The 57,671-nt window shown below is 70.2% G+C and carries 51 protein-coding genes (2 of these 51 running past the window's edge); 31 read left to right on the forward strand and 20 right to left on the reverse strand.

Annotated features, from left to right (window positions below; all coding sequences use genetic code 11):
• The 3 genes in view from larB to HH310_RS11395 are tightly spaced (each overlapping or abutting the next) and all read right to left on the reverse strand, a layout consistent with a single transcriptional unit that may run on beyond the window.
• A protein-coding gene (gene larB, locus HH310_RS11385) for a nickel pincer cofactor biosynthesis protein LarB (protein ID WP_169175446.1) crosses the window boundary here: on the reverse strand, window positions 1-357 show its 5' portion. Its footprint begins 309 nt before the window's first position; only the first 357 of its 666 coding nucleotides appear in the window; its start codon is at window positions 355-357; its stop codon lies off the left edge, out of view.
• Window positions 350-1,192, reverse strand: a complete 843-nt coding sequence (larE, locus tag HH310_RS11390) for an ATP-dependent sacrificial sulfur transferase LarE (RefSeq protein WP_169175447.1) — start codon at window positions 1,190-1,192, stop codon at window positions 350-352. Before larE ends, larB begins: the two co-directional genes overlap by 8 nt.
• The gene (locus HH310_RS11395) at window positions 1,189-2,424 is read right to left on the reverse strand and encodes a lactate racemase domain-containing protein (RefSeq protein WP_169175448.1); all 1,236 of its coding nucleotides are present in this window, start codon (window positions 2,422-2,424) and stop codon (window positions 1,189-1,191) included. Before HH310_RS11395 ends, larE begins: the two co-directional genes overlap by 4 nt.
• A 201-nt stretch (window positions 2,425-2,625) precedes the next feature.
• On the opposite strand from HH310_RS11395, the gene HH310_RS11400 reads away from it, so the two are divergent.
• Window positions 2,626-3,300, forward strand: coding sequence for an MBL fold metallo-hydrolase (locus HH310_RS11400; protein ID WP_169175449.1), 675 nt, complete (start codon window positions 2,626-2,628; stop codon window positions 3,298-3,300).
• 3 nt (window positions 3,301-3,303) lie between these two features.
• Here HH310_RS11400 and HH310_RS11405 read toward each other — a convergent pair whose 3' ends face one another.
• Window positions 3,304-3,684 carry a nuclear transport factor 2 family protein gene (locus HH310_RS11405; RefSeq protein ID WP_169175450.1) on the reverse strand — a complete coding sequence of 127 codons (381 nt, stop codon included), beginning with the start codon at window positions 3,682-3,684 and terminating at the stop codon, window positions 3,304-3,306.
• A gap of 120 nt (window positions 3,685-3,804) precedes the next feature.
• On the opposite strand from HH310_RS11405, the gene HH310_RS11410 reads away from it, so the two are divergent.
• From HH310_RS11410 to HH310_RS11445, 8 genes are all read left to right on the forward strand, one after another.
• A complete protein-coding gene (locus HH310_RS11410) occupies window positions 3,805-4,425 on the forward strand; it encodes a TetR/AcrR family transcriptional regulator (protein ID WP_169175451.1) in 621 nt (206 codons plus the stop codon).
• A gap of 48 nt (window positions 4,426-4,473) precedes the next feature.
• Window positions 4,474-5,073 (forward strand): DedA family protein, encoded by a 600-nt coding sequence (locus HH310_RS11415; protein WP_169175452.1) that lies wholly within the window; start codon window positions 4,474-4,476, stop codon window positions 5,071-5,073.
• A gap of 115 nt (window positions 5,074-5,188) precedes the next feature.
• Window positions 5,189-6,409, forward strand: coding sequence for a glutamate-cysteine ligase family protein (locus tag HH310_RS11420; RefSeq protein ID WP_169175453.1), 1,221 nt, complete (start codon window positions 5,189-5,191; stop codon window positions 6,407-6,409).
• Window positions 6,406-7,704, forward strand: coding sequence for an ergothioneine biosynthesis protein EgtB (gene egtB, locus HH310_RS11425; protein ID WP_169175454.1), 1,299 nt, complete (start codon window positions 6,406-6,408; stop codon window positions 7,702-7,704). The genes HH310_RS11420 and egtB overlap by 4 nt, the downstream gene beginning before the upstream one ends.
• A complete protein-coding gene (egtC, locus tag HH310_RS11430) occupies window positions 7,704-8,447 on the forward strand; it encodes an ergothioneine biosynthesis protein EgtC (RefSeq protein WP_169175455.1) in 744 nt (247 codons plus the stop codon). Before egtB ends, egtC begins: the two co-directional genes overlap by 1 nt.
• Window positions 8,444-9,397 (forward strand): L-histidine N(alpha)-methyltransferase, encoded by a 954-nt coding sequence (gene egtD, locus HH310_RS11435; RefSeq protein ID WP_169175456.1) that lies wholly within the window; start codon window positions 8,444-8,446, stop codon window positions 9,395-9,397. Before egtC ends, egtD begins: the two co-directional genes overlap by 4 nt.
• A gap of 132 nt (window positions 9,398-9,529) precedes the next feature.
• Window positions 9,530-10,210, forward strand: a complete 681-nt coding sequence (locus tag HH310_RS11440) for a 1-acyl-sn-glycerol-3-phosphate acyltransferase (protein ID WP_169175597.1) — start codon at window positions 9,530-9,532, stop codon at window positions 10,208-10,210.
• A 78-nt stretch (window positions 10,211-10,288) separates the two neighbouring features.
• Entirely contained in the window at window positions 10,289-11,011 is a 723-nt protein-coding gene (locus HH310_RS11445) for a tetratricopeptide repeat protein (RefSeq protein ID WP_169175457.1), read from the forward strand.
• Here the strand turns inward: HH310_RS11445 and HH310_RS11450 are convergent.
• Genes HH310_RS11450 through HH310_RS11460 form a run of 3 tightly spaced genes read right to left on the reverse strand, consistent with a single transcriptional unit; the run spans window position 11,005 to window position 14,592 of the window.
• Complete coding sequence (locus HH310_RS11450) at window positions 11,005-11,790, reverse strand: SagB/ThcOx family dehydrogenase (protein WP_169175458.1); 786 nt, start codon at window positions 11,788-11,790, stop codon at window positions 11,005-11,007. The genes HH310_RS11445 and HH310_RS11450 overlap by 7 nt on opposite strands.
• Window positions 11,787-14,228 carry a TOMM precursor leader peptide-binding protein gene (locus HH310_RS11455; RefSeq protein WP_169175459.1) on the reverse strand — a complete coding sequence of 814 codons (2,442 nt, stop codon included), beginning with the start codon at window positions 14,226-14,228 and terminating at the stop codon, window positions 11,787-11,789. The genes HH310_RS11450 and HH310_RS11455 overlap by 4 nt, the downstream gene beginning before the upstream one ends.
• Window positions 14,218-14,592: a hypothetical protein gene (locus tag HH310_RS11460; RefSeq protein ID WP_169175460.1), complete on the reverse strand. Its 375-nt coding sequence runs from the start codon at window positions 14,590-14,592 to the stop codon at window positions 14,218-14,220. The genes HH310_RS11455 and HH310_RS11460 overlap by 11 nt, the downstream gene beginning before the upstream one ends.
• 195 nt (window positions 14,593-14,787) lie before the next feature.
• Here HH310_RS11460 and HH310_RS11465 point away from each other — a divergent pair, with 195 nt between their 5' ends.
• From HH310_RS11465 to HH310_RS11480, 4 genes are all read left to right on the forward strand, one after another.
• Window positions 14,788-16,122 carry a lanthionine synthetase C family protein gene (locus tag HH310_RS11465; protein WP_169175461.1) on the forward strand — a complete coding sequence of 445 codons (1,335 nt, stop codon included), beginning with the start codon at window positions 14,788-14,790 and terminating at the stop codon, window positions 16,120-16,122.
• Complete coding sequence (locus tag HH310_RS11470; RefSeq protein ID WP_169175462.1) at window positions 16,095-19,046, forward strand: lantibiotic dehydratase; 2,952 nt, start codon at window positions 16,095-16,097, stop codon at window positions 19,044-19,046. Before HH310_RS11465 ends, HH310_RS11470 begins: the two co-directional genes overlap by 28 nt.
• 2 nt (window positions 19,047-19,048) lie before the next feature.
• Window positions 19,049-19,555: a hypothetical protein gene (locus HH310_RS11475; RefSeq protein ID WP_169175463.1), complete on the forward strand. Its 507-nt coding sequence runs from the start codon at window positions 19,049-19,051 to the stop codon at window positions 19,553-19,555.
• A 73-nt stretch (window positions 19,556-19,628) separates the two neighbouring features.
• The gene (locus tag HH310_RS11480; RefSeq protein ID WP_169175464.1) at window positions 19,629-21,239 is read left to right on the forward strand and encodes a phosphatidylserine/phosphatidylglycerophosphate/cardiolipin synthase family protein; all 1,611 of its coding nucleotides are present in this window, start codon (window positions 19,629-19,631) and stop codon (window positions 21,237-21,239) included.
• Window positions 21,240-22,347: 1,108 nt separating this feature from the next.
• On the opposite strand, the gene HH310_RS11485 is transcribed toward HH310_RS11480, so the two are convergent.
• Together HH310_RS11485 and HH310_RS11490 are read right to left on the reverse strand one after the other, a co-directional pair.
• Window positions 22,348-25,137 (reverse strand): peroxidase family protein, encoded by a 2,790-nt coding sequence (locus HH310_RS11485; protein WP_312033973.1) that lies wholly within the window; start codon window positions 25,135-25,137, stop codon window positions 22,348-22,350.
• 96 nt (window positions 25,138-25,233) lie between these two features.
• On the reverse strand, window positions 25,234-26,253 hold the full coding sequence (locus tag HH310_RS11490; RefSeq protein WP_169175465.1) for a LacI family DNA-binding transcriptional regulator: 1,020 nt from the start codon (window positions 26,251-26,253) through the stop codon (window positions 25,234-25,236).
• 185 nt (window positions 26,254-26,438) lie between these two features.
• Between HH310_RS11490 and HH310_RS11495 the strand changes: the two genes are divergently transcribed.
• From HH310_RS11495 to HH310_RS43740, 5 genes are read left to right on the forward strand one after another with little or no spacing between them, the layout of a single operon-like run.
• Complete coding sequence (locus tag HH310_RS11495) at window positions 26,439-27,725, forward strand: ABC transporter substrate-binding protein (RefSeq protein ID WP_169175466.1); 1,287 nt, start codon at window positions 26,439-26,441, stop codon at window positions 27,723-27,725.
• Window positions 27,726-27,770: 45 nt separating this feature from the next.
• Window positions 27,771-28,649 carry a carbohydrate ABC transporter permease gene (locus HH310_RS11500; RefSeq protein ID WP_169175467.1) on the forward strand — a complete coding sequence of 293 codons (879 nt, stop codon included), beginning with the start codon at window positions 27,771-27,773 and terminating at the stop codon, window positions 28,647-28,649.
• Entirely contained in the window at window positions 28,646-29,524 is an 879-nt protein-coding gene (locus HH310_RS11505) for a carbohydrate ABC transporter permease (protein ID WP_169175468.1), read from the forward strand. The genes HH310_RS11500 and HH310_RS11505 overlap by 4 nt, the downstream gene beginning before the upstream one ends.
• A gap of 45 nt (window positions 29,525-29,569) precedes the next feature.
• The gene (locus tag HH310_RS11510) at window positions 29,570-30,745 is read left to right on the forward strand and encodes a glycosyl hydrolase (protein ID WP_169175469.1); all 1,176 of its coding nucleotides are present in this window, start codon (window positions 29,570-29,572) and stop codon (window positions 30,743-30,745) included.
• A gap of 30 nt (window positions 30,746-30,775) precedes the next feature.
• Window positions 30,776-34,120, forward strand: coding sequence for an alpha-mannosidase (locus tag HH310_RS43740; protein ID WP_248293915.1), 3,345 nt, complete (start codon window positions 30,776-30,778; stop codon window positions 34,118-34,120).
• Between the two features lie 1,005 nt (window positions 34,121-35,125).
• Here the strand turns inward: HH310_RS43740 and HH310_RS11520 are convergent.
• Genes HH310_RS11520 through HH310_RS11530 form a run of 3 tightly spaced genes read right to left on the reverse strand, consistent with a single transcriptional unit; the run spans window position 35,126 to window position 37,003 of the window.
• Window positions 35,126-35,587, reverse strand: coding sequence for a GNAT family N-acetyltransferase (locus HH310_RS11520; RefSeq protein WP_169175470.1), 462 nt, complete (start codon window positions 35,585-35,587; stop codon window positions 35,126-35,128).
• 20 nt (window positions 35,588-35,607) lie between these two features.
• Entirely contained in the window at window positions 35,608-36,057 is a 450-nt protein-coding gene (locus tag HH310_RS11525) for a hypothetical protein (RefSeq protein ID WP_169175471.1), read from the reverse strand.
• Window positions 36,058-36,100: 43 nt separating this feature from the next.
• Entirely contained in the window at window positions 36,101-37,003 is a 903-nt protein-coding gene (locus HH310_RS11530; RefSeq protein WP_169175472.1) for a DUF6282 family protein, read from the reverse strand.
• Window positions 37,004-37,114: 111 nt separating this feature from the next.
• Between HH310_RS11530 and HH310_RS11535 the strand changes: the two genes are divergently transcribed.
• The 5 genes from HH310_RS11535 (at window position 37,115) to HH310_RS11555 (ending at window position 41,024) form a co-directional block, all read left to right on the forward strand.
• Complete coding sequence (locus tag HH310_RS11535; RefSeq protein WP_169175473.1) at window positions 37,115-38,116, forward strand: ABC transporter substrate-binding protein; 1,002 nt, start codon at window positions 37,115-37,117, stop codon at window positions 38,114-38,116.
• The gene (locus tag HH310_RS11540) at window positions 38,116-38,886 is read left to right on the forward strand and encodes an ABC transporter permease (protein WP_169175474.1); all 771 of its coding nucleotides are present in this window, start codon (window positions 38,116-38,118) and stop codon (window positions 38,884-38,886) included. The genes HH310_RS11535 and HH310_RS11540 overlap by 1 nt, the downstream gene beginning before the upstream one ends.
• The gene (locus tag HH310_RS11545) at window positions 38,883-39,644 is read left to right on the forward strand and encodes an ABC transporter ATP-binding protein (protein WP_169175475.1); all 762 of its coding nucleotides are present in this window, start codon (window positions 38,883-38,885) and stop codon (window positions 39,642-39,644) included. The genes HH310_RS11540 and HH310_RS11545 overlap by 4 nt, the downstream gene beginning before the upstream one ends.
• 22 nt (window positions 39,645-39,666) lie before the next feature.
• Window positions 39,667-40,044, forward strand: coding sequence for a VOC family protein (locus HH310_RS11550; RefSeq protein WP_248293916.1), 378 nt, complete (start codon window positions 39,667-39,669; stop codon window positions 40,042-40,044).
• 71 nt (window positions 40,045-40,115) lie between these two features.
• Window positions 40,116-41,024 (forward strand): sulfotransferase domain-containing protein, encoded by a 909-nt coding sequence (locus HH310_RS11555; protein WP_169175476.1) that lies wholly within the window; start codon window positions 40,116-40,118, stop codon window positions 41,022-41,024.
• A gap of 107 nt (window positions 41,025-41,131) precedes the next feature.
• On the opposite strand, the gene HH310_RS11560 is transcribed toward HH310_RS11555, so the two are convergent.
• Window positions 41,132-42,364, reverse strand: coding sequence for a family 1 glycosylhydrolase (locus HH310_RS11560; protein ID WP_169175477.1), 1,233 nt, complete (start codon window positions 42,362-42,364; stop codon window positions 41,132-41,134).
• A 48-nt stretch (window positions 42,365-42,412) separates the two neighbouring features.
• Here HH310_RS11560 and HH310_RS11565 point away from each other — a divergent pair, with 48 nt between their 5' ends.
• Window positions 42,413-42,868 carry a hypothetical protein gene (locus HH310_RS11565; protein WP_169175478.1) on the forward strand — a complete coding sequence of 152 codons (456 nt, stop codon included), beginning with the start codon at window positions 42,413-42,415 and terminating at the stop codon, window positions 42,866-42,868.
• A gap of 173 nt (window positions 42,869-43,041) precedes the next feature.
• On the forward strand, window positions 43,042-44,667 hold the full coding sequence (locus tag HH310_RS11570; RefSeq protein WP_169175479.1) for a GGDEF domain-containing protein: 1,626 nt from the start codon (window positions 43,042-43,044) through the stop codon (window positions 44,665-44,667).
• A 1,013-nt stretch (window positions 44,668-45,680) separates the two neighbouring features.
• Here HH310_RS11570 and HH310_RS11575 read toward each other — a convergent pair.
• On the reverse strand, window positions 45,681-46,034 hold the full coding sequence (locus HH310_RS11575; protein ID WP_169175480.1) for a DUF4259 domain-containing protein: 354 nt from the start codon (window positions 46,032-46,034) through the stop codon (window positions 45,681-45,683).
• 108 nt (window positions 46,035-46,142) lie between these two features.
• On the opposite strand from HH310_RS11575, the gene HH310_RS11580 reads away from it, so the two are divergent.
• A complete protein-coding gene (locus tag HH310_RS11580; RefSeq protein ID WP_169175481.1) occupies window positions 46,143-46,676 on the forward strand; it encodes a GNAT family N-acetyltransferase in 534 nt (177 codons plus the stop codon).
• Here HH310_RS11580 and HH310_RS11585 read toward each other — a convergent pair.
• Entirely contained in the window at window positions 46,666-48,081 is a 1,416-nt protein-coding gene (locus HH310_RS11585; RefSeq protein WP_169175482.1) for an aldehyde dehydrogenase family protein, read from the reverse strand. The genes HH310_RS11580 and HH310_RS11585 overlap by 11 nt on opposite strands.
• A gap of 82 nt (window positions 48,082-48,163) precedes the next feature.
• On the opposite strand from HH310_RS11585, the gene HH310_RS11590 reads away from it, so the two are divergent.
• From HH310_RS11590 to HH310_RS11610, 5 genes are all read left to right on the forward strand, one after another.
• A complete protein-coding gene (locus HH310_RS11590) occupies window positions 48,164-48,796 on the forward strand; it encodes a TetR family transcriptional regulator (protein WP_169175483.1) in 633 nt (210 codons plus the stop codon).
• Window positions 48,797-48,856: 60 nt separating this feature from the next.
• A complete protein-coding gene (locus HH310_RS11595; protein WP_169175484.1) occupies window positions 48,857-49,795 on the forward strand; it encodes an alpha/beta hydrolase in 939 nt (312 codons plus the stop codon).
• Between the two features lie 85 nt (window positions 49,796-49,880).
• Entirely contained in the window at window positions 49,881-51,065 is a 1,185-nt protein-coding gene (locus HH310_RS11600) for a YibE/F family protein (protein ID WP_312033974.1), read from the forward strand.
• An 85-nt stretch (window positions 51,066-51,150) separates the two neighbouring features.
• Window positions 51,151-51,975, forward strand: coding sequence for an alpha/beta fold hydrolase (locus HH310_RS11605; RefSeq protein WP_169175485.1), 825 nt, complete (start codon window positions 51,151-51,153; stop codon window positions 51,973-51,975).
• Between the two features lie 169 nt (window positions 51,976-52,144).
• Window positions 52,145-53,548 (forward strand): MFS transporter, encoded by a 1,404-nt coding sequence (locus HH310_RS11610; protein WP_312033976.1) that lies wholly within the window; start codon window positions 52,145-52,147, stop codon window positions 53,546-53,548.
• Window positions 53,549-53,561: 13 nt separating this feature from the next.
• On the opposite strand, the gene HH310_RS11615 is transcribed toward HH310_RS11610, so the two are convergent.
• From HH310_RS11615 to HH310_RS11635, 5 genes are all read right to left on the reverse strand, one after another.
• Complete coding sequence (locus tag HH310_RS11615; RefSeq protein ID WP_169175486.1) at window positions 53,562-54,785, reverse strand: S8 family serine peptidase; 1,224 nt, start codon at window positions 54,783-54,785, stop codon at window positions 53,562-53,564.
• 36 nt (window positions 54,786-54,821) lie between these two features.
• Window positions 54,822-55,370, reverse strand: coding sequence for an RNA 2',3'-cyclic phosphodiesterase (gene thpR, locus HH310_RS11620; RefSeq protein ID WP_169175487.1), 549 nt, complete (start codon window positions 55,368-55,370; stop codon window positions 54,822-54,824).
• Between the two features lie 138 nt (window positions 55,371-55,508).
• The gene (locus tag HH310_RS11625; RefSeq protein ID WP_169175488.1) at window positions 55,509-55,925 is read right to left on the reverse strand and encodes a hypothetical protein; all 417 of its coding nucleotides are present in this window, start codon (window positions 55,923-55,925) and stop codon (window positions 55,509-55,511) included.
• A 137-nt stretch (window positions 55,926-56,062) separates the two neighbouring features.
• Window positions 56,063-57,154, reverse strand: a complete 1,092-nt coding sequence (locus tag HH310_RS11630; protein WP_248293917.1) for a serine hydrolase — start codon at window positions 57,152-57,154, stop codon at window positions 56,063-56,065.
• A 174-nt stretch (window positions 57,155-57,328) separates the two neighbouring features.
• Window positions 57,329-57,671 carry the 3' end of an SDR family NAD(P)-dependent oxidoreductase gene (locus HH310_RS11635; RefSeq protein WP_169175490.1) on the reverse strand. 431 nt of this gene lie beyond the right edge of the window, so 343 of the gene's 774 nt are visible here — the last part of the coding sequence; its start codon lies off the right edge, out of view; its stop codon occupies window positions 57,329-57,331.

A 57,671-nucleotide genomic window follows, 5' to 3' on the forward strand; every position in this document is an offset into this window, starting at 1 on the left:
CGTCCGACGGCCCAGAAAACGCGCGGTCAGCAGGGCCTCGGCCGCGACCGGGGTGTCCGACGTGCCCGCGGCGACGACCAGGACCGTTCCGCCGGTCGGCGGGGGTGGCGCTGGTGGCCAGGCCAGCAACCGCGCCTCGGAGAAGTAGTGCGCGTCGGGCAACGCGCGTAGCACCTCCGCCGCGTGGTCCTCGCCGGCTCGGGTGAACAGCGTGGTGACGTCCGGTCGCGCACCGACGGCCGCCGCGATCCCGGCGACCTGCTCCGGGGTCTTGCCCTCGCAGTAGACGGCCTCCGGGTAGCCCCGGCGGGCCGCCCGGCCGAGATCCAGATCGGCGTACGAGTCGAGCTCAGACATCGGCCGCCGCCGTCACCAGGGGAAGCGTGAACGCTCCCGACTGCACCCCGGCCACGTCCACCGCCGCGAAGCGGAACCCGGCCCCGACCACCGCGGCGTGCACTCGCGCGCGCAGCGGATCGGTCACGGCGCGGACGAGATCGGCGGCCGGCAGCTCGATGCGGGCGATCTCGCCGTGATGGCGGACCCGCAGGTCGCCGAAACCGAGCCGGCGCAGTGCCGCCTCGGCCTTCTCGATCTGCTCCAGCTTCGCCGGGGTGACCTCGGCGAAGTGCGGGATCCGCGAGGCCAGGCAGGGCGCCGCCGGCTTGTCGGCACTCGGCAGCGCGAACGCCCGCGCCACCCGCCGCACGTCCGCCTTGGACAGCCCCAGATCGGCGAGCGGGCGCAACACGCGATGCTGGGTGGCCGCGCGACTGCCCGGACGGTCCGGGCGGCGGGCGTCGTCGGCGTTCTCCCCGTACGCCACCGCGTCCAGCCCGTGCGCCGCCACCACCGCGTCGTCGATCCGGGTGAACAACTCGTCCTTGCAGTAGAAGCACCGGTCCGGCCCGTTGGCCCGATACTCCGGCCGGTCGCCCTCGCGGGTCTCGATCTCCACCACCGGCACGCCCACGAACCGCGCGACCCCGTAGGCGGCGAGCCGCTCGTCCGACGCGAGGCTGGGCGAGACGCCCATGATCGCGACCACCCGGTGCGTGCCGAGCGTGCGGGCCGCCAGCGCGAGCAGCACCGACGAGTCGACGCCGCCGGAGAACGCCACCCCGAGGCGGTCCACCCCGGTCAGGGCCGAGGCGACGCGGCCCAGCACCTCGTCGGCGAAAGCGTCGCTCACCGCAGCCCCTCCCGCAGCCGGAACAGGACCTCGCCGGCGTCCGGCACCACGAACGTCGACGGATCGTCGGCGATCGCGGCGACCTCGGCCGGATCCAGGTAGTCCAGGTTGGCCCGGCGCACGACCGGCTCCGGAATCCCGGTGGCCAGCGTCACCGTCACCCGATCCTGCTCGCCGCCGACCAGGTCGAACGTGCCGGCCCCGCGGAGGTGGGTGGAGTGCGCGAGCACGCCCCAGTGATAGTCGCGGAACTTGTCCCACTGTTTGAGGAAGTAGTCGCGGCAGTGGTAGCCGATCTGGTCGATCTCCGGGTGCATCGCCGAGATGGTGGTGATGTGCGGGGCGTACAGGATGACCTGCCCGCCGTCCGCGACGATCGGCTCGACCTTGTAGAACCCCTTCGCGCCGGTCCACATGTCGTCGTACTTCTCCGGAATGATCGACAGCACCCTGTTGACCGGGGCGTCCAGATATTCGACGTGGGTCTGCGCGGAGATGTCCGAGGCCGCGGCCCACGCCTCCTCCGGCGTGCCGAACGCCGCCGCGTGCAGCGCGCCCGACCCCGACTCGACCACCAGGCACAACGCCAGCCGGCGGCTCGGGATCATCGCGGCGGCCTGGTCGATCAGGGCTCGCACCGGGGTGATGCCCCGGGTGCCGATGATCTGCGCGCTGGTGATGAGGGCGCCGAGCCAATGCGAGAAGTCGATGATCCCCTGGCCGGCCACCCCGGGCACGAAATACTTGTTGCCGCCGGAGAAGCCGACCACCTCGTGCGGGAACACCGGGCCGATCACCAGGCACACGTCGTGCTCCACGACGGCCCGGTTGATGACGACGTCGACGTCCTCCTTCATCCGGCCCTCGGACAGCTCGGCCACCCGGTCGGCGCCGATCGTGCCGATCGACACGAGCTCCTCCGGGCGCCACCACTCGTGGTTACGCACGGTAAATCCGGGATAGGGGCCGCCGAGGTGTTTCGCCAGGTGGGCGTCGTCCATCGGGGCGTGCGTGCCGAGCGCGACCATCACCGTCACGGCCGCGGCCCGCCCGTGCAGCGCCTCGTGGACGGCGGACAGCAGCAGTGGCAACGGCGAGCTGCGGGTGGCGTCCGGCACGATCACCAGGACCGAGCGCCCGTCCAGGTCGGCCGACGCGAGCCGGTCCACCACGAAATCTCGCACCGAAGCGTCGCCCAGCGTGTCGCCCGGCCCGCCGATCAGATCCGTCATGCCTCGACCCTCCGTCCGTTCACCTGCGTGCGGCAAGTCTGACCCACCGCGACGCCGGCCCGCGGGCGGCCTGTGGACGAAGGGCCCGCTGTGGAAAGCGAGCGGACGTGACGCGGACCGTGGTATCCCGTAATTACGGCCCACCCCGCGTCGGTGACTGGGGTGGGACAACCAGGGCGCGCCGCAGCATAGACTGCCGCCGTGCGTGAAGTCGTCGACGGCGTTTTCGAGCTGAACCTCGGATTTGTCCACGTTCATCTGGTGATCACCGACGAGGGTGTGGTGCTGGTCGACACCGGGCTGCCCGGCCGATCGGCGCGGATCGACAAGGCCCTGGCCGAGATCCGCAAGACCGTCGGCGACGTAACGACCGTGCTGCTCACGCACCACCATCCCGACCACATCGGCAACGTGGCCGACCTGCGCCGCCGCTCCGGCGCCCGGGTGTTCGCGCACGCCGCCGACGCCCCGGTGATCACCGGGGCGATCGAGCGCGTCGCGCCGAACCGCCTGGTCAAGCTCGTGCTCAAGGACCCCGAGCCGACCAAGATCGATCAGCTGATCACGGGCGACGAGTCGGAGCCGATCACCGGCTTCACCGCCCTGCACACGCCCGGGCACACTCGGGGTCACGTGTCCTATCTGCTCGACCGGGCCGGCGGCATCCTGTTCACCGGGGACGCCGCCACCGGCGCCCGGGGCGGCAAGGTGGCCGCCGCCCCGCGGATGTCGTCCGTCGATCCCGCCGAGGAGAACCGCAGCATCGCGAAGATCGCCACCTTCACTTTCGAGCACGCCGTCTTCGGTCACGGCCGTGCGATCAGCGGCGGCGCGGTGCAGCGTTTCCGGGAGTACGCCTCGGCGAAGGCGCGGTGACCGTCAGACCGGACGGTTGTACTCGTGGAAGCCGGCGACCTTGCCGTCCTGCACGATGATGTGGATGCAGTGATACGCCTCGTAGGGCTCACCACCGACGGTGCCCTTCGCGCGGTCCTCGAAGATCATGCGGTCCGCTGCGACGGTCTGGCCGATGATCTCGACCTCGCCGAGCTGAGCCACCCCGGCGGTGAAGTTGCTGAAGAACTCGACGGCCTTCGCCCGGCCCTCGGCGCCGGTGAAACGACCGGTGGCGGGGGCCGGCAGGATCACGTCGGCCTCGGGGCCGAAAAGCTCGAAGAAGCCGTCCCACTGACCGGTTTCGAAACTCTGGGTGAGGGCCTCGTACGCCTTGCGCGCAACCGCCTCGACACTCTCGCTCAAGAGATTCCCCTTTTTCTGTTCGCTACGTCCGGACATCGCGTCCGGAAATAAGCTACAGCCTGTCCGGGCGCAGCGGAGTGTGACGCTCGTTGCGCCCGGCAAGGGCCCTATGATCTGGGCATGGCTTCGACCACCCGGCGGCGCTCCGCGCAGGTTGGCCGCCCGACCACGGCCGAGGCCGGCATCCTGGCCGCGACCCGGCGGCTGCTGGTGAACGGGGCCAGCTTCACCGAGATGGGCGTGCAGGAGATCTGCGCCGAGGCCGGCGTGGCCCGTTCGACGTTCTACAGCCACTTCCGCGACAAGATCGACCTGATCCTGCGGCTGACCACCGACCTCACCGGCTCGGCGTTCGAGACCACCACGGCGTGGGAGCCGGCCGACGGACTCGACCGTCTCGCCGAGACCTTCGAGAACGTTCTACGGATCTATCGCGACCAGGCCCCGCTACGCCGTGCGATCACCGAGGTCGCCACCTACGACGTGTCCGTACGGGAAGTCTGGGCGAACGAGCTCAAGCAGTTCACCGACCGCACGATCGAGATGATCCGGACCGAGCAGAAGGCGGGCCGCGCGCCCGCCACCATCGACGCGGTGGCGGTGACCCGGGTGGTCGTGGTCGGCGGCGAACAGGCCATCGTGGACCAGGCCACCGCCGGGGATCCGGCCGACGACGCCGTTTTCGCCCGCGAACTGGCCGAGACCTGGTGGTACGGCGTCTTCCGCCGTCCTCCCGGCTAGACAGACCGTCGTCGATCGCCGTACACATTGGTACCGCATGGTTACCGCATGTCGCACTATGTGGACGGAATCGCCGCCAGCCCGTGGGTCTTCGCCGTGGTGTTCCTGGTCGCGGGCCTCGACGCGCTGCTGCCGTTCATGCCCAGCGAGACGACCGTGGTGGCGTGCGGGGTGGCCGCGGCCGGCACCGGCCGGCCGCAGGTGGCGTTGCTGCTGCTGGTGGCCGCCGCCGGCGCGTTCGCCGGTGACTGGTTGTCGTTCCGGGTGGGCCGCAGCGGCGCGAAGGCGGTGGCGAGCAACCGCCGGGCGCTCGCCCTGCACAGCCGGGTCCACCGCCTCCTGCACAGCCGCGGCGGGCTGGTTATCGTCTTCGCGCGCTACCTGCCCGGCGGCCGCTCGACGACGGCGCTCGCGGCCGGTGTCGTCGGCTATCCCGCGGTGCGGTTCGCCTGGTACACCGCGGGCGGTGTGCTGGTGTGGGCCGCCCAGGCGTCTCTGCTCGGCTATCTGGGCGGTGCCGCCTTCGCCGACCGGCCCCTGCTCGGGCTGCTGCTGGCCGGTTCGATCGCGGCGTCCGTCACCGGCGCCGGGTTCCTCGTCCAGCGCCGGCTGGGCAGAAAAGCCCCGGTGACTCAGGTCACAAAATAGACAATTTCCCAGCGTACGGACTCCGTATGCGCACACCGGGACGCCCACTGTTCGAGAAAATGTCGGAGGGTGCTCGTAATGTGCCGGGACGTAATCGGAAACCGGAGGTCACCCGATGACAACCCTCGATCGCGACGCGGCGACGGCCACCCGCCGGGCGCTGCGCTCCCAGGAGGAAGTGGAGGCGCACATCCGCGCCATCTGCTTCAAGACCGGCCCGCCCGCCCGCATCGGCGCCGAGCTCGAATGGACCTTGCACCACACCGCGGCGCCCCGGGCGCCGCTCGACGCCGGAACCCTCCGGCACGCACTGGGCCGGCACACCCCGGCCACCCTCGATCCGCCGGACCCGCCGCAGCCACTGCCCGCCGGTGGCGTGCTCACCGTCGAACCGGGCGGCCAGATCGAGATCTCCTCGGCCCCCGCGGTCTCGTTGACCGCGTTGCACCGGGCCGTCAGCACCGACCTCGCCCATCTCACCGGGCTGCTCGACGCAGCCGGTCTCACGCTGGGCGAGCAGGGCATCGACCAGCACCGTCCGCCGCACCGCATCCTGCACACGCCGCGATACACGGCGATGGAGCGGTCCTTCGACGCCCGCGGCCGGCACGGCCGCACCATGATGTGCAGCACCGCCGGCCTGCAGGTCTGCCTCGACGCGGGTCCGGCCGCCGAGCTGCCCGAGCGCTGGGCGGCGGTGCTGGCGCTGGGACCGCCGCTGATCGCCCTGTTCGCCAACTCGGCCCGCGACGGCCTCGCCTCCGCGCGGATGGCCGCGTGGTGGGGCATGGACCCGCGGCTCACCCACCCGCCGATCGGTCCGCCAAGCGATCCGGCCGCCGGTTGGGTGCGGTTCGCGCTCGACGCCCCCGTCCTCTGCGTCCGGCGCGACGGCGAGGCGTGGGATCCGCCGCCCGGGCTGACCCTGCGCGACTGGGTGCGCGGCGCGCTGCCGTTCCCGCCCACCGCCGACGACGTCGGCTACCACCTGAGCCTTCTCTTCCCGCCGGTACGCCCGCGCGGCTACCTGGAGGTCCGCTACCTCGACGCGCAGCGCGGTCAGGACTGGTTCGTCCCGGTCGCGATGCTCAGCGCGCTGCTCCTCGACGCGGCGACCACCGCGGCCGCCCTGGAGCTGACCGCCCCGGTGGCGGACCGCTGGGCGGTGGCGTGGCGCCGCGGTCTCGCCGACCGCCGCCTGCACCGGGCCGCTACCGCCCTGGCCGGGCTCACCGCCGCGCGCCTCGGCCGCACCGGCTTATCGCCCGCCCTGCACGACCACGTCCTCGACACCATCCACCGGCGCCTGCGCGACGACCCCGAGGAGCACCGATGAGCTACGAGACCGACCGTCTGCGCGACCGGGTCGCCGTCGAGCTGGAACGCGCGCGGGACCGCACCGTCACGCTGACCGAGGCGGTGGACGACGGCGACCTCGTCCGGCAGCATTCGCCGCTGATGTCGCCGCTGGTCTGGGACCTCGCGCACGTCGGCAACCAGGAGGAGCTCTGGCTGGTCCGCGACGTCGGCGGCCGCGAGCCGGTGCGCCGCGACATCGACGAGTTGTACGACGCGTTCCAGCACCCGCGCCGCGACCGTCCGGCGCTGCCGCTGCTCGGCCCGGCCGAGGCCCGGCGATACGTGTCGAGCGTGCGCGACAAGGTCCTCGACGTGCTCGACCGGATCAGCCTGGACGGCAGTCCCCTGGTCGAGCAGGGGTTCGCGTTCGGCATGATCGTGCAGCACGAGCAGCAGCACGACGAGACCATGCTGGCCACGCACCAGTTACGAGCCGGTGCACCCGCCCTGACTGCTCCCCCGCCGCCGTCCTCCGCCGGTGCGGTGGCCGGGTCGGTGCTGATCCCGGCCGGGCCGTTCACGATGGGCACCAGCACCGAGCCGTGGGCCCTCGACAACGAACGGCCCGCCCACCGCGTCGAGGTCGCGGCGTTCCACATCGACCGGGCGCCGGTCACCAACGGGCAGTACGCGGCGTTCATCGCCGATCGCGGATACGACGATCCGCGCTGGTGGTCCGCGGACGGCTGGGCGCATCGGCAGGCCGCCGGGCTGACCGCTCCCCAGCACTGGCAACGGGACGGGGACGGCTGGGCGGCCACCACGTTCGGCCGCACCGCGCGCGTGGTCGACGACGCTCCCGTGGTCCATGTCTGCTATTACGAGGCCGAAGCGTACGCGGCATGGGCCGGTAAACGGCTGCCCACCGAGGCGGAATGGGAGAAGGCGGCCCGTTTCGACGCGGCGACCGGGCGCTCGCGCCGCTACCCGTGGGGCGACGACGATCCGGCGGCGAACCACGCCAACCTCGGTCAGCGGCACCTGCAGCCCGCTCCGGTCGGCGCCTATCCGGCGGGAGCGACACCGGAGGGCGTACATCAGATGATCGGTGATGTCTGGGAGTGGACGTCGACCGATTTCCGGGGCTATCCGGGCTTCGTCGCGTTCCCGTACCGGGAGTATTCCGAGGTCTTCTTCGGCCCGGACTACAAGGTGCTCCGCGGCGGCTCGTTCGGCACCGACGCGTCGGCGTGTCGGGGCACGTTCCGCAACTGGGACTACCCGATCCGCCGGCAGATCTTCAGCGGCTTCCGCTGCGCGCGGGATGCCTGATGTGCCGTCATCTGGCCTATCTGGGGCCGCCGATCCCGTTGTCCCGGCTGCTTTTCGAGCCGGCGCACTCGCTGTGCCACCAGTCGTGGGCGCCGCGGGACATGCGCGGCGGCGGCACCATCAACGCGGACGGTTTCGGCGCCGGCTGGTTCACCCCGGCCGGCCCGGTCCGCTACCGGCGCGACACTCCGATGTGGAGCGACACGACGCTGCCCGCGCTGGCCGCGTCGGTCACGGCCGGTGCGGTGCTGGCGGCGGTACGCTCCGCCACCGCCGGCATGCCGGTGACCGAGTCGGCCGCCGCACCGTTCGGCGCCGGCCCGTGGCTGTTCAGCCACAACGGCCAAGTGGTCGGCTGGCCGCGCTCGATCGCGAAACTGGCCGCCGCGCTGCCCGTCGAAGACTTGCTGGTGCTGGAGGCGCCGACCGACTCGGCGCTGCTCTGGGCGCTGGTCCACGACCAGCTCCGGACCGGCGTGCCCGCGGCCTCCGCGGTCGCGAACGTGCTCGCCTCGGTGTCGCTGGTCGCCCCCGAGTCGCGGCTGAACCTGCTGCTCACCGACGGCTCGACGGTGGTCGCCACGACCGCGGGCCATTCGCTGTCGGTGCGCCGCAGCGACGATTTCGTGCTGATCGCCTCCGAACCACTCGACGACGACCCGGCCTGGCGGCAGGTCCCCGACCGCACGCTGCTCGTCGCCGACTCCGAGAAGCTCACCCTGACCCCGTTGGGAGAAACATGAACCTCGAGGTCCATCTGGACGCCGACGAACTGGCCCGCACGCTGCGGGCCGACGTGACCACCGGGCTCACCGCGTCGCCGAAGTGGCTGCCGCCGAAGTGGTTCTACGACGAGCGCGGCAGCGAGCTCTTCGAGCAGATCACCGAGCTGCCGGAGTATTACCCGACCCGGTGCGAGCGGCAGATCCTCGCGGCGCACGCGGACGGCATCGCCCGGCACACGCACGCCCGGACTCTCATCGAGCTGGGCAGCGGCTACTCGACGAAGACGCGGCTGCTGCTGGAGGCGCTCACCGGCCTGGAGACGTTCGTGCCGATGGACGTCTCACCGTCCGCGCTGACCGACGCCGCCGTGCGGATCACCGCCGAATACCCGGGTCTGACGGTGCACAACATCGTCGGGGACATCACCCGCCACCTGAAATTCCTGCCGTCCGGCGGCGACCGGCTGATCGCGTTCCTGGGCGGCACGATCGGCAACTTCGACCCGGCCGAGCGGGCGGCTTTCTTCGCCGACGTCCGGGCGGTGCTGGGCGAGGGCGAGCACCTGCTGCTCGGCACCGACCTGGTGAAGTCACCGTCCGTGCTGGTGCCGGCCTACGACGACGCGGCCGGCGTGACGGCCGAGTTCAACCGGAATGTCCTGCACGTCCTCAACCGCAGCCTGGGCGCGGACTTCGACCCGGCGGCTTTCGAACACGTCGCCTTGTGGGACGCCGAGCACGAATGGATCGAAATGCGTCTCCGGGCCACCCGCGCCATGCGGGTCACGGTCGCGGACATCGGGCTGACGGCAGACTTCGCCGACGGGGAGGAGATGCGAACCGAGATCTCCGCCAAGTTCCGTCGCGAGGGCGTCCGGGCCGAGCTGGCCGAGGCGGGCTTCGAGCTGGATCACTGGTGGACGGACCCGGCCGGCATGTTCGCCGTCTCGCTGTCCCGGGCGATCTGAACCACCGGCACCCGAGCCGAAAGGAGAATCGCCGCCACCCGGGCTTTGCCAAGATCAGAAGAGCTGCGTAAGGTGCCCCGTCGTAAGCTCGCGACATTTCTGGTCAATATCGCCTCGCTCCGGGAGAGTGCGTTGCCCCCGCTCTACACGATCGGCAAGCTCACGGTCGGCGCCTCGCTGGCGTACGGCTGGCGACCCCATGTCGAGGGCCGCGAGAACGTGCCGCGGACCGGTGGCGTGATCTTCGCCGGCAACCACATCTCGGCCGCCGATCAGCTCTTCATCGGCTCGACCCTGTCCCGGCATCTGGCGTACTGGGTCAAGGCCGACGCGTACCGCCTCAAGGGCGTGGGCGGCTGGATCACCCGCAGCGTGCTGAACGGCCTCGGCACGATCCCGGTCGAGCGGACCGGCGGGCGAGCCGCGCTGGCCGCTATCGACGGCGCGATCCCGGTGCTCAAGGCGGGCGGCGCGGTGGTGGTCTACCCGGAGGGCACCCGCTCGCCGGACGGCCGGCTGTACCGCGGCCGCTCCGGCGCGGCCCGGCTGGCCGTCCTGGCCGGCGTGCCGATCGTCCCGGTGGGCACGATCGGCACCGACAAGCTCCAGCCCAAGGGCCGGTTCCTGCCGAAGCTGGAGCGCCGCACGGTCACCGTCAAGTACGGCAAACCGATCGACACGTCGGCGTACAGCGAGGACCTGTCGTCGCTGCGCGCGCTCACCGACCACGTGATGTCCGAGATCCAGAAGCTGACCGGCCAGGAGTACGTGCCCCGGTACTCCTCGGCCAAGGCCCCGAAGTCCGAGGCGTGAGCTGAGTCTCGCTCACCAACTTCGCGGCCGGTGGCGCGTTTCCTCCCTCGGGAGTCCGGGCGACGGCGGGAGATGACGATGGGGTTCAAGGCCGAGGTGCGCGCCGCGTTCCGGCGCGGCGAAAGCGACGCCGTGGTGCGGATGAGCGAGGCCGAGATCGAGCGTGCGCGGGCCGCCGGGGAGCCGGACGGGGAGGTCGAGGCAATCTACAGCCTGGCCCGGGTCGCGGTCCGCAACGGAGACCTCGCCGAGGCCGAGCGCCTGGCCACCGAGGCGCTGGACGTCGCGCTGCGCACCGGTGACCGCGCCCTGGAGACTCAGCCCCGGCACGTGCTGGCCGCGGTCGCGCGGATGTCCGGCGATCTGGAACGGGCGCGCGGGCTCTATCGGGCCAGCATGACGCTGCGCGAGCAACTCGGGCAGTACGAGGCGGTCAACTCCGAGCTGCACAACCTGGCGTTCACCGAGCTGCATCTGGGCAACCTGGACGAGGCTCGGACGATGTTCGCTACCGGCCGCGAACAGGTGTTCCGCGAAGGGTGGGACAGCTTCGTGCCCTACCTCTGCGTGGCCGGCGCCGCACTGGCCGCGGCCGAGGGCGACCACGCCCGCGGGGCGCTGATGGTGGGCGTCACCGACGCCGCGTTCTACGCGGTCGGCCAGGTCCCCGACCCGGACGACGCGGCCGAGCTGGCGGCCGTCCGCGTGGCGGCCGAGAAGGAGCTGGGCGCCGAGCGGTTCGCGGCCGAGTACGCACGCGGCCGGACCCTCGAGCCGCGGGCCGCGTTCGGCCTTCAGTAGGCGTCCACCGCGCGCTGCGCGGCCCGGTCGGCGTCGGCGGGGCGGCCGGCGCTCGCGGCATAGAGCGGCACCTCGGCGTCCGGCTCGCAGCGCAGCGTCGCGGCCAGCTCGTCGTCCAGGAAGCCGCCCAGCTCGCAGGTGCCCAGGCCCAGCGCGCTCGCGGCGAGCACGAAGCTCTGCATCGCGTGGCCCGCTTCGAGCAGCACGTAGCGCAGCCCCCGGTCGCCGTACTTGCCGAGGGATCGCGCGACCACCGAGGTGAGGACGATCGTCAGGGGCGCCAGCGCGGGATAGGGCTGGCCCATGAACAGATAGCTGACGAATCTGTCCGGCAGCCGCCCCTGCCGGACCAGCTCCAGGCCGTGCAGCGCGGGCACGTAGTGATAGATGCCCGCCTCCAGGTCGCGCACCCGGTTGGCCAGGGCGTAGACCTCCAGCGGGTAGAGGCCGCCGCCGGAGGGCAGCGGGCGGTCGAGCCAGTCGAGGGCGCCGAGCCGGCTGCGCCCGGTCACGCCGTAGGTCGCCCACAGCAGGGTGCTCAGATCGTCGAGCGGCATCGCGGTCGTGTCGAAGCGGCGGCAGGACGACCGGGCGATGAGCAGCTCCCGCAACTCACCCAGCTCCTTCGCCGGCGGCGGCAGCGGTGTGAACGCGGCGAGCGGGTCCTCCTTCCCGGCCGTGGGCGCGTTGAGCTCGGGCGAGGCGAGTGAGTTCCACGCCCAGCGGCTGGTGTTGCGCTGGAACTGCCAGGCGGACGGGTGGTCGGCGCGGAAGCTCATGCCAGCGGGTGGGGGTAGAGGTTGACTCCGTCGTGTCCGGCGGTCACGCCGAGACGCTCCGGGAGCTCACGCAGGCGCCGGCCGGCGAGGCGGGGCTCGCCGGCTCCGAAGTGGATGGGCTGGAAGCCGGGCAGCACGGCCCGGGCGACGTGCACGCCGAGCCCGGCCACGTCGGGGGTGGTGAGGTCGCGGTAGAGGATCCGCGCGTGGCGAACCAGCTCGGCCAGCGGGTCGGCGGGCCGCTCCGGCTCGGCGGGGGCGGTGACCGGGGTGGACCGCAGGAAGTCGAGGGCCGGGCGCGCGGACGCGTCGGCGAAGAGCAGGTCGTGCTCCTCCAGCGTGGCGACCGCGGACGGCGTCGCGACGAGCGTCGCCAGCCTGGACGCCGTCGCCGGGTCGCGCAGCCGGGCCCGCAGCGCCGGACGCACCTGGCCGACCTCGAGCGCCGCCTTGCGGCAGGCCGTGACCCAGTCGGGATGGGCCGCGAGGCCGGCGACCACCGACGGCCGCCGATCGAGGTCGCGGTCGGCGCCGAGGGCGAGCACGACGGTTACCGGCATGTCGGTGTGCAGAACGTACAGCTCCAGGTCGATGCCGCGGCGCTGCCACCCGGCGGCCAGCGTGCGCACCCCGGGGTCCGGTACGTCGTACGGGGAAAGCCGTGCCCGCGGCGGCAACTCGCGCAGCCAGCCGAGCACGAACGCGTCCCGCTCGATGACCTCCAGCGTGGCAGCGAGGACGGCGGCGCCCAAGTCGGGGCCGGCCGCGAGCCCGTTCGACGTGATCGGCGCGAGGAATTCGGCGTGGTGGCCGACGCGATAGTCCATCAGGACCGCGATCGCGGGCACCCAGACGGCCGAGCCGTCGGTCAGGTCGGTCATCTCGACCCAGCCGATCGGGGTGTCCGCACGCCACGGCGCGTAGGGCAGGCCGGCCCGGTGCTGCTCGCCGGTGTAGAGAACCAGCTCGGCCGGGTCCAGCGAGGGCCCGGGCAGCTCGGCGCGGCGGCAGTGCCGGACGATCTCGCCGGTCCACCGCGAGCCGCAGTAGCGCTCGCAGGCCTCGCCGAGCGCGCTGACCAACGCGTCCGCGCCGGTCATGCCCTTGCCGGAGCACACCGCGAACGGCTCCTCGTCGCGGCCGACCAGACGGTGGTTCGCCAGCTCCGCGCGATAGACCACGGGCGCGGCCGGCTCGTCGGTGTCGCGGGGCACCACCCCCAGCGAGCGCACTATCCCGTAGTCGGACCCCACCAGGCCGTACGAGGGGCTGGTCACGATCTCGGCGGGAAGCCGCAAGCCGGGGCCGGTCGCGGCCGCCGCCCGCAGCCCGGCGAGGTCAGGTCCGGGCGGAGGCGTCAGCGCTTTTTTTCGGCACACCGGGCACTGCGGGAACTGCAGGACGCGGTGGCGCGTCGTCTCCGAGGTCAGCGCGTCGATCTTCAGGATGGTGCCGACGAGGGCCGGGCTGCCGAACGCCAGCGCCACCTTGAGCAGCTCGAAGGCGAGCAGCGATCCGGTCTGCGCCGCGAGCGACGGCAGCCCCGGGCGCCCGGACAGCCGCGGCTCGCGGCGCTGGTCGAGCAGCTCCTCGCGGGCCATCGCGGCCGCGAAGTCGTCGGCGCACGAGACCGCCCGGATCCGCGAGCACATGTAGCAGGGGCTCTCGTGCGGCAGGACGATCGGCCCGACGAGCCCGATGTGGCCGTCGAGCCGGACGAAGCCGGCGGGCGTGCTCCGGTCGAGCGCCGCGGCGTTGACCCAGTGCGCCGCGCTGCCGAGTCCTTTGTCGAAGCAGCAGGCCAGCAGGTCGGCGCCGGCGACGGCGTCCCGCACGCCTTCCTCGGTCGGTGGCGCGCTCAGCGGGGTGCTGACCCGGGTGCCGTAGCGCCGCGCCAGGTCGCCGACCGCCCGCTGGCGCGGCGAGCCCACCGCCGCTTGCTCGATCGGCGGCAGCAGGGTCCGGTCGGTTTCGGTCAGCGGGAACGGGTCGACGAGAATCAACCGCCCCACGCCGGATGCCGAGAGCGCGGTGGCCAGATGACCGCCGGGGCCCTCACAGCCGACCACCGCCACGGTCAGCTCGCGCAGGCGGCGGCGCGCGTCCTCGTGGGACAGGCCACCGGCGTACAGGAGGGAAAGGAAAGGTCCTGGTTCTTCGTCCGGGACGGCCTCCAGCGCGCCGCCCGCGACCAGTTGCGACAGCAGACCACGCAGGTCGGCGGCGACGCTCGCGGGCCAGCCCGCGACGAGCTCCCCGACGGTCACGGTGCCGTCCAGGCGGGCGAGCACGCCGCGTACGGCACGGGCCGACGGGCCCTGCAGACGGACCCGGATCAGGTCGGAGACGAGATGCAGCTCGCCCGGCGCGCCCTGGATCGCGTCGACTCCGGGAGCCAGACGCAGGCGGGTCTCGTCGGCGACGCCGTCACCGGCCAATGTCGCCGAACCTGTTCAGCCCGCCGCCGCCGAGTGGCCCGGTCTGGCACGGGCCGCAGGTGCACTCCAGAATGCACACCTTGCAGACGCGGCAGACCTCACAGACCCGGCAGACCTCGCAGACACGGCAGTTGACAATGCACCGGAAACAGTCGTTGATGCCGCAGAAATCGCCGAAGTCGGTCGCCAGAACGTCGCGCACCTTCGCATAGGTGGCGAGCTCGTCGGGGGAGAGATCGTTGATCTGGGTACGCTCGCGAGCCGCGCCGGCAATACGGTTCTCCAATGCCTGAAGGCGTAGCTCAAGCCGTTCCAGAATCTGGCCGAGATCCACATTGTCGGGAGGGCGTTCCGGCTCGCTCATCGTGCCTCCACGCTCGACGGGGCACACAATGCAGCGACTCTACGTCCGCCGTCGGCGCGAGCACAATGCGGATCATGTTTCGCTCTCTGCGCCGATTTCGGGTTCTTTCCCGACAATCTCGTACGGGGGGCTTCGTTCACCCTTTCGGGAATTGTTTTCTTGGATATACAACCGGCCGGGAGAATGATGTGCGCCATGGACGGACGCGTGGTCGACTGGGCCTATGCCACGCGCGTTCGCCCAGGCCGTCGCTGGCGGCCCGTGCTCGACGGCGCGCGGCGCCGGGACGCCATCGACGTCGCGCTCGAGGTCGCCGGACGCATCGCCCAGCCCGCCCGGCTCGCCGCGGCCGTCGCGCGGTACAACTCGCACGCCCGGGAACGCGGCGTGGCACCGTGGCAGGCACACGCCATCGCCCACGGCGACGCGGGGCTGGCCGTCATGTGCGCTTATCTCGACGCGTGTTTTCCGGGTGCCGGATGGGATCGGCGCGGACACGAGTTCCTGGCGTCGGCCGCGCACGCCGTCGAGCAACCGCCGGCCGTGCCACCGTCGCTGTTCGGGGGAATGGCGGGAGTCGCGTTCGCGGGCATGACCCTCAGTCGTGGCGGTACGCGTTATTCGCGGCTACAGGCGACGCTGGACGAGGCGCTGACGCCGATGGCCCGTCGACTCGTAATGGCTCTCGGCGGCCCCGACCGTGGCACCGCGTTCGACGTCATCAGCGGAGCCGGCGGCGTCGCGGCGTACCTCATCGGGCGGCCCGGCGACGTCCTGCCCGGCCTGCTCGGCGGCCTGGTGGCATTGGCCGAGCCGGCGACGATCCCGAGGTGGGCGACGCTGCCCACGACCACCGACAGCCGGCTGGGACGCGAGTATCCCCAGGGCTACCTCGACTGCGGGCTCGCGCACGGCGCGCCGGGCGTGCTCGCGCTGCTGGCGATCGCGCTCGCCCACGGCATCGAAGTGCCAGGACAGGCCGAGGCCGTACGCCGGTTCGGCTCCAGCATCCTCGGCTACGCGACGTCCGACGTGTACGGGATGACGTGGCCGCAGGCCGTGCCACTCGACGGCGAGGTGCCGCCGGTGGCGCCGATCAGCCGGAGCGCGTGGTGTTACGGCAGCCCGGGCGTCGCCCGCGCGCTGCATCTCGCCGGCGAGGCAGTGGACGACACCGACCTGCGTAACGCCGCCGCGACCGCCTTGCACGACTTCCTCCGCCGGGTGAACGCGGCACAGCCGGCGGACTCGTCCACCTTCTGTCACGGTCTCGCCGGTGTGCTGCAGGTTGTCCTGCGTTTCGCCCACGACGCCCAGGCCGGCGGTCCAGCGGAGTCGACGGCGTCGGCCGTGGCCGATCTGCTGCTCGCTCAGTATTCGCCGGGCCGGCTCCTGGGCTACGGCCCGTTGTCCGGACAAGACATCGAGGATCCCGGCCTGCTCGACGGAGCCGCCGGCGTGGTGATGACCTTGCTGGCCGCCGCCACCGACACGGAGCCCACATGGGACAGACTGTTCCTGCTCTCCTGAGGCGTCGTGCCGCACTCTACGAGCCGCTCGGGCTCGCGATGCTGCGTACGCCGATGCTGCCCGCCCGGCCGGCAATGCGCGCGGCCGAGGAAGATCCGTTGGTGCGGGCCGCCATCGCGGTGGCAAGCGCTGACCTGGCCGAGTCGTTGCGGAGGGAACCGTCCAGCGATCGCGACGAGCGCCGCCGTCGTCATGCCCTGCTGCGATACCTGAACAGGATGAGCACCCGTCCGACCCCGTACGGGCTGTTCGCGGGTGTCGGGCTCGTGGAATGGGGTGCCGGCACCGATGTCGCGGTCGCCGCATCAGCACCCCGCACCCGGACGAGGCCGGACATGGGCTGGCTGCTCGACCTCGTCGGCACGCTGGAGCGCGATCCGGCCGTGCGACCGGCGCTGCGGGTTCGAACACATCCAGCGGTCGTACGGCGTGGTGGTCGCATGGTCGCGATGGGTGCCGACCCGCCGGTCTCGGTGCGCGCCACCTCCGTCGTCACCCAGGCGCTCGACCTCGCCCGCGATCCGCTGCCCGTGGCGACGCTGGCGGAGTCGCTGCGGGCGAGCACGGGCGCCGCCGCGGACACGGTGGACGGCCTGATCGACCAGCTCCTGCGCGAGGGCTACCTGCTGTCGGATCTGCGGCCGCCGCTGACCGGAAACCCGGCCGCGTACGTGCGTGCCCGGCTCGCCTCGGCGACGCCCGTCGCGGCGGCGATCGACCGGTTCCTCGCCGGGTGTGCCGCATTGGACGAGCAGCCCGTCGGGACTGAAGCGCTGGCGGGCTTGACGGCGCACGCCCGGCTCGTCCCGGGATCGCGCGCCGGCGGGCCGTACGCGCAGATCGACAGCGCGGTCGAGCTGGCGAACGCTCGGTTACCCGGCCTGGTCGCGACCGAGGCGGCCCGCGCCGCGGAACTCCTGCTGCGGTTGAGCCCGCACCCGCACGGCCCCGCCCGCCTCGCCGGCTACCGCCGCGAATTCGAGGCGCGGTACGGCCGTGAGCGCATGGTGCCGCTGCTGGAGCTGCTCGATCCCGACGATGGCCTGGGCCTGCCGCCCGAGACCGCGCCGGAGCATGCCCCGGACGACCGCGACGCGCTGTTGTGCCGGCTGGCCGTCGAGGCCGCCCGCGACCACGACAACGTCCTGCACCTCGACGATCAGCTCGTGGCGCGGCTCGCGACCTGGACGCCCGGTGACAGTCCCGCCCCGTCGTCACTGGACATCTCGGTCCTCATCGCGGCCGCGTCGGAGCAGGCCGTCGACAGCGGCGATTTCCTGGCCGTCGTCGGTCCCAACCTGGGCGCCACCACGGGCGGGCAGAACCTGGGGCGGTTCGCCGATCTGCTGGGCGCACCGGCGTACGCGGCCTTGTCGGAATTGGCCGGGCATGCCGCGGCCGCTGCTCACCCGGCGATCCTGGCCGAAGTGACCTATCGGCCGTTACGACCCCGATCGGCCAACGTGATGGTCCGTCCGGTGGTCCACGCGCACGAGATCCCCTTCGACGTCCATCCCTCGGTCGCGCCCGGCGATCAGGTCGCCCTCGACGACATCCGCGTCGGCCTCGAGTCGGGGCGGCTTCAGCTCTATCGCGCCTCGCGCGGCGTCCCGCTCATCGCGGTTCAGGGACACATGCTCAACGGGCATCGCGCACCGCCCATCGCGCGTTTCCTGCTCGATGTCGCCGCCGACGGGTTGTGCCAGTTCCAGCCGTTCGACTGGGGTGCCGCCAATCTGCTTCCGGCGCTCCCGCGGGTCCAAGCCGGGCGGATCGTCCTGGCACCGGCTCGATGGCGCCTGGACGGGCCGGTGTGCGAGGCGGTCGCCGGCGGGGACAGCGGCGCTCTTCGCCGGTGGCGCAAGCGGTGGGCAGTGCCGTCCGAGGTGTATTTCGGTCCGGCCGACCAACGCCTTTTACTCGACCTGGACGATCACGTGGACGTCGAGCTGCTCGGCGACGAGCTGCGCCGCCGGCCCACCCTGCCTCGCTTGCAAGAGGCCATTCCCGCCCGTACGGATGCGTGGGTGCCCGGTCCGCACGGCAGGCACCTCGTCGAGCTGACGGTGCCACTGCGATCGACGTCGCCGGTCGTCCCGCGTCGGGTGCGAGCGAGTTCCGGGTGCGCCCCCGGCACTCGACTGCGGCTGCCCGGCAGCGACTGGCTTTACCTGAAGCTCTACGGTCCGACGACAAGCGACGACGATCTCATCGCGGGTCCGCTTCGCGCGTTCGGCGAATTCGCGACGGCGGCCGAGCTGTGCGACGGGTGGTTCTTTCTCCGGTACGCCGATCCGGATCCGCACCTGCGTATTCGATTCCGCGGTACTCCTTCGACGCTCCTCGGTCCCCTGCTGGAGCAGGTGTGCGGGTGGGCGGCCGAGCTGGTGAGCACCGGGGATCGCAGCCGGTTCGGCTTCGACACGTACGAGCGTGAGGTCGAACGCTACGGCGCAATCGACGCCGCCGAAGACGTGTTCATCGCCGACAGCCCGGCCACGGCCGCGTTGATCGACCTCGATCGCGGCAGGTCGCTCCCGTACGACCGGATCGCGATCGCGGTGCTCAGCGCCGACGACCTGCTTGCCAGCCTCGGATTGGCGGCCGCGGAGCGGTTGTCCGTCTATCGGTCCATGGCGTCCCGGTCCCGCGACGGCGGCGCCCAATATCGCCGCCGGCAACGCGAGCTGCGTCGTCTGCTCCAACCATCGGCTCGGCCGGCGTCGGTCGATCTCGTACTCGATGGCCGTCGTCGCGCCATTCAACGGCATGCACCGAACCTGACGTCGCAGCCGGCGCCGAGCTTCGTTCACCTGCATCTCAACCGACTGCTCGGAACGGACCGAGCCGCCGAGAACCTCGTCGTCGAATTGCTGCGCCGCACCCGAGAAAGCCTGAGCCGGATCCCCAGTGAGGAGCGTTGAAAATGGAAAACCAGGAAAGCGATCGCGACCGCGGCCAGGACCCGATCGTGGCACGGCTCCGGCCCGATCCGGCCCAGCCTGCGGTGCGGACCACCACGTTGCGCGGGTTCCTCGGTGACAGCGAGCTGGACGGTCACCGCCGCATCTACTTCACCAGAACCCTCGACTACTACGCGGAGTTCCGCAACGACGACGTGCTGCAGATCAGGTCGATCCCGGCCGACCAGTCGCCGTTCCCCGGCGAGGAGGCGTCGGTGGTGGACCTGCTGCCAGGTGTCCGCGTCAACTACGTCCGGGCTCGTATCACCGCGGAAACGGCGCCGTTCGAACTCGACATCCAGCCGGCGTCCAGCCGGTTCTGGGGTACCGAGGAACCCGGCTTCACCGACTCGGTGATCAGCCCCTCATGTGACATCTTCGACACCTCATGCACCGGCGCGGGATGCGGCGACCCCAACCCGGCACCGACCGTCCTCGACTGTCCGGTCCCTCCCCGACGTCGGCGCTGACCACCGGCGACTATTTCGGCGCCACGTGGGGGCCGATCGTGGGCGGGCGAACGGGGTCCGGTGTAATCACGGCATGCCGCACGCGTCGTCGTTGAATGATTTGATCGGCCGCTATCTGCCGGCGGCCACCGAGGCGTGCCCGATTTTCGCCGAGAACTCCCTGTTCGAGCCGATCATCGACGGCGTCACCTACTTCACCGAGCTGGCCGAGCACATGGCCGCCCTCGGGCCTCGCGACGCCGTGTACATCGCCGGCTACCAGGCCGACCCGCAGGTCGACCTCACCGGGCGCGTCGCCGGTGACGCCGGGTACCGGCCGTTCACCGACGTGCTGGCGGAGAAGGCCGCCGCCGGCACCGACGTACGCATCGTGCTCAGTGCTGCTGAGTTCTCCGGCGGTGTGCCGTGGCTGCCGGTCGGACCGTTCCGAGCCAACGTTCTCGCGGCGCGGGTGATCCGGGCGTGGCAGCCGTCGACCCGCGACGTCGCCGGCCCGCCGCTGGAGAACCGTGTCCTGCTCGACTGGTCCGGTCCGCTGCTGGGCTCCAACCACCAGAAACTTGTGGTGTTCTGCCACGACGGCGTGCTCACCGCGTACGTCGGTGGTCTGGATCTCTCCCCCAGCCGGTTCGACCACTCGCCGCACCGTCGCCTCCGGCTCGGCGAACACCGGTGGGGCTGGCACGACGCGGCCGCGCGGCTGCACGGACCGGCGGCCGTACGGGTGCGGGAGACTTTCGGGTTTCGCTGGCAGAACACCGCCGCCCTGCCCGCGCGGTACATCGCGAAGAACCTGCCGGAGTATTTCCATCTGCCCACCGGCGGCCTGACCGTGCTCAACCCGCTGAACCCGCCGCGCGAACTGCCGGCCGTGCCGGACCAGCCGGCGCACCCGGCGGACGGGACCGCGGTGCAGGTGGTGCGTTCCTACCGGACGTGGAGTTTGTACCGCCGGCGCGGGCTGAGCCGGATGCGCCGGGCGAACGTCGTCCGGGCCGGCATCCACGAGATCTACCACTCGTTGACGGCCGCGATCGGCGCGGCGCAGCGCTACATCTACCTCGAGGACCAATACTTCCACGAGGCACCCGGCGGCGACCCGCGGTTCCAGCTCTACGACCGGCTGCGCTCCGCGGCCCGCCGCGGCGTCAAAATCATTCTGGTGGGATCCGGCAGGCGGGACCCGGCCGACGGCGGCGACAGCACCGTCCACCCGGTCGTCACCCATGACCTGCGGCGGCGGGTGCTGGACCGGCTTCCGGCCGCCGCCCGCCGCAACGTGGTCATGTACCGCATCGACAACCTGACCGTGCACACCAAGCTCATGCTGGTCGACGACGTGTTCGCCAGCATCGGATCGGCGAACTTCTTCAGCCGCTCGATGGTCGGCACCGACAGCGAGATCACGTCCACCTTCGTCACGACCGGCCCGCTGGTCCGGGACCTACGCGTAAAGCTGTGGGCCGAGCACCTGCGTACTCCCGTTGACGACCAGCTCACCAGGTCGATGTCCGATCTGGATACGGCCCTGGGCATCTGGCGCCGGGAGTGGCTGCCGGACGGTCATCCGCCGGACACGTGGCGCCGGGCCGGCCTGCCCGTCGGGTTCGCCCCCGAGGAGTGGGCGCTGACACCGGCGCGCTACTCCCCCGCGGTGTGGCGCCGCGAGACAAGGCGACGCTGAGCGACCGGCCGGCCAGAGAACGTCCGCGTCAGAGGTCGCAGCGCTGATCGACTTGCCGCCAGCATCATCCGGCGTGTCGACGTTGCTGCGTACGCCCGGGCGTGTCGACATCGCCGCATGCGCCATCCCGGCGTTTCGGCATTGCTGCGTACGCCATCCCCGGCCTGCCGACATTGCCGCGTACACCATCCCCGGCCTGCCGACATTGCCGCGTACACCATCCCCGGCCTGCCGACATTGCCGCGTACACCATCCGGGCATCTCGACCCAGCTACTCGCGTCCTCTTGCGGGCCGGCGCTGCTGACGGCAGCCCAGTGGGTTTCGAAGCCCGGCGACCGCGATCGCAGCGCCGTGGGTCGGGACGGCATCGCCGCGCGCCGCCAACCGGGCCGCGTCAGCCGGGTCCCCCTCCCCGCCTACGAGGCCACAATGTGGGATCTGTGTCCGTTGTGCGGGACTGGCGACCACATCGTGGCAGCGAGTCCGCAATGTGAGATTGGCGTCCACAGTGGAACATTATTTCCTCCGCCTTCACACCTTTTGTTCAGCCGCTTTCCCCAACATTTCGTAGACCTTGGAGAGTTGGGGCTCGTATGTGGGCGTAACTTTCCAAGGTCTCAAGAAGGTCCAGAATGTGGAGGGGTGCGCCACATGGTGGGATCGGCCGACGAAGTGCGCGTCGACGTGGAGACAGATGCGGCTCGTTGGTCACCGCGGCGGCCGATGCCGGTGGCGGGCCGCAGGTCGCGGACTGCAGCAGGTCGCCGATTACGGGTTGCCCGTTATCCGCTACTGGTAATGAGTGGCGCATTACTGGTTGCGGCTGGCGCATTGCCGGTCGCGGGTGACACACTGCCGATCGCGGGTGACGCACTGCCGGTTGCCATCTGACCAGTGCCGTTTCCGGCTGCAGGTGGCGCATTATCGGTCGCCGGCTGCCGGTGGCGCACTGCCGGTCGCCGGGTCAGCAGGGCCAGTTGCCGGCCGCAGGTGCCGCACTACCAATTGCCGGTTGCGGAAGCCCGACACGCACGGAACCGACAACCGTCGCCACCTGCCCGGTCACCCGGTCGGCCGGGTGACCGGGCAGCGGCCGAAGCCGTGACGTCAGGTGCCGGCCGAGCGCCAAGGCCCGAACGCATTCCCGTCCGTTGGAAGCACCGCCGCGAGGTCCGGCGCGTGCCGCCTGATCACGTCGACCAGCGTATTGTCGGCGACCCAGTCCAGGCCGAACTGGGTGTAGATCTCCGGGCGGAAACCCACGGTCAGGAAGCGGTCGCTCTGCACGCGCCGGGACGCCATCAGCAAGAAGATGCGGAACGCCGTGTCGGAGAAGCCGAAACCCGCGGGTGGCGTCTCGGCGAACATGCCGACCATCGTGTCGACCTCGTCGATGCTGCGGTACACGCTCCGCAGGCGGCGGACCGTCTCCGGGTCGGCGCTCAGGTCCTCCCAGCGCTTGATCCGGGGCATGTGCAGGGCGGCCCGGAAGTCGTTGTAGCGCGGGACGTCCCGGCGCCGGTTACGCACCAGGTCGACGACCGACATGTCGACTATTTCCCCGTCACGTTCCAGGGCTTGCAGCGTACGAGGGTAATTGTGCAGTGCGATCGCCCCGGGGTGGGCGATGCCGAACGAGTAGAGGACGTTCGGCAGGCCCAGCGACCGCATCCGCTCGTCGGCCTTGTCGCCCAGCAGGTCCGCGAGGCCGTGCGAGGCCACGACCTCGCCGGTTGCCGCGTCGTGGAACGTGTAGTCGTCCGGGATCAGCGGATGCATCCGGTAGACGGTCACGAACTCCTCGGTCAGCGAGTACGGGACATCGTGGTGATCGGGCAGCCCCTTGGTGATGCCGCGCAACGCCTCGACGTCGGTCAGCCACAGCCCGAAACGGTCCAGGATGTCGCCGGGCGCCACCCCGTTCCAGTTGATGTTCATGGCCTTGTGCAGCAGCTCGGTGTTCAGGATCGCCGGCGTCCACTCCACCGTGTGGATCTTCGCGATCAGGGCTGCCACGATCAGCCGGGCGGTCTGGTAGACCCGCTCGTCGGTCCACGACGGGTTGCGTGAACGCAGCTCGTCGCACAGGACGTTGTGCTCGCGGGCGAACAGCGTGTGCAGACCGCTCAGGCCCAGCCACCACGCCTCGTTGAACCCGGTGACCTCGGCTCCGCGGATGTCGACCGGCAGGAAGCCCGACGGAGTGAGCCGCAGCTTGGCACCGTCTCGCAACGACCGCGCCTTCGAGGCGTCCATCCCGTACACCTCGGAACTGTCCCACCAATGCGACACCACGTTGCCGAAGACGATGCCGTTCACGCCCGGTCCTCGCGCGATGTTGCCGGCGATCCGCATCTCCTGCTCGACCGGGCCACCCACGGTGTTCTGCCAGCCGTGCATGCCGGGCGGCAGCGGCACCCGTACGTCGTCGACTCCCAGGGGGTGACGGGCGTGCACCACCCAGTCGTGCACCTGGAACTGGATCCACGCCGCTGCCAGGACGTTCAGCGACGGGATCGGCTTGAAGACGTCGCGGTGCAGCAGCTCGCGGCTGACCACGATCGGGTTCGGCTCGTCGAACAGGTCGGGCCGGTGGTCGACGCGCATGTTGCGGCCGAAGGCGGCCCCGACCGCGCCCATGTCCGGCGCCGACAGGTCGTCGAAGCGGCCGCTCTGGGTGCGGAAGACCCGGGTGTCCTCGGGCGCCGGCGCGGGCACCGGCCGGACCGCGGGCGGCGCCTCGCGGATCTCCGAGTCGATCAAGTTGTCCCGGCGCAGCACGTCACGCAGCGTGGACAGGTTGAGCAGCGACAGCAGACCGGGCAGCCGGTGCCACTGCACCTTGCGGTTGATCGCGCCGAAGACTCCCCGCAGGATCGCGCCGCTGGCCCGGTTGCGGACCGGCACCGTGGTCAGGAAGCGCTCCTGGTGCCGGTGCGCCGCGCTGGCGTCGTAGGAGGCCTTGCGCACCCGGTTGAGGTTGCCGAGCGGCCGGAAGTCCGCCGTCGTGTTCCACGGGTTGAACCGGAGTCCGTTGAGGGCGACGACGTCGCCGGAGCCGGCCGACCGGCGCCGGATCGTCAGCACCGCGATCACCTCGGGCGGGGCGGACGGTGTGCGCCAGTCCACGGCCGCGTCCTCGATCGGCGTCGAATGAGGATCGCGGAACCGCTGCACGCAGAGCTCGAACCGGACGTCGCCGTGCTGCAGACGCGAGGCCATCTCGGTGCTGAGGAAGTCCGGGTCGGCCGGGGACGGTGTGGGCGCGGCGGGAGTGCCGGGGAACGGGCGCAGCAGGTATTGCAGCGCCACCTGCTCACCCCACGTGATCGGGGTGCGGCTCCAATATGTCGTGGTGGCCACGCTGGTGATGCGCTGGCGGCCGGCGAGCACGTTGCGGACGGCCCGCAGTGTCTCGAACGGGCCGATCACAAAGACCAGCTTCACCAGCCCCAGTACGCGTCCCACGCCGCCGCCCGCCGTGGCCACCGCGATCTCGGTGAACTGCCGGGCGTCGCGCGCGTGCGACACCGGCGCGCTGGTCATCAGCAGGTCGTGCTGCTCGTCGTCGGACACGGTGACCCGCAGGGCCGCGCCGCGCAGGTCGGCCTCGTGGTCGGAGAGGATCCGGCCTTCGGCGTTACTGAACCGCACCGCCGTGCGGTAGACGGCGCCGGGCTGGGCGTAGCCGACACGCAGGTCGGCGGGCAGGTCCAGGAACTGCAACTCGGCGTCGTCGACCGCGAAGGTCCCCTTGGCCTGGAACCCGGCGGTGATCGGCCCGCCGCCGCTCGCCTTCCGGTTCTTCAGCTGGGTCCGCATGATCTTGACGGCCATGCGCTCGAACAGCTGCCGTTCCGCCTCCGGCGACCCGCCGAGAAATGCCTCGCTCCACACTGGCGCCCACCTTCCATTCACGACACCACTACGCGAACGGGCGGCGGCCGGGCAAGTTCATTCACCGCGACCGTGATCGCGCCAACGTGACCACGGTCAACGAGCCGGGCGGGTGGTGCTGCCCCGGACCACGAGGCGTGGCGTCTCGGTGCGGACGCTGCGCCTCGAGGCCGGGTCGGCGATCACCTCCAGGAGGCTCTCGGCCACCTGCGCGCCCAGCTCGTACGTGTTGCGGGACAGGCAGGTCAGCGCCGGGTGCACGATGCGCGCCAGCACCGAGTCGTCGAACGACACGATCGACAGATCCTGCGGGACCGGTACGCCCATCTCCAGCGCGACACCGAGGCCGGCGGCCGCCATCACGTCGCTGTCGTAGACGATCGCGGTCGGTGGCGCGGGCCGGGACAGCAGGGCCCGGGTCGCCGCCGCGCCCTGGGCGTCACTGAAATCCGTGGGCAGCGACTCGCTCGACAGGCCCCGGGACGAGCCGTGCTCGCGAAGCGCCTGCATCCGCCGCGCGGTGTGCTGGTAGAGCGGCGGCCCGGCCACGTGCGCGATCCGGCGATGGTCGAGGGCGGCCAGATAGTCCACGATGGTCGTCATCGCCTCGTGGTCGTCCACCCACACGCTGGGCAGCTGGTCGGCGACCGCGGGCAGGCCCAGCGTCACGGCCGGGATCGCCAGCTCGCGCACCACGTCCAGGCGCGGGTCGGACACCTGCTGGTCGACCAGGACCAGGCCGTCCACGCGGTGCTCGGACGCCCAATCACGATAAAGGGCGATTTCGGCCGAGGTGTCGCGGACGAGCTGCATCTGCACGGCGATCGACCGGGCCGACAACGCCTCCTGCATGCCGTACAGGATCTGGGTGTAGAAGTGCTCCGAGCCGAGCGTGCGCGGGTCGCGGGCCAGCACCAGGCCGACCGCCCCGGCCTGTGATCCGCCCAGGGCGCGGGCCGCGCGATGCGGCCGCCAGTTCATCTCGCGCGCCACCTCGAGGATGCGCGCGCGGGTCGCCTCGCTGACGCCGGGCCGGCCGTTGAGCGCGAACGACACCGCCCCGGGCGACACGCCGACGCGCTTGGCGATGTCCGCGATGGTCGGGCGGCTGGCCACGAAACAATCTCCCCCAACTACACCGGTTTAGTCGCGAACACCGGAACCTTACCAGTTAAAAATCGTCACACCTGAGTCATTGACTATAGCGCTTTAGTTGCTCACGATGGCTTCCGCCGACGCCACCGACCGGAGCCACCCACCGGCCGGAGGCTGGTCGACGACGACCAATGGGAGCTGTGCATATGCGAATCCGGAACGCGGCGATCGCCGTGTTGACATCGATGACCCTCACCCTCGCCGCGTGCGGTGGTGGCGGTGACGACAAGGCGGCCGGCGGCGACAGCCAGAGCATCACCGGCGACATCACCTTCCAGACCTGGGCGCTGACCCCGAAGTTCACCGACTACCTCAACCAGGTGATCGCCGGCTTCCAGGCGAAGTACCCGGGCACCAAGGTGCAGCTGCTCGACCAGCCCGGCGACGGGTACTCGGACAAGGTGCTCTCGCAGGCCGCGTCGAACACGCTGCCCGACGTGATCAACCTGCCGCCCGACTTCGCGCTCCCGCTCGCGAAGCAGGGCCTGCTCAAGGACGTCAGCAAGGGCGCGGGGGTGGACCTGGCGGCCACCTACGTGCCCGGCGGCATCGACGCGTACAAGTTCACGAGCGCCGCGGACCCCAACGCGGTCTACGGCTACCCGTGGTATCTGAACACCGACCTGGACTACTGGAACACCAAGCAGTTCACGGATTGCGGGCTGGATGCCACCAAGCCGCCGGCCACCACCGACGAGCTGTTCGCGCAGGCGGCCACGATGCACGCCAAGTGCCCGGCCGACTTCCTGATGAGCCGCAAGCCGGACGTCTCCGACTTCGTGCGGGCCGGCATCCCGATCTTCAGCGCGGACGGCAAGCAGTTCGCGTTCAACACCGACCAGGCCGTGGCGCTCGTGGACAAGTACCGCGACGCGTACCAGAAAGGGTTTATGCCCTCGAGCGTGCTGAACTCGGACTACCTCGGTAACTCGAAGCTGTTCACGCAGGGCAAGGTCGCCTGGACCACGGGCGGCGCGACCGGCCTGGCCGACTTCCAGAAGGACAACCCGAGTCTCCAGGGCACCGTCGCGGTCACCAACGCTCTCGACACCCCGCCGCTGTACGTGCAGGGCGTCAGCGTCTCGGCCAAGAGCAAGCACGAAGCGACGGCCACCGCGTTCGCCGAGTGGGTGACCAATGCCGACAACCAGAACAAGTTCGGCCACCTGGTCAACATCTTCCCGTCGACCACCGCCTCGTCGTCCGACCCGTACTTCGCCAAGGACGACGGCACCGACCTGGCCAAGGCCCGGGTGCTCGCGTTCAACGAGCTCAAGACCGCGAAGACCCTCATCCCGTACGAGGTCAACTCGGACATGCAGACCGTGCTGGACCAGCAGATGGCCCTGGCCCTGAAAGGCTCGGCGACCAGCAAGCAGGCCCTCGACGACGCGGTCACCAAGCTGAACCAGATGCTGGCCCGCCAGAAATAGCCAAGCGCGGGGATCCCGGAAGGGATCCCCGCCGGAGGAGGTCTGGTGCGCACACACCGCTGGTTCACCCCTTGGGTCCTGCTCGTCCCGGCGCTGGTCTGGCTGCTGACGTTCACGGTCTGGCCGTCGCTGAACACGCTGCGGCTCTCGTTCACCGACGCGCGTCCGCTGGGCGGCGACGCCGGCTGGGTCGGGCTGCGTAACTACACCGACCTGCTGCACGACAGCCAGGTGTGGAGCGCGCTGCTCAACAGCGTCGTCTACATGGCGATCTGCCTGCCGCTGCTGACCGTGCTGCCGCTGCTGGTCGCGATCCTGGTGGAACGCAAGCTGAAGGGCATCGCGTTCTTCCGGACCGCGTTCTACACGCCGGTGATCGCGTCGGCCGTGGTGGTGGGCCTGCTGTGGACGTGGCTGCTCGACGACCGCGGCGTCATCAACAACGTCGCGACCGCGTTGCACGTGCTGCAGCACCCGTTGCCGTTCCTGACCGACCGCTGGCTGGTGGTGTTCAGCGCGATCAGCCTGACCGTGTGGAAGGGCCTCGGCTACTACATGATCGTCTACCTGGCGGCGCTCGGGAACGTTTGCAAGGAGCTGCACGAGGCCGCGGCGATGGACGGGGCGGGCACGCTCCGCCGCTTCTTCTCGGTGACGGTCCCGGCCGTACGGGGAACGATGTTTCTGGTCGCGATCCTGGTGAGCGTGGCCGCGTTGCGGGTGTTCTCGGAGATCTACATTCTCACCGGGGGCAAGGGCGGGCCGGGCGGTGAGGACTCGTCGCTGGTCATGCTCATCCAGCAGTACGCCGGTGGGTTCTACGGTGACCTCGGCTATGCGTCCGCGCTGAGCGTGCTGCTGTTCGTCGTCACGCTGGTCCCGATGCTGGTACTGGCCCGTATCAACAACCGGAGCGAGCGATGACGGCCGTGGCGGAAGCACCACGACAGAAGCGCAGGAGGACCCCGATTAGCGAGGCGGGCACCGGCGAGAAGGTCGTGCGCTACGTCCTGCTGGTCTTCGTCCTCGTCATCACGGTGGGCCCGTTCCTGTGGGAGCTGTCCACCTCGCTCAAGGGCGCCGGCGAGGACATCTACACGACCAACCCGCAGCTGATCCCGCACCAGCCGACGCTGAGCAACTACGCGCACGTCGCGCAGTCCATCCCGGTCTGGCGCTACATCGGCAACTCGCTGATCGTGGCGGCGCTGACCGTCGCCGGCAACGTCATCTTCGCGACGCTGGCCGGCTACGCGATCGCCCGGCTGCGCTTCGGTGGCCGCCGGATCGTGCTGGGCCTGTTCCTGGCCACGCTGGTGCTGCCCGGCGAGGTCACGATCATTTCCCAATTCGTCACCGTACGCGACCTCGGGTTCGCCGACTCACTACTGGGTGTGGCGCTGCCCGGCATGGTCGCGGCGCTCAACGTGCTGCTGCTCTACAACGCGTTCCGGATGCTGCCCGGCGACATCGACCAGGCGGCGATCGTCGACGGCGCCAACGTGTGGCAACGCCTGACCAGGGTGTCCCTGCCGGCGGTGCGCGGCACCCTCGCGGTCGTGGCGATCTTCGCGTTCATCCAGGCGTGGGACGACTTCCTCTGGCCGCTGCTCGTGATCACCACGCCGGGCAAATACACGCTCACCGTGGGCCTGCAATACCTCTCCGGCACGTTCGTCTCGGACAAGCGCATGATCGCGGCGGGCACGATGATCGCCTTCATCCCCATCGCGGTGATCTTCAGCGTGCTGCAGCGCTACTTCTTCAAGGGTGTCGAAGAGGGCGGCGTGAAGGGCTGACCGCGCCGGCGACCTGGAAAAACACGACAGAAAGCGCAACACCACATGCGATTCGGTGTCAACTACACCCCTTCGACCGGCTGGTTCCACTCCTGGCTGGACTTCAACCCCGCGGACGTACGCCGTGACCTCGCCACCATCGCGGGACTCGGCGTGGACCACATCCGTCTCATGCCGTTATGGCCGCTGATCCAGCCGAACCGAGGCGTGATCCGCAAGAGCGCGCTCGACGACGTGGTGACCGTGTTCGCCATCGCCGAGGACCTCGGTCTCGACGTCAACGTCGACGCGCTGCAGGGCCATCTGTCCAGCTTCGACTTCGTGCCCTCGTGGCTGGAGAGCTGGCATCGCCGCAACATGTTCACCGATCCGGACGTGGTCGGCTCGCTCGAGGCGTACGTGCGGAACCTGGCGGCGGCCGTGGCGGACCGGCCCAACCTGCTGGGTATCACGCTCGGCAACGAGGTCAACCAGTTCGCGGCGGCACCGCACCCGGCGCCGCATCCGGTCACCCCGGCCGGCGCCGGCGAGTGGTTACGCCGGCTGACCGCGGCGGCGCGCGCCGAGGTCCCCTCCCGGGTGCTGGTCACCCATGCGATGTACGACGCCGCGTGGTACGACGACACGCAACCGTTCGAGCCGCGGCACGCCGTCGACCATGGCGATGCCACGATCACGCATTCGTGGGTTTTCAACGGATCCGCCCAGGCGTACGGGGGCCTGGGTCGTGGTTCGGTGCGGCACGCCGAGTACCTGTGCCGGCTGGCCGCGGCCTGGCACACCGATCCGGCACGTCCCGTGTGGTTGCAAGAAGTGGGCGCACCGACGAACGTCGTCGATGTGGACGACACCCCCGAGTTCCTGGAGAGCACGCTGCGGCACGTCGCGGCGATCGACGGCCTGTACGGGATCACCTGGTGGTGCTCGCACGACGTCGGGCGGGAGCTGCTGGACTTTCCCGAGCTCGAGTACGACCTGGGCCTGATCACCAACGACGGCAAGGTGAAGCCGACCGGCCTGCGGTTCGCCGAGACGATCGCCCGGCTGCGCGGCGGCGAGGTGCCGGTGGCGGACGTGACGACGGCGCTGGTCCTGGACGACACCGGGTACGGGCACCGGGCCGCGACCGCGCCGGGCGGCGAGTTCTACCGGGCCTGGCTGGACGCGGCCGGCGACGGTCCGGGCCCGCGGATCGTCCTGGCCTCCCGGCAACACTCCTGACTCGTCCCCGTCGTTCCGAAAGGCTCCGAAATGCACGACGACATCCCCCTCACCGTCGGACGCGCCACCCGCGTGCTGAACGAACGGGTGCTGCCCGCGGTCTACCCGTCGGCCGTGCCACTCGACGTCGCGGTGTGTGAACTGCCCGGCGAGCCGATCCCCGCGGTCGAGGGACTCGCCCTGGCGTACGAACCCTTTGTGGTGGGCTCGAGCTGGGGTCCGGCCTGGGGCACCACCTGGTTCCGGCTGCGCGGCAGCGTGCCGGCCGAGTGGCGCGGCAAACGCGTCGAGGCCCTGGTGGACCTGGGCTTCGACAAGAACATGCCGGGCTTCCAGTGCGAGGCCCTGGTCTACCGGCCGGACGGCAGCCCGGTGAAATCGATCAACCCGCGTAACCAGTGGATCCCGCTGGACGGCCCGGAGGTCGAGCTCTATCTGGAGGCGGCTTCGAACCCGGTGCTGCTCGACTACCACCCGTTCCTGCCCACTCAGGAAGGCGACATCCAGACGTCGTCGCCGCGGCCGTTGTACCAGACGCGGCGGATGGATCTGGTGGTCTTCGACTCCGTCGTCTTCGAGCTGGCGCAGGACATCGACGTGCTGCTGGAACTGCAGGCCGAGCTGCCGGCGAGCGCGCCCCGCCGAATGCGGATCCTGCAGGCGCTCGACGACGCGCTGGACGTGCTGGACCTGCAGGACATCGGCGGGACCGCCGCCGGCGCCCGCTTGCGCCTGGCCGACGTCCTTTCCTCGCCCGCCGAGCCGAGCGCACACCAGGTCTCCGCGGTCGGGCACGCGCACATCGACTCGGCCTGGCTGTGGCCGGTGCGCGAGACCATCCGCAAGGTCGCGCGCACCGCGTCGAGCATGACCGCGCTGATCGACGAGGACCCTTCCTTCCGGTACGCCATGTCGAGCGCCCAGCAATACGCGTGGCTCAAGGAGCACCGGCCCGAGGTGTGGGAGCGGGTGGTCAAGGCGGTCGGGGACGGACGGTTCATCCCGGTCGGTGGCATGTGGGTGGAGAGCGACACGGTGATGCCGACCGGGGAGGCGCTGGTCCGGCAGTTCACGTACGGGCAGAGGTTCTTCCGCGAGGAGTTCGGCATCGAGTGCCAAGGGGTGTGGCTGCCGGACAGTTTCGGCTACTCCCCCGCGCTGCCGCAGCTCATCCGGCGGGCCGGGTTCCAGTGGTTCTTCACCCAGAAGATCTCGTGGAACCAGGTCAACAAGTTCCCGCACCACACGTTCCGGTGGGAGGGCATCGACGGGTCGCGGGTGTTCACCCACTTCCCGCCGATGGACACGTACAACTCGCAGCTGTCCGGGGCCGAGCTGGCCAAGGCGACCTCGCAGTTCCGGGAGTCGCGGGTGGCGTCGCGCTCGCTGGCACCGGTCGGGTGGGGTGACGGCGGCGGCGGCACCACACGCGAGATGGCCGGGCGGGCGCGCCGGGTGGCGTCGCTCGAAGGCAGCGCCCGGGTGACGTGGGAGCATCCCGACGACTTCTTCGCCGCGGCGGCGGCCGAGATGCCGAACCCGCCGGTGTGGGTCGGCGAGCTGTATCTCGAGTTGCACCGGGCGACACTGACGAGTCAGCACAAGACGAAGCAGGGAAACAGGCGCAGCGAGCACCTGCTGATCGAGGCCGAGTTGTGGGCGGCGACGGCTGCGGTGCGGGCCGGGGTGCCGTATCCGTACGACGAGATCGACGAGTTGTGGCGGTCGGTGTTGCTGCACCAGTTCCACGACATTCTGCCGGGGACGTCGATCGCGTGGGTGCATCGGGAGGCGGTGGCCGCGTACGAGAGGATCCGCGCGCGGGCGGTGGAGATCATCGAGGCGTCGGTGGGGGCGCTGGCCGGGGTTGGCGATCGGGAGATCATTTTCAATCCGGCGCCGTTTGCGCGGGTGGGTGTGGCGGCGCTTGGGGCAGCCGCCACGCCGGTCGCGCCCCTCACCTCCCCACCCCTCACCCCCACCGCACCCGTCACCCCGGCGGCACCTCTCACCCCCGCCGCAACCGCAACGTCCACACCGCTCAGCACCACAGCGGCACCCACCACCACACCGCTCAGCACCACCGCGGCACCCACCATCGCCGCACCGCTCAGCACCACCGCAGCACCCACCACCGCCGCACCGCTCAGCACCACCGCAGCACCCACCACCGCCGCACCGCTCAGCACCACCGCAGCACCCACCACCGCCGCACCGCTCAGCACCACCGCCGCACCGCTCAGCACCACCGCGGCCATCACCGCTTCGCCCCTCAACACCACGCCCGTCACCGCCACGCCCACCTCGACGGCGCACGCCGCCCCCGATGTCCGGATTTCTCGCCACGGTGACGGATATATCCTCGCCAATGACCTCGTCTCGGTGACGGTTTCGTCGGAAGGGCTGATCACCTCGGCGGTGGATCTCGCCTCCGGCCGGGACGCGATCGCGGCCGGCCAGCCGGCGAACCTGCTGCAGCTGCACCAGGACTTCCCGAACATGTGGGACGCCTGGGACGTGGATCGCTTCTACCGCAACCGGGTCACCGACCTGCGGGAGGTCGACTCTCTCTCGGTGGTGGACGGCAGAATCCAAATCGAACGTTCGTTCGCCGATTCCCGGGTGCGGCAGGTGCTGTCGCTCGCGCCCGGCAGCCGCACGGTGCACATCGAACAGGAGACGGACTGGCATGAGACGGAGAAGTTCCTGAAGGTCGCGTTTCCCTTCGACGTACGCGCCGAGCACGTCGCCGCCGAGACCCAGTTCGGCTACCAGAAGCGGGTCACGCACACGAACACGAGCTGGGAGGCGGCCAAGTTCGAGGCCTCCATGCACCGGTTCGTGCACGTCGAGGAGCCCGGCTTCGGAGCGTCGCTGATCACCGACTCGACGTACGGGTACGACCTGACCCGCGACTCGGTCGACGGTGACGTCACCACGACGGTGCGTTTGTCGCTGCTGCGGGCGCCGCGCTTCCCCGACCCGGCGACCGACCAGGGCGTACAGACGTGCCGGTACGGCTTGGTGATCGGCTCGACGGTCGCCGACGCGACGGAGGCAGGCATCGACCTGAACCTGGCCCTGCGCACGGTGACCGGCGACCACGGTTTCGACCCGCTGGTGTCGGTCGAGGGTGACGGCATCCTGGTCTCCAGCGTCAAGCTGGCCGACGACCGCAGCGGCGACATCATCGTGCGCTTGTACGAGTCGCAGGGCCGCCGCGCCGCGGGCACGCTGACCGTCCACACCGAGGTCAGCGGCGTCGCGGAGGTGTCACTGCTGGAGAGTCCGCTCGCCTCCGCCGTCGTCACCGGCACGGCGATCCCGCTGTCGCTGACCGCGTTCGAGGTCCGAACGCTACGCCTCACCCGCTGACCAAGCCAGCCGCCGGCCGCAGCATCCATCGTGCCGACGTCTTGAGTTGACGTGTTGACACATTGACTCAAGACGTCGGCAACGTGGACGCGCCCAGACCTTCGGAGCCGGACGCGCACCTGCGTCTGCCAAACGGCCACAAGGGGCAACCTTTGCCGACCAATGTTCGTGCTTGCACCACGTGCCGCGCCGGGATGCCGAGCGCGACCAAGCGCCCGACCGCGACCAAGCGCCCGACCGTCACCACGCGCGCAACCGCCACCACGCGCGCGGCGGGATGCCGAACGCGTCGTCGACTCCGCGGTGGCCGCGCGGGCTTGCCACGATCCTACAATGCGAGTATTTCGGCCACATTCTGGGATCTGCGGAGACCTTGGAGAGTTGCGCCCACATACGAGCCACAACTCTCCAAGGTTCACGTCTGGCAGGGAAGTCGCGTCGAACAAAAGCCTCAAGGCTGGAGAAAAGTCCGTCCATATTAGACGCCAATCCCACATGGTGGACGCGCAGCCACGATGTGGTCGCCAGTCCCACGCAGCGGACACCACTCCCACATCGTGGAACTGTTCAGCTGGTTCTCGACGCTCACCCTGCGATGCGTTGGCCTTCCGTGGCGGACCTGCTAGGCCGGTCGCTGTGGGGGGCTGGGAGGTTCCGGCCGTAACGGGTGCCCACACCTGCTGTGGGTCGCCACGGTGTGGGGAACCGCAGCCTCCCAGCCGTCGCGACTCCCCACACGCGGGTGAGGGTGGCCACGGTGCGGGGAACCACGGCCTCCCAGCCGTCGCGACTCCCCACACGCGGGTGAGGGCGGCCACGGTGCGGGCAACCACAACCTCCCAGCCGTCGCGACTCCCCACACCCGGGTGAGGGCGGCCACGGTGCGGGCAACCACAACCTCCCAGCCGTCGCGACTCCCCACACCCGGGTGAGGGCGGCCACGGTGCGGGCAACCACAACCTCCCAGCCGTCGCTACTACCGGCGCCAAACCCCGCAGCCGACGCTCACCACGCCTTTGTCATGAAGACGCTGTTCGGGTCGTCTATGTAGGGGCCGAACGGGGCGCAGCGGACGAAACCCGCCTTCGCGTACAGGGCCCGCGCCGGGGCGAAGAACGCCATGCTGCCGGTTTCCAGGGACACCCGGTGGGTCGCGTGCCGCCGGGCGTCCCGCAGCAGGTGGTCGAGGATCTGTGTCGCGATGCCCTGGCCCCGCCGCTCCGGGGTGGTGCGCATGCTTTTGAGTTCCTCGTGGCCGGGCTCGACGGGTGCCAGGGCGCCGGTGCCGACGAGCGTGCCGGCGGCGGAGGCGACCCACAGGCGTACGGACGGGGTCTGTAATTCTGTCAGATCCAGCGCGTGCCGGCTTTCCGGCGGGGCCGTCGGTGCCATGTCGTCCAGGTGCGCCTGCAGGAAGGCGACCAGGGACACGTCGGTGAAGTCGGCACGCGTGATGCGCAGGGTCATCGGTGCATGATGACGGGGCGTTATTTCGGCTCGGTTTCCCGCCGGACGCGGCTCGGGATCCAGTCGCGGACCGGGGGCTGCGCGTCCTGCGGCTGCTCCACGACCAGGCCCATGGCGTACGGGAAGAAACGCAGTTGATAGCGGCGGCCGTCGTGCTGTTCCGAGGCGGCCAGCTCGTCGAGGATCTCGATCAGGCGGCGCTGTTGCTCGGGCGGCAGGTCCTGGAGGCGTACGGCGGCGGCGTCCTTGATCTTCGCCGCCACGTCCTTGCCGTACGTGTCGAGCCACCACAGCAGGTCGACGACCAGGCCGACGGAGGTCCGCGGGTCCAGCGTGGTGCGGCGGCCGACCACCTGGTCGACGTCCTGCCGGATCGCCGTGGGATCGAGCCCGTCGTCCAGCGATCGCAGCGTTTCGGTGACGAAGGCGTGACTCAGGCGTCCGAGTTCCGCATCGATGTCCACACTCATGATCGGCAAACCTACCCACCGCCGTCGGGCGACGATCGGGCGGCTACACGGCTCCGATCGCGCGGGAGTTGACCACGGCCATGGTGTGCACGTCGTCCTTCGAGAAGCCGGCCTCCAGCAGCTTGTCGGCGAACAGCGCGAGCCCGTCCTCGACCGGCGGGTTGAACGGCTGGCCGAGGTCGCTGGACAGGATCGAGTGCGCCGGGCCCACCGCGCGGATGTTGGCGAACAGCTCCTCCCACGCCACTTTCCCGGTGTGCGGAGTCGTGAAGCAGCGTTCGAGGAAAGCGCCCAGCTCGGCCAGCCGCCGCTGTTCCGGGACGGGGAGTCGCTGCGAGGTGAACTCCGGGTGGGTGACGACCACGCGGCGTACGCCCTCCTCCTTGGCGGCCGTCACCACCGCGACGATCTCCGCGGCCGCGAGATGCCCGGTGGCCAGGACCATGTCGTGCCGGGCGATCACCCGCAGCACCCGCCGTACGCTGTCGAGCACCTCCCCGGAAGCGGAAACGACGTCCACGATGTCCGGCACGATGCCCTGCGCGTGCAGGTCGGCCTGCAACGCACCCCACATCGCCGGCTTCGCGCCCGGCAGGTCCGGCGCCGTGTTCGTCCGCTGGTTGCGCGAGTCCACCGTGGGCATCCACACGACGCGCGCGCCCAGCCGCCCGGCGATCTCCACGGCCGCCGGGTTCATGCCGCCCATCGAGCCGTTCAGCGTGATCGCCCCGAGCGCGTCGATGCCGGGGACGGCCTTGCGGACCACGGAGGCCCGCTCGGCGGTTGTCACGTAGTGCGATTTCAGCACGAAACCGGCCAGGCCGACGTCGAGGCAGCGCCGGGCCAGGTCAAGGTCGTCGATGCGGCGGTCCATCACGTCGGGCGCGACGTGCACGTGCGTGTCATAGGCGCCGGCCACCAGGGCGCGGGCTTCGGCAGAGGGCATGGACTTCCCTTCCGTACGCCGTCACAGTACGGCCACGATTGTCGATAATCTTGTCGACGAAGTCCACCGGTCGTGATCACAATAGACGCCAGTCTATAACTGGAGACTCGGATGATCAGAGCATCGCGTGTGTTCGTGACGCTGGCCGCCCTGCTCCTCGCGCTCACCGCGTGCGGCGACTCGAAGGAGGGCCCGGCCGGCCGCCCCAAGACCGACAAGGTCACGTACGTGACGGCGTTCGGCGCGGTCGGCCGCGACTCGTTCGCCTGGGTGGCCAAGGAGAAGGGCTTCTTCCGCGACGCCGGCATCGACGTCGACATCCAGAAGGGCGCCGGCAACGTCCAGAACCTCACGATGATCAAGTCGGGGCAGGCGCAGTTCGCCGCGCTCGACTTCACCGGCGCGGTCATCCAGGCCGGCACCGGCAAGTTCACCGACTGGCGCGCGGTCGCCGCGATCCACCAGCAGACCCTCGTCTCGATCATGACGACCGCCGACACCGGCATCACCAAACCCGCCGATCTGTCCGGCAAGACCATCGCGACGGCCGCCGGCAGCGTCTCGGAGCTGCTGTTTCCCGCGTACGCGAAGCTCGCCGGCATCGATCCGGCAAGTGTCAAAATCCAGGGGGCGCAGACCACGGCGCTCAACGGGCTGATGGCCCAGCGCAAGGTCGACGCGCTCAGCACGTTCCTGCTCAGCCAGAAGGCGCTCGAAACCACGTCCAAGAAGCAGGTGGTCGTGATGCCGTACAGCGACTATCTCAAGGACCTGTTCGGCAACGCGATCATCACGACGCCGTCGCTCATCTCGACCAACCGTGACCTGGTCAGCCGGTTCGTCGGCGCGGCGATGAAGGGTCTGCAGTACACCGTGGACCACCCGGACGAGGCGGCCGCGATCCTGCACCAGGCCGAACCGACGGCGGCGGTCCCGGCCGCGGTCGGCGAGATCAACGCGATGAAGCCGTACGTGCCGGCGCCCGACGGCGGGCCGCTCGGCTCGTTCGACCAGGCGCGCGTACAGAGTGGCATCGCCGAGTTGGAGACGGCCGGACTGATGCCGAAGGGCCTCACGCCGGACAAGATCGTCGACCCGAGCTTCATCCACTGATGACCCGCTCGCGGCTGTGGGCCGTCACGCTGCCCGTGCTGGGCGCGGTGCTCGCCGTCGGTCTCTGGTGGCTGCTCACCGCCGCACTGCACATCGACAAGTTCTACGTGCCCTCGCCGGCGGATGTCGTGGAGACCTTCTTGCGTACGCCTCGATTCCTCATCCAGGAGACCTGGGTGACCCTGCAACGGGTGCTGATCGGCTTCGGCATCGCCGTGGCCGGAGGGCTCGCCGTCGCGATCGTGCTGGCGGCCTCCCCCACCGTCGAACGGATGACGATGCCGGTGCTGGCCGCGGTCAACGCCATCCCGAAGGTGGCGCTGGCACCGCTGCTGCTGGTGTGGATGGGTTTCGGCGACGCACCGAAGATCGTGATGGTGATCCTGGTGAGCTTCTTCCCGGTGGTGGTGTCCACCATGGCCGGTCTCACCTCGACCCCGATCGAGCTGCGCCGGCTCGCCCGGTCGCTGAAGGCGTCGTGGCGGCAGACGTTCGTCAAGGTGCGGCTGCCGTGGGCGCTGCCGCAGATCTTCGTGGGCCTGAAGGTGGCCACCCCACTGGCGATCATCGGAGCGGTGATCGGTGAGGTGGTCAACCCGGACCGCGGCCTCGGTTCGGTGATCAGCGGGTCCGGTGCGTCGAACGACACCCCGCTCGCGTTCGCGGCGCTGGTGCTGCTGGCCGTGCTGGGCGTGCTCCTGTTCTACGCGGTGGCCCTGGTGGAACGCCTGCTGGTGCCGTGGGCGCAGGCGTTGCGGAGCGAGGAATGATCGAGGTTTCGGGGGCCGGTCGCACCTTCGACGGGCGGCGCGGCCGCGTCGAGGCGCTGACCGACGTGAGCCTGTCGGTCGCGGACGGCGAGTTCCTCACGCTGATCGGGCGCTCCGGCTGCGGCAAGTCGACGCTGCTCAGCATGATCGCGGGCCTGCTGCCGCCGACGACGGGTTCGATCGCGATCGACGGAGTCCCGGTGACGTCGCCGCGCCGGGACGTGGCGATGGTCTTCCAGCAGCCGGCGCTGCTGCCGTGGCGTACGGTCGAGGCGAACGTGATGTTGCCCGCCGAGATCTCCGGCCTGGATCGCGGCGACGTCCGCGCCCGCGCCGAGGGGCTGCTGTCGCAGATGGGGCTGCTCGGCTTCCGCAAGCGGCTGCCGCACGAGCTCTCCGGCGGCATGCAGCAGCGGGTGTCGCTGTGCCGGGCGCTGCTGCAGAGCCCGACGGTCATGCTGATGGACGAGCCGTTCTCGGCGCTGGACGCGCTGACCCGCGAGGAGCTGGCGGTCGAGTTGCAGCGCATCCATCTCGAGCTGGGCACCACGATCGTCTTCGTGACGCACTCGATCCAGGAGGCGGTCCTGCTGGCCGACCGGGTGGCGGTGCTGAGCGACCGGCCCGGCCGGGTGCGCGAGATCGTGCCGATCGACATTCCGCGGCCGCGGTCGTTCGGCTTCAACGCCCACCTGGATCAGGTGGCGTCGGCGTCGGCCCGCCTGCACGACCTGCTCATGCCGCTGGACAAACGCTGAGGTTGCCCGCAGGCTGACGGGCATGCTGTCGCGTACGCCGGGAATGTGGTGGGGTGCGGCCGTCGAGGCGCCCGACCCGAAAGCTCTCGCCGCCTTCTACTCGGACCTGCTGGGCTGGCCGATCGTGCACGAGGAAGCCGGGACCGCGGTGCTCGGGACGCCGGGGGCCAGCTTTCTCGTCTTCCAGCAGGCCACCGACTATCGGCGTCCGGTCTGGCCGCCTAACGACGGTGACCAGCGCCCGATGATGCACCTGGACTTCGAGGTGGGTGACCTGGAGGCATCGACGGCCTCGGCGGTCGCGCTGGGCGCCGAGATCGCCACGCATCAGCCGCAGACGAACGTGCGGGTGCTCATCGACCCGGCCGGCCACCCGTTCTGCTTGTGCAAGGACGAATAGCGTCGCCGTGAGAGCTGCCACAAGGCGTGAACCTCGCCGGTCCGGGCTCGTCATCCCATGCGATGGCAGACATGGCGCAGCGTTATCGAGGGTGGTTCGTCGACAACGCCCGGTGGGACCACATTGAGTTGCGTGCGGGCGACATCATTCTGACGGTGCCGCCGAAATCGGGGACGACGTGGATCCAGATGATCTGCGCGCTGCTCATCTTCCAGACGCCCGACCTCCCGCGGCCGCTCGGCGAGCTGTCGCCGTGGCCGGACTATCTCGTGCATCCACGCGAGGAGGTCGTCCGGGAGCTGGCCGGGCAGCGGCACCGGCGGTTCATCAAGACGCACACCCCACCGGACGGACTCCCGTACGACGCGCGCGTCACGTATCTGACCATCGGCCGGGACCCTCGCGACGCCGGCCTGTCCCTCGACAATCACCGGTCGAACACGAATCTGGCCGTCCTGATCGAGCGGTTCAACGCCGCCTCCCGGGCCGACGGCGTCGAACCACCGCGATTCCCCGAGGTGCCACCGGCGTCCGAGTCGATTCACGACCGTTTCCGTGCTTGGGTGGACAGCCCAGAATTCATGTTCGGCCTTCCGTCCTACATGCGGCACCTGGACATCGTCTGGCGCCGGCTCGACCGGCCGAACGTGATCCTGACGCATTACCAGCAGCTGAAGGACGACCTGGCCGGCAGCATGCGTGGCCTGGCCGAGACGTTGGAAATCGACGTTCCCGAGCACAAATGGCCGGAGCTGGTGGAGGCGGCGACGTTCGGCGGCATGAAAAAACGCGAGGCCGACGTGGTCTCGCACCGTGACATGTGGCTCGACGAGTCACGCTTCCTGCACAAGGGCACGAGCGGCCGGTGGCGGTCCGTACTCGACGACGAGGACCTCACGCACTATCGGGAGCGCGTGGCGACGCTGGCCGGCCCCGATCTGCTCAGTTGGGTGCACCGAGGTCAGGAATCCGCGGGCTAGTCGTCGGCGGCCCGCAGCAGTCCGCTATGGCCCCGCGGGGCAGTGGGTGCCGGCCGGCAGCCGTATTAACCGGCCAACGCCGCCGGCGGTTCGCGCGGCGGGGTCGGTCACGGAGCCGAGGCATTGCCGCGCGCGATCGCCGCGTAGACCGCCGCGCTCGGCTTCGGCGTTCGGGTGAACGTTGCCCGGTCCACCTCGTGCAGGCCCAGCCTCATCCCGTACCCGGACGTCCATTCGAAGTTGTCCATCAATGTCCAATGGAGATAGCCGAGCACCGGAACACCGTCCCGGACGGCGTCGCTCAGGCCGTCCAGCGCGGCCGGGATGAAAGCGGCCCGCAACCGGTCGTCGTCGTGGGCCAGGCCGTGCTCGGTCACCAGGATCGGCACGCCGGACGCCGCGTGCGCGTAACGCACCGCATTCGCCAGCGACAGCGGATAAACATCCGAGCCCATGTCGTTCAGGGGTGCTCCGGACGGTGGCGGCAGCAGACCGTTCGCGTCGTAACGGAACCGCTCGTAGTTCTGCACGCCGAGAAAGTCGTCGGCCGATGCCAGGTGCAGCCAACGGGCGTACACCTGGGAACGCTTTTGATCCCGTACGCCGTCATCACCGACCGCCTGATCGTCGGCGACGGCGAGTCTGAATCCCACCGGCAGTTCCGGGCGTGCGGCCTTGATGGCGGCGCGGGCGGCCGAGTGACCCGCCGCCATCCCGTCCGCGATGGCGCCGAAGTCCTCGGGGAGCATGACGTTCGCCAATCGGTAACGCGGCACCCCGGCTTCCCGGGCGGCGGCGGTCAAGGTGGCTCTTTCCAGGTCACCGACCGACGACGGAACACCCGACCAGGACAGCAGCTGCGGCAGATTCGGCTCGTTGAGCGTCACCGCGAAAGCGATCCCGGCACCGAAAGAGTCGGTCACCGCGCGGCAATACGCCGCGAACCGGGACGGCGCCTCGTCGTCGAGCCATCCGCCGCGCGCCGCGAACCAATGCGGGCTCGTCATGTGATTGAAGGTGACGATCGGCGCGAGCCCGGCGGCCCGGCACCGGTCGACGATCGCGCCGTAATGGGCGAGCGCTTCCTCGTCGAACGTTCCCGGCGACGGCTCGACCCGTGCCCATTCGACCGAGAACCGGAACGCGTTCAGGCCCATCGCCGCGACCCGGTCCACGTCGCCGGCCCACATCTCGTACGCGTTGCAGGCCGCCCCGGACGGCTCGCGGAAAACGGTCGGGCTCACGTGCTCGGCGAACCACGTGTCGCTCGCCGTGTTGAATCCCTCGGTCTGATGTCCGGAGGTCGCCACACCCCAGAGGAAGCCGGCCGGAAACGCCATGGTGTTTCAATATCATTCTCGGCCGCACAACTCCAGGGGGAGCGCACGGTGGATCGGAAATGGCTGGAGCAATGGCGGGCTTCGATGCGGGAGAACCTGTCCCGGCTGGCCGGCGAGCGACGGTTCGGGCAGGTGGCGGGCGTGCACGAGGTCGCCGGCGCCGCGACCGAGGCCGAGCTGGCCGACCTGGTCGCCACGCACGGCGACGATCTGCCGTACGACCTGCTGGCGTTTCACCAGGCCATTGCCGAGGTACGCCTCCCGGCCGTCACCCACGGTTACTGGATTCACCGTCCGCCGCACACCGATCCGCCGCACACGCTGAGCGACGGCCGCCGGGTGATCGTGTTCGGCAGCGACGGGAACGGCGGATTGTTCGCGCTGACCGCCGGCTCGGGGACGCCGGTGCTGCGGCTCTCGGACGAGGAGGAGGCCGTCGTGTTCACCGCCGACCTCCAGGAATTCCTCAGCTTCCTGGAACGCGAGACCGCGGCGTTCGGTTGAGCGCGGCGCCATTCGTCCCGACCTGTTGGACGCGGAGGAAGTTGTCGATACCTGGGATGCCGCGGTCTGCTAGAAAGGTCAGGCGATGTACGGGCCGGCGGTTCGGCGCGGCGGGGTGGAGGGCCGATGATTCTTCTGATCATGCGGTGGCCCACGCCCGCGATCGGGGTGACATGACCGACATTGATCGTGCCCGGGCGTCCGGGTTGCCCCCGGACCGGCTCGGTGCCCGCATGCTCGCCCACGCCCTGCTGGAGTTTACGCAGGTCGAGACCGATCCCGAGCTGATCGACAAGCTCATCGCCGAGTGCCGGGCGATCGGCTGGGACGAGGTCGAGGTCCTGCTTCTGCACTGCCAGCTGCTCTGCCGCGCGCTGCGTAACGAGCCGCAGGACCGCATCCGGGAGAGCTCCGACGCGATGGTCAGCGCCGCCCAGGCCACCTCCGACGAGATCTTCATCGCGTTGTCGCTGGCCGCCCGCGCCCTTTTCGTGGTGCACGCGGAAAACCCGGACACTCTGGGCGAAGACGACGGCGAGCTGCTGGGCCGCGCGGTGTCGATGCTCGACGACGTGCTCGACGGTGGGTCGAACCTCGGACTGCGCGCTGTCGAACTGCCGGTGTGTTACGTCGAGGTCGGTCAGGCGTACCACCGGATGGGCTTGTGGGAGCTCGAGGAGGAGATGTACGCGAAGGCGGCCGGCACCCTCGACTTCCCGCTCCCGGCCGCGGCCCGGCACGTGCACCAGCTCACCCGCCGCGTCCTGGTGATCAACCGGCTGGAGAACGCGACCGCCCTGGCCTGCGCGATGATCGAGATGAGCGACCGGGAGGGCGCCCGGCACGTGGCCGCCGTCGCGGTCCGGCCCACCGACGTGGAACGCGCCGACCTGCCGCCGATGTGGCAGTGGGAGGTCCGGGCGCTGGAGCGGTTCCTGGACGTGCTGGCCGGCGACGACGCCGACCCGGGTGGCGTCTCCGCGGAGCATTTCGACGCGCTCGCGCCCAGCACGTGGCCCGGGTACCGTGCGTGCCTGCTGCTCGCCGCCGCGGTCGGCGTGCACGACCGCGGTGACGCCGTCCGCGCGGCCCGGATCGCGAACCGGGCGGTGCACCTGCTCGACGACTACAAGCCGAGCATCCAGACCCTCGCGCTGTACCTGGCCGCGCAGGCCACTCCCGAGGGCCCCGCGCTGCGATACTCCCGGCACCTGGCCTCGTTACGCTGGCAGGCCCGCCTCGACGTGCTCGGCGCCGCGCGGGCCCGGTTAGCCGCCGCCCGGGTGCTGCGGCAGGGCGAGCAGCTCAACCGCCAGGCGTACGTGGATGCCCTGACCGGCCTGGCCAACCGGCACGCCGAGACCCGGCACCTGGCCCGGCTGCGGCGGCGCGCCCCGCAGGACCGGCTCGCCGTGGTGCTGATCGACGGCGACCATTTCAAGTCGGTCAACGACACGTTCGGGCACACGGTGGGTGACGAGGTGCTGCGCGTGTTCGGCATGATCCTGCAGGAGGCGGTGATCCGCCCCACAGACCTGGCGGTCCGCCTCGGCGGCGACGAGTTCATGCTGCTCATCGACCTGCCGCCGGGCGGCGACCCACCCCAGGTTGCCGATGACGTCGTACGCGCCGTGGCCCTGCACCGGTGGGACGAGGTGGCGCCGGGCCTGCACGTCAGCGTGAGCGCCGGTCAGGCGGCCGGCCCGGCCCGCGAGGTCGACCAGCTGATCCGCGCCGCGGACGAGAACCTGTACCGGGCGAAGGCGGGCGGCCGGGCCCGCGCCGTGCTGATCCCCTGACCTGGGTGAGTAGGTCCTAACCGTGGTGGTAGGCGGTGAGTGACCTGGTCACGGTGTAGCTCCGGTGGTGTCAGAGCTGAGGCGCTGCGGCGATCCGTTCACGGCAGGGCGGTCCCGCTATGTGTAACTGTTCAGCTGGTTCCGCCGGCCTGGAGTTCCCCGTGCGAGGCGGCGCCGCCCAGGTCCGGGCAGGTCTCAGCTCCCCACAATGGGCGCCCCACCCGGGTGTGGGCAGCAGCGACGCCGGGGAGGCTGTGGCTCCCCACACCGCGGCCCCCTCACCCACGTGTGGGGAGTCGCGACGGCGGAGACACTGTGGCTCCCCACACCGCGGCCACCCCTACCCACGTGCGGGGAGTCGCGACGGCGGGGACGCTGTGGCTCCCCACACCGCGGCCACCCCTACCCACGTGCGGGGAGTCGCGACGGCTGGGACGCTTTGGCTCCCCACACCGCGGCGACCCACAGCAGGTGTGGGCAGTAGCGACGCCGGGAAGGCTGTGGCTCCCCACAGCGACGGCCCTCAGGTCCGCCACGGAAGGCCACCGCATCGGAGGGTGAGCGGCGCGAGAACCAGCTGAACAGTTCCGCTATGTGGACACTGCGGTCACATCATGGATTTTTGTGAACCTTGGAGAGTTGCGCCCACATACGAGCCATAACTCTCCAAGGTTCACATTCGGCCGGCAAAACCCGCCGGGCGAAAGCCTCGTTACGTGACAAACATGCTCTCTACAATGGACGCCAGTCTCACATCGCGGGCGGTGGGTCCATAATGCGGACGCGGGTCTCAGCAGGCGGTCACCTGTCTCACGGAATGGAAGCGCCGCGCGGCCGCGCACCGAGCCAGCCTGTCCAGCGGCCCAGCCGATCCGACAAATCTCGGGAAATGTCGGATATGCGAGTGGGGGTGAGAGCGCTGGCGGACGGACGGACGGCGATCAGATCGCTGATCGGCTACGGCCACTGACTCGGCTACGGGCCACTGACTCGGCTACGGCCACTGACTCGGCCTAGGACTTACTCGTCTCGTTCGCCGCCCGCTCGATCGGTGTCCGGAGCGGTTGCAGTTCGGTGATCGCCTGCTCGTGGGTGTATTCCCACAAGGACCGCCACTCGGAGTCGTCCGCGGCGATCCGGTCGAGCGCGCGCAGAGCAAGCCCCGGGACGTCCGCCGGGATGTCGAGGGTCCCGCCGTCCACCAGGAAATCCGGCGCGTACGCGGTGGTCAGGGGTTCGCCACCGGGAAGCTGGGAGGCCACCACCGTGGCGGCCGCGATCGCGTCGCAGGCGAAGTCGCTGTCCAGATAGTCGTCACCCGGAACCAGGCATGTGGGTGGACGACGCCCGCTTCCTGAACAAAGCAACGATGGGCCAGTGGCGGTCCGCGCTCAACGACGAGGACCTCGCGTACTACAGCCGACCCGGACGTCATCAAATGGGCTCAGCAGGGCCAGGAATAGCATAATCGTGTCGTGCTGAGCACCGAGCGCCTCACCCTGCGCCGCTTTCGCCGGGACGACCTCGACGCGCTGGCCGCCATCGACGCCGACCCCGACGTCATGCGGTACATCATGGACGGTCGGCCGCGCACCCGCGACCAGACCGCCGAGAGCCTGCACCGCATGATGCGGCGATGGGACGAGTACGGCTTCGGGCTCTTTGCCGTGGAGGTGCGCGAGACCGGCGTGCTGGCGGGCTGGGCGGGTCTCGCGATACCCACGTTCCTGCCCGAGGTCATGCCGGCCGTCGAGATCGGCTGGCGGCTGGCGCGCCCGTTCTGGGGTTTCGGGTACGCCACGGAGGCCGCCACCGAGGCGATGCGGTTCGCCTTCGAGACCTGTGGACTGCCGCGGCTGATCAGCATCCGGCATGTGGATAACGTCCGGTCCGGCCGCGTCATGACTAAACTAGGCATGCGGCACACATTCGACACCGTCGTCCCCGAGCACCACCAGCCGGTCGCCGTGCACGAACTGACCCGCGAGCAATACCTGGCTAGGCGCTGAAGACAGCGCTGTATTCGAGGTATTCCTCGATGCCGAACCGGCCGAACTCGCGGCCGATGCCGGACTGCTTGAAGCCGCCGAACGGGGCGTCCTGGTCGCTGACCGGCTCGTTGATCACGACTCGTCCGGCCCGGATCTGCGACGCGACAACCGACGCGTGCGACGGCGGGCCCGCCACGTACGCCACCAGGCCGTAATCGGTGCCGTTAGCGATGTCCACGGCCTCGGCGTCGCCGGCGTACGGGATGACCGCGAGCACCGGGCCGAAGATCTCCTCCTGGGCGATGGTCATGTCGGGTTTGACATCGACGAAGACCGTCGGCCGGGCATAGTTGCCGCTGGCGAGGCCGGGCACCTTGCCCTGGCCGCCGACCAGCAGCGTCGCGCCTTCGTCGAGCCCGCGCTGGATGTAGGCCTGGACGCGCTCGTAATGCGCGCGCGTGACCATCGGGCCGACGCGGCTGGACGGATCGTGCGGCAGACCGACCTTGAAGGCGCCGATCTTCGCGAGGATGAGCTCCTTGACCTCGGCGAGGCGGTGCGCGGGCACGAGCAGCCGGGTGCCTGACGTGCACGCCTGGCCGCTGTTGTAGAGCCACACCCGCAAACCGAACTCCACGGCCCGGGGAAGGTCGGCGTCGTCGAGCACCACGATCGGTGCCTTGCCGCCCAGCTCCAGCGTGACGCGCTTCATCGTGCCCGCCGCGTTCCGGGCGATGATCTTCCCGACCGCCGTCGAGCCGGTGAACGAGATCTTGTCGACGTCGGGGTCGGTGGCCAGCGAGGTGCCGACGTCGTCGCCCAGCCCGTACAGGATGTTGACGACGCCGGGTGGCAGGCCGGCGTCGTGCACGACCCGGGCGAACGCCTGCGACTGCAGAATGCTGTTCTCGCTCGGCTTCATCACCACCGTGCAGCCCGCCGCCAGCGCCGCGGCCGACTTCATCGCCATGAACCACGCGCTGCCGTTCCAGGGCGTGATGAGCGCGGCGACCCCGACCGGCACCCGGCGGACCACGGCGTTGTTGACCCGCTCGGCGAACGGGAAGTCGTCGAGGAGCTGGGCCGCCTGCAGATACCAGTCCCGTGCGGCATCGACGACGAAACCGGAGAACGCGGCGATCGCCCCGTACTCGGTCGACATCGTCGAGGCCAGCTCGTCGCGGTGCCGCGAGACCGCGTCGGCGAGCTGCCGCAGATAGCGCTGCCGCGTCGCCACGGTCGTCGCGGACCAGGCCGGCAGCGCCGCACGGGCCGCCCGCACCGCGGCACGGGCGTCGGTGAGATCCGCCAGCAGGCCGTCGCCGAGGGGCTCGCCGGTCACCGGGCTCACGATCGGCATCGGCCGGCGGCCGTGCGACTCGACGAAACGTCCGTCGAGGTAATGCGTCGTGATGTGGTCCATCTCCGCCTCCCCGAGAAAACGATTAGCGAACAGAGTGTTCGTTACCCACGTTAGCGGACAAGATGTTCGCTACGGTTGTGAGATGGCATACCAGCGGGCGCGCAGCCCGGAACGCAAGCGCGAGCGGACCGAGGCGCTCATCGAGGGAGCCCGGCGCGTGGCGGCCCGCGACGGCGTGCACCGGGTCACGCTGGCCGCGATGGCCGAGGAGGCGGGGCTGACCCACTCGGCGGTGCTGCGCTACTTCCACTCCCGCAACGAGGTGCTGCTGCGGCTGGCGGGCCAAGGGTGGACGGCCTGGGCGGACCGCCTCGAAGCCGCGCTGACCCGGACCGACACCGACGGGCTCGCGAAGATCATGGTGGCGACGCTGGTCGCCGATCCCCTGTTCTGCGACCTGCTCGGCAACGTGCCGCTGCACCTCGAACACGACCTGCCACGCGAGATCGTGCGGTCGTTCAAGCGGACCGGCAACGCGGCCCTGCGGCGGATCGTCGCCGCCATCGACGCGGCGGTCCCGGCGCTGGACGCGGCGGCCGCGGCCGATCTGATGTCCGCCACCAACGCGCTCGCCGGCACGCTGTGGCAGGTGTGCCACCCGGATCCGACGCTGGCCGAGATCTACCGCGAGGAGCCGGCGCTGGGCCATCTCCCGGACGACTTCGCCCCCCTGCTGGAGCGGCTCATCGGCGCAACCGCGAAGGGGCTCAAGTAACCGGCAAACAACGTCAAAAGACTCAAGCCATCCGCCCCGTCCCGCGGCCAGGATGGCTACATGACGCACCCCAAGCCCGTGCTGGAACCGGCCGCCGCGGACTTCGTCCGCCGCACGGCGAAACCGCCGTACGTGTACGAGACGCCGATCGAGCAGAGCCGCAAGCACTTCGAGGCGCTGCAGTCCGGCGACGTGCCCCGGCCGGCCGCGTCGATCGAGGAGGTGGCGCTGGCGGACGTGCGGATCCGGATCGTGCGCCCGGCCGGGCTCGACGGCGACCTGCCGGTGGTGTTCTACCTGCACGGCGGCGGCTGGGTGGTGGGTAACGCCCTCACCTACGACCGGCTGGTCCGCGAGCTCGCCACGAGGGCGGGCGCCGCGGCCGTCTTCGTCGAGTACGCGCTGGCCCCCGAGGCCCGCTACCCGGTCGCGCTAAGGCAGTGCCTGGCCGCGCTGAACTGGGTGGCGGCACACGGCGGCGAGCACGGCCTGGACGGCTCGCGGATCGCGGTGGCCGGCGACTCGTCCGGCGGCAACCTGGCCACGGCGCTGGCGTTGCTGGCGTGTCAGCGGTCCGGGCCGCCGCTCGCCGGGCAGTTGCTCTACTACCCGGTCACCGACGCGACCTTCGGCACACAGTCGTATCAGCAGTTCGCGACCGGGCACTGGCTTCGCCGCGACGCCATGCAGTGGTATTGGGACCAGTACGCGCCGGCGCCGTCGACCCGGTTGGAGTTCACGGCGTCGCCGCTGCGGGCCACGATCGATCAGCTGGCCGGTCTGCCGCCCACGTTGCTGATCGTGGGTGAGGCCGACGTGTTGCGGGACGAGGGGGAGGCGTACGCGGGGAAATTGCGCAGTGCCGGGGTGGCCGTGACCGCCGTGCGTTACGGCGGGATCATCCACGACTTCGTGACGATCGACGCGTTACGCGACACGCATGCGGCACGCGCGGCCACCGCCCAGGGCGGCCGTTTCCTGTACGAGACACTCCACTGATGCGATCCCAGCCCCACGCGGTGGCCAATCTGATCCGCGACGCGGCCGCCGCGGTGATCAAAGACTGAGCCTCTAGATTGGCGCGGTGACCGGACACCATCACCACGCCGCGCGTCGCCCGGCCACGCACCGGCGGGTGACACTGCTCCTGCTGATCCCGGCCGCGCTGCTGACCCTGGCCGGCATGGTCGCGCTCTGGCCGCACCACACGCCCAAGGCCACCCCCGACGACGGTCCGCCACGGTCGCTCGGCCGGGTGGTCGCGGTCTCCGAGCAGACCTGCCCGCGCGGCCGCCAGGGTCCGTGCGGGTCGGTCGCGGTGCGGCTGGACTCCGGCCACCAGGTCACCACGGACATCCCTTCGGGACCCGGCGCCGTACGCCCGTCCCCCGGCGACAACGTGGTGCTGTACCTGCTGCAGGACTCCCCCGGCGGCCCCACCGGGTATTCGATCGTGGACTACCAGCGGTCGAAGCCGCTCTGGCTGCTGGCCGTCGTCTTCGTGCTGGCGGTGATCGCGTTCGGGCGCTGGCGTGGCCTGACCGCGCTGGCCGGCCTGGTCGTCACGTTCGCGGTGCTGCTGATCTTCATGGTCCCGGCGATCCTGGACGGCAGATCGCCGGTGGCCGTCGCCGTGGTGGGCGCCGCCGCGATCATGCTGACCGTCCTGTATCTGACGCACGGCTTCAATCCGACGACCACTGTCGCGGTGGCGGGCACGCTGGTCAGCCTGACGGTGACCGCGGCGCTGTCGGCGATCGCCACCGCGGTCGCGCACCTCTCCGGCGTCGCCGACGACACCTCCAGCTATCTGACCATCACCCAGGGCGACGTCAACATGCGCGGCCTGCTGCTGGCCGGCATCGTGATCGGCTCGCTCGGCGTCCTCGACGACGTCACGGTCACCCAGTCCGCGACCGTCACCGAGCTCGCCGCCGCCAACCCGGGCTACGGTTTCCGCCAGCTCTACGGCTCGGCCACCCGCATCGGGCGGGCGCACATCGCCTCGGTCATCAACACCATCGTTCTCGCGTACGCCGGTGCCTCCCTCCCCCTGATGCTGTTGTTCGCCTCGGGCGGGACGCCGGTGAGCCAGCTCCTGACCGGCGAACTCGTCGCCCAGGAACTGGTCCGCAGCGCGGTCGGCACGATCGGCCTGATCACGGCGGTCCCGATCACGACGGCGCTGGCCGCCGCGGTCGCCGCACGCCGCGCGACCCCGCAGCCGCAGCCGGTGCCTCGCCGTGGCGCCTGGACCGCTGCCGAGTGATCCATTTGGCAGCGCGGCATCTGAATCCGCCCGGCCGGTGTGCGTCTCCGGAAGGTCGTCGACACTCTGACAAGGGAGGACCGTAGTGCCGACCATCACCACCGGGGACGGAACGGAAATTTTCTACAAGGACTGGGGAACCGGGCAGCCGGTCGTCCTGAGCCACGGATGGCCGGTGACGTCCGACGACCTGGACGCTCAGGCGATGTTCTTCGTGGAGCACGGGTACCGGATCGTCGCCCACGACCGGCGCGGGCACGGACGCTCGGCGCAGGTCGCCGACGGGCACGACATGGATCACTACGCGGACGACCTGGCCGCGCTGATCGGCCACCTCGACCTGCGCGACGTTCTCCACGTCGGGCACTCGGCCGGCGCCGGCGAGGTCGTCCGATACCTGGCTCGCCACGGGGAGTCGCGGGTCGCCAAGGCCGCGATCCTCGCCGGGGCGCTGCCGCTGATCGTGCGGACCGAAGCCAATCCCGACGGGCTGCCCAAGGCCATCCTCGACGAGACCCAGCGACGCTTCGCCGCCAACCGCGGCCAGGTGCTGCTGGACAACGCGACCGGACCCTTGTACAACTTCAACCGCCCGGGCGCCGAGAAGTCCGAGGCGTTGATCCGCAGCACCTGGCGCCAGGTCATGATGGGCGGCATCAAGGCCCAACACGACAGCATCGTGGCCTGGTCGCAGACCGACTTCACCGAGGACCTGCAGAAGATCACCGTGCCGGTGCTGGTCGCGCACGGCGATGACGACCAGATCGTCCCGTACGCCACGTCGGCGCCCCGCACGGCGAAGCTGCTCCGCAACGGCACGCTCAAGACGTATCCGGGTCTCTCCCACGGCATGCCCCAGACGCACCCGGAGCTGATCAACGCGGACCTGCTGGAGTTCTTCCGCCGCTGACGCAGCCTAGTCCCGAAGTAAACGCTTTGGCAACGTGGCGTCAGTTACGCCCCCGATCCTTGCCGAAGTATTTATTTCGGGACTAGCTTCGGGCCCCTGGAGAACGCGTGTCGAGGGGGCAAAAGTGGTTTCAACGGAACAGACGCGGCCCCGACGGACGTCGCCGCGGGTGACCTTTGTCGTGGTGGCGGCGGCATCGGTCGTGTTTTCCCTGATGCTGTCGCTGGTCACCCCGGTGCTGCCGACCATCCAGCACGATCTGCATACGAGCGCCACCACGGTCACCTGGGTGCTGACCGCCTGGCTGCTGTCGTCGTCGGTGGCCACGCCCATCATGGGCCGCATCGGCGACGAGATCGGCAAGGACCGCATGCTGCTGATCGCCCTCGCGGCGATCGCGGGCGGCTGCCTTCTCGCCGCGCTCGCGCCCAGCGTCGCGATTCTCATCGTGGCTCGTGTCCTGCAAGGTTTCGGCGGCGCGGTGTTCCCGATCGCGTTCGGCATCATCCGCGACGAGTTCCCCGCCGAGCGGGTCCCCTCCGCGGTCGGCGTCATGGCCGCGGTCATCGCCGCCGCCACCGGCCTCGGCGTGGTCCTGGCCGGGCCGATCGTCACCGCACTCGACTGGCGCTATCTGTTCTGGATCCCGATGGCCGCGGCCGTCATCATCGGCGTCTTCACCTGGCGGCTGATCCCGGCGCCGGCGCGGCGTACCCACGCCCGGATCAACTGGCTGTCCGGGGTCCTGCTCTCCGGTTGGCTGGTCGCTTTGCTGCTGCCGCTGAGCGAGGGCGTCGCGTGGGGCTGGACCGCGGCGAAAACCCTCGCCCTGTTCGCCGCGGCCCTGGTGCTTTTTCTGGCCTGGACATTCGCCGAGCTGCGGTCCTCGAACCCGCTGATCGACATGCGCATGATGCGCCTGCCCGCGGTCTGGACCACGAACCTGGTCGCCCTGCTCTTCGGCGCCGCGATGTACGGGATCTTCACCTTCCTGCCGCAGTTCACCCAGACGCCGCGCGCGTCCGGCTACGGCTTCGGCGCCTCGGTCACCAAGGCCGGCCTGCTGATGGTTCCGCTGCTGGGCGCGATGGCCGTGTTCGGGTCGGTGTCCGGCCCGCTCACCCGTTGGGTGAGCGCAAAGGCGCAACTGCTCGTCGGCGCCGGGCTGAACACGGTCGCCAGCCTGGCGATCGCGGTGCGCCACGACGCCGAGTGGACGGTCGCCGTCGAGGGCGCGGTGTTCGGCATCGGGCTCGGCCTGGTCTACTCCTCCATCATCAACCTCATCGTGCAGAGCGTGCCGCGGCATCAGACCGGCGTGGCGAGCGGCATGAACACCAACATCAGGACCATCGGAGCCTCGATCGGTACGGCGGTGGTGGGTGCGGTGATCGCCGCACATCCGGCGGCCGGCGGCCTGCCCGCCGAGTCCGGCTACACGGAATCGTTCGTGATCACGGCGGTCGCCGGGGCGGCGGCTCTCGTGCTGGCCCTGCTGGTGCCGGCCGTGCGGAAGCCGGACAGGCCCCGGCAGCCGGAGGTCCTGCCCGACCTCTCGCCGGCCGAGATCTGAGCCGCCGCCGGGTTCAGGAGTGCTGATTCATCCCGCCTCGAACCGGCAGCGGAATCCCGCCGCCGGCGCCCGCCGCCCCGACAGCCGGCAGCGGGATCGGCGCCGGGAGCTGCCGGCCGGACAGCAACACCTCCAGCATTCGCGCGCCGTCCGGGACGCCCAGCCCGGTGACGTTGTCCCGGCCCGGACCGGCGCGGAACCCACCGTTGTCGCCGGACGTGACGTCGTACAGCACGCCGAGGTTGGTCAGGAAGAAGTTGCTCAGGTCGGTCACCTGTCCCAGCGGCCGGCCGAGCGCCTCACTCAACTCCAGGGCCAGCCCCGCCATCAGCGGCGCCACCGCACTGGTGCCACCGAGCACATGGTCCTCCCCACCGGTGAGAATCTGATAGCCGGTGGCCGAGCTGGCGTTGCCGCTGATGTCCGGCACCTGACGACCAGAGAAATGAGCCGAGATCCCGCCGCCCGAGGCCGACTTCGTGTCGTCGATGTCCCAGGCGACTTCCGATGCCCTATCCCCGTACGCGTCGAGGAGCAACTCGGTACCGCCGCAGGAGATGACGTGCGGGCTGGACGAGGGGAAGTCGGTGTGCAGCAGGCCGTCGCCGCCGTTGTCCTGCGCGCCCCGATCGCCCGACGAGGTGAAGACCGTCACGCCCTTGGCCCGCAGGACGTGGAGCAGCGTGTTGAACTGGTCCATCGTGTCGGGGTTCCACAGGTTCTCCGGCTGGCCCCAGCTGATGCTGACCACCGTGTTGCGATGACCCTCGTCCTCGAACGTCTCCGGGTTCACCCCACCGGCCGCCGCGATCGCCCGATAGAACCCGTCTTCGCTGTTCTCACCGAAATAGACGTTTACCTTCGCCTCGGGCGCGAGCGTCGCCGAGATCTCGATGTCGATCATGACCTCGGTGTCGGCGCCGCCCGGCCCGGTGGATTCGATCGGCGCCCCGTTCACCGAGATGGCTTCGACGACCGGCACGGGCAGCCCGAGCCGTCCGAAGTACTGCTCGAGGTCGGCGTCGTTGACCGCGCCCCCGAGCTCGACGATGCCCAGCGAATACCCGGCGCCGCTGTAGCTCGTCGGAAAATGGTAGGCGCCGGCGACCTGCAGCGGCGTGTAGGACGCGGTAACCGTGAGAGCACGGGCGATGCCGGTGCCCACCTCGCGGGAGAGTTCCACTGCGGCGTCCTCCTTGGACGGAATAATCGAACGCCGCAGGAACGCGATAGCCACGCGGTAATTCGGAGCATCTCGCGTGAGGTACGCCACTCATGACAACCGGGCACTGTGGATCCGCTCGTACGTCGGCTTCGGCCCTAAATGGCTGCGTACCAGCTCGATCGTGTCCACCGTCCAGGCCGGACCTTGATAGCCGGCCAGCGTGGCGCGATCCTCGTCGACCGGGCCGCGATCCAGGCGATCCCCCGGGCGGGCGATCGTCAGGTGCGGCCGGAAGGGCTTGCGGTCGTACGCGACGTGCGAGCGCTTCAGCTCCCGCCGGATCCGCGTCGCGAGCGGGTCGAGATCGCCCCGCACACCGGCCCAGAGAATCGTGAAGCGGCCGCGCCCGAAGCGCCCTCCCCCGGCGATCCGGAGTTCCGGAGCCGCGACGTCGCGGGCGGTCTCGGTGACCGCGGTGGCGGCGTCACCGGCCCGCTCGTCCGGCACTTCGCCGAGAAACGCCAGCGTGACGTGCCAGGTGTCGCGGCGGGCCAGGCGGGTGTTGACGTCGGGAGTGCTGACGTGCAGACGCGAGACGAGGTGCGCGAGGTCGTCAGCCGCCTCGGCGGGCGGGTAAACCGCGATGAACAGCCGCATGCCGTGAGTCTCACCCCAGAGTCAAGGCCACCCCCCGGACGGAGGGTGGCCTCGGCTCTCACTCGAACGTGCTGATAGCTCTCAGTGAAACGTGCTGATCGCTCTCAGCGGGACGTGCTGATCGCTCTCGGTGGGACGTCAGTCGTCGAAGCGGTCGAAGCCGCGCAGACCACGGAGGCCCCGGTCGCCGTAGTAGCCGCGGCTGCCGGTGAAGAACCGGTTGTCGCGGTAGTCGCTCCAGTCGCAGTCGTCGTCGTCGGAGACGACGAGCGCCCACACGCCGTGGCGGAAGCCGTAGCGGACGGGGAAGCAGGCGAAGTCGTCCCAGTCGTCGTCGATTTCGCCCTCGCGGCCTTCGCGCAGGCACCGGCCCAGCGAGCGGTAGGTGTCCTCCAGCCGGTAGTCGTCGTGGCGCCAGTTCGCCTTGGCCTGGACCGTCGTGGAGCCGGTGCCCGAAGCGTCGGCGGCCTGCGCCGGGGCGGTGCCGACAGCGACACTGGCAGCAACGCCGACACCAACACCGGCCAGGGCGAGCAGACGAGTAACGCGGTTCATGACTTTTCCTCTCGATGTTTGCTTCTTGCGAGAGGAGAAAATCAGGCAAATGACCCCGCTGTTCACGAATCCGGCAAATCGTCGCCTGATCGGGTTGGGACTACTCTCCGGCGGTCATCCTTTCGGTCACCCAAGGGTCACCCGCGCAGGTAACGGACGACCTCTCGGAGGCCCGCAATGGTTTCCGCATCGCGTGCCTCATCGTCCTGAGTGGGCCACGCGCTGCATTTGACGATGACGACATTCGCCGCCGGATCGACGTACAGGTATTGCCCGTGCACTCCGACCGCGGTGAAGGCGCCGTCGTCCAGGGTCCACCAGTGATTCGCGTAGCCGTAGTGCGGATATCCGCTGGGCCCGAGCATGCCCGCCGGAATGCGCGGTGTCCGGCTGCGGCGCACCCATTCGCGGGGCACGACCTGCTCGCCCGCAACCCGCCCGTCGGCGACCATGAGCTGCCCGATCCGGGCCAGGTCGCGCGCGGTCGCATTGAAGGACCCGCCCCCGATCGCGGTGCGCGGACGCTTGCGGGTGAGCCAGTAATAGGCGTCGTTCTCCGCGCCGAGGCGACTCCAGAGCTGCTCCGAGGCGTACGCGGGAAGGAATTTGCCGGTGGCCGCCTCGAGCACCCAGCCGAGCACCTGACTGTCGAACGTGGAGTAATTGAATCGGACGCCGGGAAGCGCGCTGCGGGGCGCCCGGCGGACCACTTCGGTGACGTCCCCGCCGCCGGCGATCGCGCGCTCGAATCGTTTGATGCCGCTGTCCTGCTCGTCCCACGTTTCGAGGTCGCCGACGCCGCTGGTCATGTCGAGCAGTTCGGCGATGGTGGTCCGCTCGTAGGCGGTGCCGCGGAAGTCCGCCCGATAACGCGACACCGGATCGTCGACGCTGCCGATCGCCCGTTGTTCGACGGCAATTCCGACCAGCAACGAAAGGATCGACTTGGAGACCGAGAACAATTGCATTCGCGCATCGACCCCAGAAAATCTTCCCTGGTACGCCTCATGCACTATCACGCCGTCGCGCAACACCACAAATGCGGTAGTAAATGTCCGGCGGTGAAATTCCCGGATCCCGTACGTCCGTTCCCCGATCGAATACGACACCGGCGCCAGGTCGACGGGCCGTTCGCCCAGCGGCATATGAAAGCCGCCGCTCCCGACCGGCGCCGCGGGCATGAGCCGATTCATGTGGGTGAACGTCCACTCGTTGAAGGGGCGCCGCATGATGAGGTCCCCTTGCCGTGCCCAGCACCCGGGCCTGCGCCCGGTCCGTACAGCGATTCCCGCCGTGACCGTCATCGCCATCCCTCGCTCCCCTTGACTGCCGTTGCCCTCTTCACGCCGGTTGCGCCCGGCGGGTTCAGGGTCGGCAGCCAGGGAAGCGCCGCGGGTCGGCGATCAGAGCGACTCGGTCAGGCCACCGTCGATGATGATGTTGGCCCCGGTCAGGTTGCCGACCCGGTCACTGGCCAGGAACACGACGAGATCGGCCACCTCCTCGGGCTTGGTGAACCGGCCGGTGACCATGGACTTGGCCGCGTTCGCCGCGACCTCGCCCGGATCGGCCCCGGACGCACCGCCGACGGTCTCCGCGACCCCGCCCTTGCCGAGCCAGAGATCGGTCGCCACCGGACCCGGGCTGACCGTGTTCACCCGTACGCCGTGCGCGCCGACCTCCTTCGAGAGCGACTTGAAGAAGTTCAGGCACGCCGCCTTGGCCGCGCTGTAGTCGATCACCAGC

Source organism: Actinoplanes sp. TBRC 11911 (assembly GCF_012933445.1).
Lineage (GTDB): Bacteria > Actinomycetota > Actinomycetes > Mycobacteriales > Micromonosporaceae > Actinoplanes.

Coding starts and splice junctions, on each gene's coding strand:
- HH310_RS11420 (WP_169175453.1), top strand. CDS start 5,189: ATGACAACCCTCGATCGCGACGCGGCGACGGCCACCCGCCGGGCGCTG.
- HH310_RS11450 (WP_169175458.1), bottom strand. CDS start 11,790: ATGAGCTTCCGCGCCGACCACCCGTCCGCCTGGCAGTTCCAGCGCAAC.
- HH310_RS11525 (WP_169175471.1), bottom strand. CDS start 36,057: ATGAGTGTGGACATCGATGCGGAACTCGGACGCCTGAGTCACGCCTTC.
- HH310_RS11415 (WP_169175452.1), top strand. CDS start 4,474: ATGTCGCACTATGTGGACGGAATCGCCGCCAGCCCGTGGGTCTTCGCC.
- HH310_RS11480 (WP_169175464.1), top strand. CDS start 19,629: ATGCCGCACGCGTCGTCGTTGAATGATTTGATCGGCCGCTATCTGCCG.
- HH310_RS11590 (WP_169175483.1), top strand. CDS start 48,164: ATGGCATACCAGCGGGCGCGCAGCCCGGAACGCAAGCGCGAGCGGACC.
- HH310_RS11545 (WP_169175475.1), top strand. CDS start 38,883: ATGATCGAGGTTTCGGGGGCCGGTCGCACCTTCGACGGGCGGCGCGGC.
- HH310_RS11625 (WP_169175488.1), bottom strand. CDS start 55,925: ATGAACCGCGTTACTCGTCTGCTCGCCCTGGCCGGTGTTGGTGTCGGC.
- thpR (WP_169175487.1), bottom strand. CDS start 55,370: ATGCGGCTGTTCATCGCGGTTTACCCGCCCGCCGAGGCGGCTGACGAC.
- egtD (WP_169175456.1), top strand. CDS start 8,444: ATGAACCTCGAGGTCCATCTGGACGCCGACGAACTGGCCCGCACGCTG.
- egtC (WP_169175455.1), top strand. CDS start 7,704: ATGTGCCGTCATCTGGCCTATCTGGGGCCGCCGATCCCGTTGTCCCGG.
- HH310_RS11445 (WP_169175457.1), top strand. CDS start 10,289: ATGGGGTTCAAGGCCGAGGTGCGCGCCGCGTTCCGGCGCGGCGAAAGC.
- HH310_RS11495 (WP_169175466.1), top strand. CDS start 26,439: ATGCGAATCCGGAACGCGGCGATCGCCGTGTTGACATCGATGACCCTC.
- HH310_RS11510 (WP_169175469.1), top strand. CDS start 29,570: ATGCGATTCGGTGTCAACTACACCCCTTCGACCGGCTGGTTCCACTCC.
- HH310_RS11530 (WP_169175472.1), bottom strand. CDS start 37,003: ATGCCCTCTGCCGAAGCCCGCGCCCTGGTGGCCGGCGCCTATGACACG.
- HH310_RS11410 (WP_169175451.1), top strand. CDS start 3,805: ATGGCTTCGACCACCCGGCGGCGCTCCGCGCAGGTTGGCCGCCCGACC.
- HH310_RS11395 (WP_169175448.1), bottom strand. CDS start 2,424: ATGACGGATCTGATCGGCGGGCCGGGCGACACGCTGGGCGACGCTTCG.
- HH310_RS11550 (WP_248293916.1), top strand. CDS start 39,667: ATGCTGTCGCGTACGCCGGGAATGTGGTGGGGTGCGGCCGTCGAGGCG.
- HH310_RS11585 (WP_169175482.1), bottom strand. CDS start 48,081: ATGGACCACATCACGACGCATTACCTCGACGGACGTTTCGTCGAGTCG.
- HH310_RS11570 (WP_169175479.1), top strand. CDS start 43,042: ATGACCGACATTGATCGTGCCCGGGCGTCCGGGTTGCCCCCGGACCGG.
- HH310_RS11555 (WP_169175476.1), top strand. CDS start 40,116: ATGGCGCAGCGTTATCGAGGGTGGTTCGTCGACAACGCCCGGTGGGAC.
- HH310_RS11560 (WP_169175477.1), bottom strand. CDS start 42,364: ATGGCGTTTCCGGCCGGCTTCCTCTGGGGTGTGGCGACCTCCGGACAT.
- HH310_RS11520 (WP_169175470.1), bottom strand. CDS start 35,587: ATGACCCTGCGCATCACGCGTGCCGACTTCACCGACGTGTCCCTGGTC.
- HH310_RS11465 (WP_169175461.1), top strand. CDS start 14,788: ATGGACGGACGCGTGGTCGACTGGGCCTATGCCACGCGCGTTCGCCCA.
- HH310_RS11505 (WP_169175468.1), top strand. CDS start 28,646: ATGACGGCCGTGGCGGAAGCACCACGACAGAAGCGCAGGAGGACCCCG.
- HH310_RS11535 (WP_169175473.1), top strand. CDS start 37,115: ATGATCAGAGCATCGCGTGTGTTCGTGACGCTGGCCGCCCTGCTCCTC.
- HH310_RS11540 (WP_169175474.1), top strand. CDS start 38,116: ATGACCCGCTCGCGGCTGTGGGCCGTCACGCTGCCCGTGCTGGGCGCG.
- HH310_RS11460 (WP_169175460.1), bottom strand. CDS start 14,592: ATGAGCGAGCCGGAACGCCCTCCCGACAATGTGGATCTCGGCCAGATT.
- HH310_RS11630 (WP_248293917.1), bottom strand. CDS start 57,154: ATGCGGCGCCCCTTCAACGAGTGGACGTTCACCCACATGAATCGGCTC.
- HH310_RS11475 (WP_169175463.1), top strand. CDS start 19,049: ATGGAAAACCAGGAAAGCGATCGCGACCGCGGCCAGGACCCGATCGTG.
- HH310_RS43740 (WP_248293915.1), top strand. CDS start 30,776: ATGCACGACGACATCCCCCTCACCGTCGGACGCGCCACCCGCGTGCTG.
- egtB (WP_169175454.1), top strand. CDS start 6,406: ATGAGCTACGAGACCGACCGTCTGCGCGACCGGGTCGCCGTCGAGCTG.
- HH310_RS11470 (WP_169175462.1), top strand. CDS start 16,095: ATGGGACAGACTGTTCCTGCTCTCCTGAGGCGTCGTGCCGCACTCTAC.
- HH310_RS11595 (WP_169175484.1), top strand. CDS start 48,857: ATGACGCACCCCAAGCCCGTGCTGGAACCGGCCGCCGCGGACTTCGTC.